This window comes from Clostridium tertium (genome assembly GCF_902652255.1).
Classification (GTDB): Bacteria; Bacillota; Clostridia; order Clostridiales; family Clostridiaceae; genus Clostridium; species Clostridium tertium_A.
Genome location: NZ_CACRTO010000005.1, coordinates 346029 through 403699, shown reverse-complemented (window position 1 = coordinate 403699; position 57671 = coordinate 346029). Strand labels below are relative to the sequence as shown.

Here is a 57671-nt window from a genome sequence, read left to right as displayed (position 1 = left end):
ATTCATATGACTTTCTAATATTATTATTTTATAATAGGTGAAGTTAAAAAATCACTTAATGGATTATATCTGTTATTTAAAATAGAGTAGGCTTTGCTACTTTGTATATCTAAAGATAAAAGTGGATTACTATTATTTTTTTGTAGGTTAGTTATAATTGGAATACTTGATTTCTTTTTCATATCCTTTAATATAAGCTTTCCGGTATCATTGAAAGCAAGAACTCTAGCATAAAGGTTATTTTCATCAATTAATGATATAAAGTCATAATTATCTAAAGAAATAAATATTTGAGATAATATTCTAGAGATTTTTGTATAAGTATATCTCTTACTTTTTATATTCAAAATAAATTCATCGAGATTTTTGCTATTAATTATTTCTTTGATAATTTTATTATCTAACCCTTCTTTAATCTCTGAAATATTGTTAAAATTTATACAATTAGTTAATACTTTATATCTAATATATGGAAACATATCGTTTGAAAATACGAATGGATATTTAATATTTCTTAGGTTCTCTAAAATATCTATAGAAGGCTTTGGCATATATTTTTCTAAATTTTTTATAGATTTTCCATCCTTTAAATTATTTCTAATACTAGTTGCTGATGAAAAAATAGAGTTTAGTTCACTATCATTATAATTTGAGCCTTCTCTTTTTAAAGTCATTGGCTTTATGTTACTATTTAACTTTATAATTGCCTTAATATATTCAATTCCTAAAATATTATTTGAGGAAGAAAGAATAGTATTTAAGGATTCATCCTTTAAAGTTTCAACTAAAGCAATTTCTCTTGCCTTTACATAAGTTAATCCTTTTTCTAAATTTTTTTTAATAATTTCTTTGAATTCGTCACTTTCACAAGTTAAAACTTTGGCAATCTTATAAAGAGAATCTACATCACCGCATTCACTTCCGAAAAAAAGATTATCTACTACACCTATATTATTTAATATTGAAATAGAACCTTTAGCAAAAAATTCAGCTGAAGATAAAGCATAAAAAGTTGGAAGTTCAATTACTAAATCTACTCCATTTAATACAGCCATCTCTGCTCTTTTCCATTTATCTATAATAGAGGGTTCTCCTCTTTGGACAAAATTTCCACTCATAACACATACAATACCATCAGACTTTGTGTCTTTTTTGGCACAATTTAAATGATATAAGTGTCCATTATGAAAGGGATTATATTCTGTTATTATTCCTGTTATATTCATAAATACACTCCTTAATGGGAAATATAAAATTATTATATCATACTAAAATAATAATATAGCTATCTAATATATATGTTATAATTGAAGTAAAGTATTTTTCTGAATATTTATAATATAAAGAAATATAGCTTTTGTATTTTTTATGTTGAAAAATATAGGTACTTAGGAGTATATTAGTATATGAAGAAAAGAGCGTATCTTTTTTGAAAGGAGAAAAACGTTATGGAACTTATGAATAAATTATGGGATGCAGCGAAAGCTGATAGAAAAAGAATAGTTCTTCCTGAAGGCGATGAGGAAAGAACTTTAGTAGCAGCTGAAAAAATTCATGAGCAAGGTTTAGCTTATGTTATTTTAGTAGGAGATAAGGATATAATAGTTAATAAAGCAAAAGATTTAGGTGTTAATTTAGACGGAATTGAAATAGTTGACCCTAAAACTTCTGAAAGACTAGGAGTTTATGTAAATGAGTTTTACGAATTAAGAAAAAATAAGGGAATGACTATTGAAAAAGCTGAAAAAATAGTTAGAGATCCATTATATTTCGGAACTATGATGGTAAAACTAGATGATGCAGATGGTATGGTTTCTGGAGCCGTACATACAACAGGGGATCTTTTAAGACCTGGTCTTCAAATAATTAAAACAGCACCAGGAGTATCTGTTGTATCTAGCTTCTTTATTATGATGGTACCGGGATCTAAGTATGGGGAAGAAGGAATGCTTCTATTCTCAGACTGTGCAGTTAACCCAAATCCAACATACGAACAATTAGCTGCAATTGCTATTGCAACTGCAGATACTGCAAAGAACTTATGTAAGGTTGAGCCTAGAGTAGCAATGCTTTCTTTCTCAACTATGGGAAGTGCAGATCATGAAATGGTAGATAAGGTTAGAAAAGCAACTGAGCTTGCTAAGGAATTAAGACCTGATCTATTAATAGATGGAGAATTACAATTAGATGCTGCTATAGTAGAAAAAGTAGCTAGTCAAAAAGCACCTAATAGTAATGTAGCTGGTAAAGCCAATGTATTAATTTTCCCTGATTTACAAAGTGGAAATATTGGATATAAATTAGTTCAAAGATTTGCTAATGCAGAAGCAATTGGACCAATGTGTCAAGGTTTCGCTAAGCCAATCAATGATTTATCAAGAGGATGTAGTTCAGATGATATAGTGAATGTTGTAGCACTGACTGCAGTTCAAGCACAAAAATAATTATCCCCTAAGGAGGACGTAAACAAATGAAAGTATTAGTAATTAATTGCGGTAGTTCATCGCTAAAGTACCAATTAATTGATATGTCTACAGAGGAGTCACTAGCTCAAGGACTAGTCGAAAGAATAGGAATTGAAGGCTCTGTTTTAACACAAAAGGTAGAAGGAAGAGAAAAGTATATTATTAAGCAACCAATGAAAGATCATAAGATTGCAATTAAACTTGTTTTAGATGCCTTAGTAGATGATGTAAATGGTGTAATTTCTTCAATGGATGAAATTAGTGCCGTAGGTCACAGAGTAGTGCACGGTGGAGAAAAATATAAATCTTCAGTTGTTATAAATGATGAAGTGAAGAAGTATATAGAAGAATGTTTTAAATTAGCACCGCTACATAACCCTGCAAATATGATTGGGATATTAGCTTGTGAAGAATTAATGCCTAATACTAAGATGGTAGCTGTATTTGATACTGCGTTCCATGGAACAATGCCAGAAGAAGCATACCTTTATGCTCTTCCATATGACTTATATAAGAAGCATGGAATAAGAAAATATGGATTCCACGGAACATCTCATAAATATGTATCACAAAAAGTTGCAGAAGTTATGGGAAAAGATATCAAAGACTTAAAAATTATAACTTGCCACTTAGGAAATGGTGCAAGTTTAGCAGCGATAAAAAATGGTGAATCTATAGATACTTCTATGGGATTTACACCACTTGAAGGAGTTGCTATGGGTACAAGATCAGGAGTTATAGATCCTGCAATAGTTACTTTCTTAATGAAGGAAGAAAACCTAAGTATAGATGAAGTAAATGATTTACTTAATAAGCAATCTGGTGTTCTTGGAATATCAGGAATAAGCTCAGACTTTAGAGATATTGAAGATTCAGCTTTTAAAGAAGGTGTTCATAGAGCGAAGTTAGCTCTTTCAATATTTGAATATAAGGTAAGAGCTACAATAGGATCATATGCTGCTATAATGGGTGGAGTAGACGCTATCGTATTTACTGCTGGAGTAGGAGAAAATGGACCTGAAACTAGAGAGTCTATACTTAAGGGATTAGAGTTCCTTGGAGTTGAAGTAGATTCAGAAAGAAACAATGTTAGAGGTAAGGTAAGAGAAATCTCTAAAGAAGGATGTAAAGTGAAAGCTTTTGTAATACCTACTAATGAAGAATTAGTTATTGCAAGAGATACTGTAGAATTAACTAAGTAATTAATTATAAAGTGCATAATTAAAAGCGCAGTTTTTCGTTAAAATGCTTGACTTTTAATCATGCACTTTATATAATAAATTGTGTTTATTCGGCAAATATTTATCTAAGGAGTGAAATAAAGCTTAGCTCGAGCTATGTACTTATGTACATAATGTATCTTGTAAGATATGAGGATATGATCTAGAGCGATTACATATGATTATACAATTTTCAGATTTAATTTCATCTAAAAATAGAAAAAAAGAAATAAATGTAACATATGACTTAGAACCACTTTATTTTGATGGAGAAAAAATAGAAGCTGTAGAAGCTTTAAGTGTAGTTGGAAATATAACCTCTGTTGGAGATGTTTTAACTCTAAGAGCTTCAATAAAAACAAAACTAAATTTGAATTGTTCAAGATGCCTAGAGGCCTTTATCTATCCAATAGATATTGAAATAGAAGAAAGGTTTACAAATAATAAGGAACTTCAAAATGATGAGGAAATTATTTTTGTAGATAGTAATGTCTTAGATGTTACTGAGATAGTTGAAAATGTTATTATTTCAACCTTACCTATTAAGAGACTTTGCACAGACAACTGCAGAGGACTTTGCTACCAATGTGGTAAAAATCTTAACCAAGGTTCTTGTAATTGTATTACAAATGATGTAGACTTAAGACTGGCAAAGTTACAAGAGTTGTTTGGAAATAAGGAGGTGTAGTAATGGGAAATCCAGCGAGAAAAACATATAGAGCAAAGAGAGATTCAAGAAGAGCTCAAACTTTTAAGGCGAGCTTACCTGGAATAGTTGAATGTCCACAATGTCATGAAATGAAATTAGCTCACAGAGTTTGTAAGAATTGTGGCTTCTATAAAGGTAAAGAAGTTGTTGCTTCAGTAGAAGAATAAAGAAAGTCAAATGACTTTCTTTTCTTTATATATAGAGAAAAAGAGGTGAAAGTTTATGAAAATAGCTGTAGATGGAATGGGTGGAGATAATGCTCCTAAAGCTGTAGTAGAAGGAGTTATTAAAGCCCTAGGAGAATACAAAGGAATAGAGTATTTTATTACTGGACCAAAGGAACAAATAGAAGAAGAATTAAAAAAATATAAATATGATAGGTCTTTAGTTAATATAGTTGACGCTAGAGAAGTAATTTCACCAAATGAACATCCTGTAATGGCTTTGAAGAAGAAAAAAGATTCAAGTATCTATAAAGCTTTAAAGCTAGTTAAAGACAAAGAATGTGATGCTGTAATATCCGGAGGAAGTACTGGAGCCTTTTTAGCAGGTTGCACACTTGTAGTAGGTAGAATTAAGGGGGTTGAAAGACCAGCTCTTGCACCAATAATGCCAGGTAAAAATGGTAGCTTTATGATAGTTGATGCAGGTGCTAATGTTGATTCTAAGCCTAATTATTTAGTTCAATTCGCGAAAATGGGAAAAATATATTATCAAGGTGTTATAGGCAATGAAAACCCATCAGTAGGTCTTGTAAATATAGGGGCTGAAGAGGAAAAGGGAAATGAACTAACAAAGGCTACTTATAAGCTTTTAAAAGAAGAAAGTAACTTAAACTTTGTTGGTAATGTAGAACCAAGAGATACATCAAAAGGCGATATAAATGTTTTAGTTTGTGATGGGTTTGTTGGAAATACATTACTTAAGATGTACGAAGGGGTAGCATCTACGCTTTTAAGCATGATAAAAGATGAAATTTTATCAAGTGGATTAATGAGTAAATTAGGAGCAGGATTATTAAAGCCTGTTTTTAAATCTTTAAAAGTTAAGTTTGATTACAAGGAATATGGTGGAGCTCCTTTTTTAGGGGTAGATGGCATATGCATTAAGGCTCATGGTAGTTCCGATGGTAAAGCCTTTAAGAACGCTATTAGACAAACAAAAATCTTTTATGATAACGGTGTTTTAGAAAAAATTAAGTCAGAACTACAAAATAATATATAATTATATCATTCTGTATATTGACTATAGAAATAATATATAATATTATCTAAATGATGTTATATAGGAGGTGATTTAGATGTTTGATAAGGTTAAGGAAATTATAGCAGAAAAGTTAAGTATTAATGAAGATGATATAACAATGGATTCTTCTTTTGTAGATGATTTAAATGCGGACTCATTAGATTTAGTTGAGCTTATGATGGCTTTAGAAGATGAATTAGATACTGAAATCCCTGATGAAGAAGCTGAAAACTTTAAGACTGTTGGAGATGTAGTTAAGTTTTTAAAAAATCACGTAGAAGAATAATTTAATCCCGCATTAATGCGGGATTTTATATTTAAAATTTCAAATATAGTTTATTCTTGAATTTGCTCATTAGAAAGAAATTGGACAATAAAACAAGCAAATTGAAGAATGAACTTCGAGGAGATGGAGATATGGCGAAGTTTAATATTAAAGAAATAGAAGAGTATATTGGTTTAACCTTTAATGAGGAAAGGTTGTTAAGAACTGCATTAACACATAGTTCTTACGCAAATCAACATAGAGATGAAGAGTATAATGAAAGATTTGAATTTTTAGGAGATTCAATCTTGCAACTATGTATTACAGAATATTTATTTTTAAATTATAAAGAAAAAAGTGAAGGAGAACTTACTAAGATAAGAAGTTTAATAGTATGTGAAAACTCCCTTTATGAGATAGGAAAGAAATTAAACCTAGGGTACTTTATTAGAATAAGCAAAGGTGAAGAACTTACTGGTGGAAGAGAGAGAGTATCTATTATAGCAGATGCTGTTGAAGCATTGCTTGCAGCCATATACTTAGATAAGGGCTTAGAATTTGCAAAAGATTATATTCTTGGACATTTCAAAGAAATAATTGAGAAGGCAATTAATAATGATATTATTTTAGACTATAAAACAAAGCTTCAGGAAGAAATGCAAAAGTCAGGTGAAGTATCAATTGTTTATGAATTATTAAAGTATGAAGGACCTCCACATAGAAGAAAATTCTTTACTTCAGTAATAATTGAGGATAAAGAACTAGGTTATGGTGAAGGATATAGTAAGAAAGAATCAGAACAAAATGCAGCAAAATCAGCACTTAAGTCTTTGGAGGGATTAAATGAGTAAAAAGTACTATATTATTCCAATATTTATTTCTCACATAGGATGCCCTCATCAATGTGTATTTTGCAATCAAGATAAGATTGCAAAAGAAGTTGAAGATGAAGTTAAGGCAGAAGATGTAAGAAATATTATAGATGAATACTTAAAGACAATAGATAATAAAATTTCAACAGTGGAAGTATCATTTTTTGGAGGTACATTTACAGCAATTGATGTTAATAAGCAAAAGGAATTACTTGCCGTTGCTAAGGAATATAAAGAAAATAAATTAATACATAAGATAAGGATGTCTACAAGACCTGATGCAATTAATAGATATATTTTAGATTATTTAAAAGAATTTAAAGTTGATATTATAGAACTTGGTGTACAATCCTTAGATGATGAGGTTTTAAGACTTTCTGGAAGAGGTCATTCATCAGAGGATGTAAGGAAGGCTTCTAAGTTAATTAAGGAATACGGAATCACTCTAGGACATCAAATAATGCCAGGGTTACCAGGTGATGATTTTAATAAAGATATAGAAACAGCTAAAAAGTCTATTGAAATGAAGCCGGATATTTGTAGGATATATCCATCATTAGTTATTAAAGAAACACCTATGGCAAAAATGTATGAAAGAGGGGAATATAAGCCTTATACATTAGAAGAGGCTGTAGATGTATCTAAAGAGATATATAAGCTATATAGCGATGCTTCTGTTAAGATAATTAGAATAGGACTCCAACCAACGGAAAATATAACTTTAGGTAAAGATGTAATCGATGGACCTTTCCATCCAGCTTTTAGAGAATTAGTTGAAGGGAGTTTATTATGTGATAATATAAAAAACTCTATAGTAGCTAATAAAGATGTAATAATTGAAATTAACCCAAGAGATATAAGCAAGCTATATGCTAATAAAAAATATTATTATAATAAGTTAACAGAAGAACATAATGGTAAAATATTTGTAAGGCAAATAGAGAAGCAAAAAAAGGGTAAGATAAAGATTATAATTACTGAGAAAATAATAGATATGGAGTTATAAGGTAGGCTAGATTTTGTCTACCTTATATTGATATTTTATCATCAATGCTATAAACTAAAATAAGACAGGAGTGGTAATTGTGAAGAAGAAAACAAGACAAAAAATGATGTATATTGTTACGATAGCATTAGCTATTATGTTTTCACTTAGTTTATTAGTATCATTTATATAGATAAGGAGAAAATCTATGTTTTTAAAATCTCTAGAAATTAGAGGGTTTAAATCTTTTGCAGATAAGACCCAGTTAAAGTTTAAAAAAGGCGTTACTGCTGTAGTTGGGCCAAATGGTAGTGGTAAAAGTAATATTTCTGACTCTGTAAGATGGGTTCTTGGAGAACAAAGTGTAAAAACTTTAAGAGGAGGAAAGATGGAAGATGTTATTTTTGCTGGTACGCAATTTAGAAAACAAGTTGGACTAGCTCAAGTATCACTTACATTAGATAACTCAGATAATTCTTTAGATACAGATTACTCAGAGGTAACTGTTACTAGAAGAATATTTAGATCAGGAGAAACTGAATATTTAATAAATAACCAAAAATGCAGATTAAAAGATATTCATAGTCTTTTCATGGATACTGGTATAGGTAAAGAAGGGTATTCTCTTATTGGACAAGGTAAGATAGAAGCCATATTAAGTGGTAAGCCTGAAGATAGAAGAGCTTTACTTGAAGAAGCTGCTGGAATAGTTAAATTTAAAACTAGAAAAGAAGAGGCTGAGAAAAAACTTAATAATACGGAAGCTAATTTAGTAAGAATAAGAGACATAATTTCTACTTATGAAGAGAGAATAGAACCTTTGAAAGAAGAAAGAGAAAAGGCATTATTATATAATGACTATGCATCTGAACTTAAGGTTAAAGAAGTATCTTTATTAGTTAATAACATTAAATGTATTGATAAAGATATAGAAGAAATTAATGAAGTAATAAGATTGAAAAAATCTAATATAGAATCTAATAGACAAAAGTTAAATAGCGAGAAGCAAATTTTAATAGATATAGAAAAAGAAATCGAAACCTTAGAGAGTAAAAATAACGAGGAAAAGGCAGAATATTATACTAAAAAAGAAGAAGTGAATCAAAGTTTAAAAGATATTGAAATCTTTAAGGAAAGAATAAAAAATTATGAAGAAATAATTAATAAAGATTTACTACAAGTTAAGTCTTTACAAGAGGAAGTAAATAAATCAAGAGAAGAGAAGTTAATAATAGAAAAAGATCTTGAAGAAAAGATAAAAAAGCAAATAGAAGAAGAGGAATCAATTAAGTCTTTAGAGGAGAAGAGTAGTAGGTTAAATACTGAAATACAGGGATTAGAAGAGAAGATTCAAAGAATAAAAGAAGAAGAGTTTGAAATTTTAAGAAAAAGCTCTGAACTTAATAATAATATTTCTCTACTAACTAAGGAGATTAGCAGTAAAGAAGAATTAGGTGCTAATGGAGAAAATAGCCTTAAAGCTATCGAAGGTAATATAAGCATTAACCTAGCAACAATTTTAAGTATTAAAGAAAACATTAAGAACTTAAGACTTGAAAAGGATAACTTAGAAGAAGAAATTGTAAGAATTAAGAGAAATATTGCAGTTTTAAATACTAAAGGGAATAAAAAGGAATTATTAATAAAAGAATATTCAAGGAAAATAAACAATTTAGAAGGTAAATTTGGTACTTTAAAAGACTTAGAAAAAAGCTATGAAGGATATCAACTATCTATTAAAAGACTGATGGAAAGAATAGATTCAGGTGATATACCTTATGGAAGAGGAACTAAGGTTTTAGGTGAAATTTTTACAGTAGATAGAAACTTAGAAACTGCTATAGAAGTTGCTTTAGGTGGAGCTATATCTAACGTTATTACTGAAAATGAAAAAAATGCAAAGCTTTTAATAGAATATTTAAAAAAGAATTCTTTAGGAAGAGCAACCTTCTTACCTTTAAACATAATAAAGGGAAATAAAATTAATATTCCAAGGGATATATTAAATATTGAAGGATATTTAGGTATTGCATCTGAATTAATACACTATGATAGTATTTATAAAAATATTATGGATTATAGTTTAGGTAAAACTATAATAGCAAAAGATATGGATGCTGCTTTAATTATCTCAAAAGCTTGTGGTTATAAATTTAGAATAGTTACTCTTCACGGAGAAGTAATTAGCCCGGGTGGTGCATTAACTGGGGGAAGTATATATAAGAAAAATAACTCAAGTATCTTAAGCAGAAAAAGAGAGTTGCATGAACTTGAAGATTCATTAAAAGAAAATAAAGAGTTGTACACCTTAGAAGTTAACGAATTAACTAAGATTAGAGAAGAAGTGAAGCTAATTGATGAGGATATATTAAATAAAAGTGATGAAGTTCATGAAAAGGTTATTGAGATTACTAGATTAGAAGGTGAAGTAAGAGCACTTGAAAATGAAAGCTTAAAACTTAAGAATTCTCTAGAAATCTCTAAAAAAGAACTTTCTATAAATAAGGAAACTTTAAATAAGTTAATATTAGAAGTTAAGAGTAAGGAAGAAGCTCTTTCTAATTTAAAATTAGAAAATGAAAATAATAAAGAAAAGGTTATAGTTATGAAAAATGACCTTTTAGAAATGAAGAATTCATACAATGATGCTAAGGATGAAAGTATAAGGATTAAAATTAGCAAAGCTAAATTAGATGAGATAGTTTATGGCAGACAAGTGGATATTAAGAGAAAAGAGAGAGAAGAAATAGAAAAGCAGGATAGAATTATTTCTCTTAAAAAAGATAATGAGGAAAAGAATAATAGTATAAACTATCTAAGAGATGAGATAGAAAAAAATATTGTAATTATAAACAATATAAATTCTAGGCTTAAGGATCTTGAAGAGATATTTAAATATGATGAAGCAAAGAGAATAACATTAAAAGATAAGTTAAAAATAAAAGATGTAGAGACAAATAATTTAATAGAGGAAATAAGATCTTTAGAAAATGAATTAAATAAAAAAGAAATTTCCTTTGCAAAATTAGAAAGTGAAAGGGAAGGCTATTATTTTAGACTAAATGATGAATTAAACTTAACTTTAGCTGAGGCTATTGAACTTGCAGTAGAAATTACTAATATTCCAAAGACTAAAGATGAGATATTTAAATTAAAAGCTAAAATTACAGCCTTAGGAACGGTTAATTTAGCTGCTATATCTGAATATGAAGAGGTAGTTGAAAAATACAACTTTATGTCCACTCAAGAAGATGATTTAAATAAAGCAAAAGAAGAACTTTTAAAAGTAATTAACGAAATGACTGTAAATATGCAAGAACTCTTTAGAGAAAATTTTAAAATACTAAATGAAAACTTTAGTGAAACATTTAAAGATTTATTTAAGGGAGGAACGGCTGAATTAATATTAGGAGAAGGGGATGAACTTACTGCAAATATTGAAATAAATGTTCAACCACCAGGTAAAAAGCTTCAAAATATTAATTTAATGTCTGGGGGAGAAAAAGTTCTCTCAGCAATTGCGTTATTATTTGCAATTTTAAAGATGAAGCCTACTCCATTCTGTATTTTAGATGAAATTGAGGCAGCACTAGATGATGCTAATGTTTATAGATATGCAGAGTTTTTAAAGGAATTCTCAGAAAACATACAGTTTATAGTTATTACACACAGAAAAGGAACTATGGAGGCTAGTGATGTTATGTATGGTGTCACTATGGAAGAAAAAGGTGTATCTAAAGTAGTTTCTGTAGATTTAAGTAAAAGTAATTAGGAGGCTTATTATGGCTATATTTGGCAAGATATTTGACAATTTAAAATCAGGTTTATCAAAGACAAAAGACGCATTAACAGATAAAATTAATGAAACTTTAAAGTTAGCAATTACAATAGATGAAGATTTATATGAAGAGCTTGAAGAAATACTAGTTATGTCCGATATAGGAATGGATACTACTTTAGAAATAATTGATAGATTAAAAGCGAAAATTAGAAAAGAAAAAATTAATGATCCGAGTTTAGTGTACCCTGCTTTAAAGGAAGTAATAAGTGATATGTTACTTGAAGGTACTGAGGAAGTATCAGAAGAAGAAAGTGGTAAGAAAGTATTATTAGTTATAGGTGTAAATGGAGTAGGTAAAACTACTTCAATAGGAAAACTAGCTGCTAAAAATAAAGCTGAAGGAAAGAAGGTTTTACTTGCAGCAGCAGATACATTTAGAGCAGCTGCTATTGACCAACTTGAAGTATGGAGTCAAAGAGCTGGAGTGGATTTAATTAAACATAGTGAAGGATCAGATCCAGCAGCAGTAGTATTTGATGCAGTTAATGCTGCTAAATCAAGAAATGTTGATTTATTAATTTGTGACACTGCAGGAAGACTTCATAATAAGAAAAATCTTATGGATGAACTATCTAAAATAGGAAGAATAATAGATAGAGAATTCAACGGAGTAGCAAAGGAAACATTATTAGTCTTAGATGCTACTACTGGACAAAATGCTGTAATCCAAGCAAAACAATTTATGGAGGCATGTCCTATAGACGGTATTATCTTAACTAAGTTAGATGGTACTGCTAAGGGTGGAGTAGTTATATCTATAAAGAATTCTTTAAATATTCCTGTAAGATACATAGGAGTAGGGGAAGGAATAGAAGACCTTCAGGAATTTGATGCAGAAAGCTTTGCAGAAGCACTGTTCTAGGATGAAAAAATGAAAGAATGAAGAAATGAAAAAATTAAGAATGGAAAATGAAAAATGAAAAATTAATGATGGAATTTAGCTATTAGCTAAATTTCTGAATAAAAGTAAAGTTTTTTTAATAAGCTTTAGCCTATTTATTTCCTCAATTTTTCATTCTTAATTCTTCATTTTCAATTTTTTTATAGGGTGTTAAGTAAAAGTACTTGACAGCAAGAAATTGTTTTGCTAAAATCTCTTTTGTGGGTAAGGTGATGAAATGGAAGATAGGGTCGAGATTTCATTATTAATGGATTTATATGGGCCATTATTAACAGAAAAACAGTATAAAATTATGGAGCTTTATTATAATGAGGATTTATCCTTAGCTGAAATTGCTGAATTAAATAACACAAGTCGTCAAGCTATCCATGATTTAATTAAGAGATGTTATAAACAATTTCTATCCTATGAAGAGAAGCTTAGCTTGCTTAAGAAAAGTTTTAAGCAAGAAGAAACAATAATTAATCTTCTAAATGAAATAAAAGAAAAATATTCAATAACTAAAGAAGATTATAATAAGTATAAAAATATATTGGAAGAGTTATAGAATCATAGGAGGGTTTAATATGGCTTTTGAAGGTTTATCCGACAAATTGCAGGAAGCTTTTAAGAAACTTAGAGGTAAGGGGAAGCTAACTGAAAAAGATATTAAAGAAGCTATGAGGGAAGTAAAGCTAGCTTTATTAGAAGCAGATGTTAACTTTAAAGTAGTTAAACAGTTTATTTTAAAAGTAAGCGAAAAATGTGTTGGTAATGATGTTTTAGAAAGCTTAACTCCAGCACAACAAGTTATTAAAATAGTTAACGATGAACTTACTGAACTTATGGGTGGTAGTGAAAGTAAATTAAACTTTAACTCTGTAGGTCCAACAGTTATAATGATGGTTGGTCTACAAGGGGCTGGTAAGACTACTATGAGTGGAAAGCTTGCACTACATCTTAGAAAGCAAAATAAGAAACCTCTACTTGTAGCTTGCGATATATATAGACCTGCAGCTATAAAACAATTAGAGGTAGTTGGAAAGCAAATTGATATTCCAGTTTTCCAAATGGGTGATAAAGTAAGTCCAGTTGATATAGCAAAGGCTGGAATAGCTCATGCAAGGGAAAATGGAAATAATGTAATAATTATAGATACAGCTGGTAGACTTCATATAGATGAAGGTCTTATGGATGAATTAAAATCTATAAAAGCTGAAGTAAAACCTCAAGAAATCTTACTTGTTGTAGACTCTATGACAGGTCAAGATGCAGTAAATGTAGCAGAAAGTTTTAATAGCACATTAGATGTATCTGGTGTGATATTAACTAAGCTAGATGGTGATACTAGAGGTGGGGCTGCATTATCAATTAGGCATATTACTGAAAAACCTATTAAATATATTGGTGTTGGTGAAAAAATGAGCGATTTTGAAGTATTCTATCCAGATAGAATGGCTTCAAGAATTTTAGGGATGGGAGATGTACTGTCTTTAATAGAAAAAGCTCAGCAAGCCTTTGATGATAAAGAAGCACAAGAATTAAGTACAAAAATGCTAGAAAATGATTTTACATATGAAGATTATTTAACAGCAATGGAACAAATGAAAAAATTAGGCTCATTAAGCAAGATTATGGAGATGATACCTGGACTTCCTAAGGAAATGAAGGACATAGATTTTGATGCTGGTGAAAAACAGTTATCAAGAGTTAAGGCAATAATCTTCTCAATGACACCTAAAGAAAGAAGAAATCCAAAACTTATTGCAGGCTCTTCTTCAAGAAAAAAGAGAATTGCAAAAGGTTCAGGAACTTCACTTCAAGAAGTTAACAAACTCATTAAGGGATTTGATGTCATGAGGAAACAAATGAAACAAATGAAATCTCTTCAAAAGAAATCTAAAAAAGGATTCTTTGGCAAAATGCCATTTATGAGTTAATATAAGATAATTTTTTAAAGGAGGTGAAAAAGACATGGCAGTAAAGATCAGATTAAGAAGAATGGGTGCTAAGAAAGCTCCTTTCTATAGAATAGTTGTTGCTGATTCAAGAGCACCAAGAGATGGAAGATTCATCGAAGAAATAGGATACTACAATCCTTTAACTGAACCAGCTGAAATCAAAATCAACGAAGAAAAAGCTACTAAATGGGTTCAAAATGGAGCTCAACCTACAGATGTAGTTAAGAGACTATTTACTCAAGCAGGATTAAATAAGTAATTTTTAGGAGGTGAACTCTGTAATTATACATAATTACAGGTGTTTATGAAGGAATTAATTGAAAGTATAGCTAAGTCCCTTGTGGATAATCCAAATGAAGTTTATGTGACTGAAATACATGGAGAGCAATCAATTATTCTGGAACTAAAGGTTGCTCCTGCAGATATGGGAAAAGTAATTGGTAAACAGGGGAGAATAGCGAAAGCTATTAGAACCGTTGTTAAAGCAGCAGCAATGAAAGAAGACAAAAAAGTAGTAGTTGAAATTATTGATAAGAAGAGTTAGGATATTCCTAACTCTTTTTAAACATAATTTATTAAAAAATTGTAATACTTCTAATATATCTATATAATATATAAGTTGTAATTAAGTTTTTATATCTTATTAAGTTAGTTCATGTTAAAAATATTTAGGATATGGAATTATCTTGATAACTTATATAAAAATTAAAAGATAGATGATTTCAACTGATGTAGTTTACATTAAAATGATTTTTAACTTAAAATTTTATAAGACTTAAAGATGTAAATTATTTATTGAAACATAGATCTATGGAAATATTAGAAATATTATTATATAAAATACTTAGGGGAGATTAAGAACCTAAAAAGTTTTAAGAGGTGAAAAATGAAGGATATACTAAGAGTTGGTAAAATAGTTAATACTCATGGATTAAAGGGCGAAGTTAAAGTAATTCCATTAACTGATGATCCTAAAAGATATAACGATTTAGAATTTGTTCTTATAGATGGAATAGAAAGAAAAATACAAGGTGTTAAATATCAAAAGGATAGAGTAATAGTTAAGGTTGAAGGAATTAATTCAATCGAAGAAGCTGAAACATATAAAAATAAATATATGGAGATTCCAAGAGAATATGCAGTTCCTTTAGAAGAAGATAGTTATTATATTGCTGATATAATAGGATGTAATGTTTATGATACAGATGGTAAGGACTTAGGTAAGGTTTTTGATGTAATACAAACTAAAAACAATGATGTTTATTGGATCAAAAAACCTAAAGAACTTTTAATTCCTGTACTTTTAGAAATAGTAACAGATATAGATGTAGAGAATAGAAAAATTACTATTAAGCCTGTGGGAGAATGGCAAGATGAAGATTAATATTCTTACTTTATTTCCAGAGATGTTTGATATATTTAATCATAGTATTATAGGTAAAGCTAAGGATAAAGGTATAGTGAAAATAGAGGCTATAAATATAAGAGATTTTACTAAAAATAAACATAAAAAAGTAGATGACTATCCTTATGGTGGTGGTGCTGGAATGGTTATGGCACCTCAGCCTTTAGTAGATTCTATAAGAAATACTAGAAAAGAAAATAAGGGAAAAGTAATATTCTTAGGTCCAAGGGGAAAAACTTTTAATCAAGAAATGGCTAAAAATCTTTCAACTGAAGATGAATTAATATTCGTTTGTGGGCATTATGAAGGAATTGATGAAAGAGTATATAAATACATAGATGAGGAAATATCCTTAGGAGATTTTATATTAACTGGAGGAGAAATGGCTGCAATTCCAGTTATAGATTCTATACTAAGACTTAAAAGTGGAGTCTTAGGAAAAGATGAAAGCTATGAAGATGAGTCTTTTTCAGAAGGTGTTCTTGAATATCCTCAATATACAAGACCAGAAGAATTCGAAGGTGATAAAGTTCCGGAAGTACTACTTTCAGGACATCATGAAAATATAAGAAAGTGGAGAAGGGCTAAATCTCTTAATATTACTAGAGAAAAGAGACCAGATTTATATAGTAAAATTACACTAAGTAAAGAAGATAAAAAAATATTAGAAAAATACAAATAAATCTTGAACAATAAAAATAATTATGTTAAAATTACCTTTGTGTTAGTACGGGCGGTCCTCTGTCAAAATTTTGTTAAGAACGTCTAATAAATAATTAAGGAGGGACTACACAATGAACGAAATAATAAGAGCTATTGAAGCAGAACAATTAAGAAACGATCTACCAAACTTTAACGTTGGAGATACTGTTAAAGTATATGTTAAGATCAAAGAAGGAACTAGAGAAAGAGTTCAAATGTTCGAAGGAACAGTTATTAAGAAGCAAAACGGTGGATTAAGAGAAACTTTCACTGTAAGAAGAGTTGCTTACGGAACTGGAGTAGAAAGAACTTTCCCAATGAATTCTCCAATCATCGATAAGATGGAAGTAGTAAGAAAAGGTAAAGTTAGAAGAGCTAAGTTATTCTACTTAAGAGATAGAGTAGGTAAGGCTGCTAAAGTTAAAGAATTAAACGTTAGATAATTCTAATGATTAAGTAAGGGACTTTTTTAAGTCCCTTTTTCTTTTTTATTTAGTAAATCATAAAAAGTTATCTCCAAATAAACTTTTTATGATTTACTTCCTTTAGTTTTCAAGTTGGCATATGTAAGATTGTGTTGACTTGGAGAAAGGTGACAGCATAAGTAAACATACATATCTCTAATTTTTTGTTTAAAATAACTAAGATTTATATATGTAAATTTTGATATAATAATAATAAAGACATAGAGGAGGAAATAAAAATGGGTAAAATAAATTGGTTTCCTGGTCATATGAAAAAAACTCAAAGAGAAATCAAAGAAAACTTAAAGCTTGTTGATGCAGTTATTGAGATAAGAGATGCAAGAATAGCAAGAAGCTCAGCAAACCCAGATATAGATAAGCTTTGTGAAGGAAAACCTAGAATAATACTTCTGAACAAAAGTGATTTATCAGAAAATAAAGTTACGAAAATGTGGATTAATCATTTATCTTCAGAAAATGTTAAAGTATTAGAAGTAAATTGTCTGACTGGAAAAGGATTAAATCAAATTAAGCCTAAATTAGAAGCTTTATTAAAGGAAAAACATGATAGATTAAAATCTAAAGGTTTAGTTAAAATTCAAATGAGAGTTATGGTAGTGGGTATCCCTAATGTAGGAAAATCTACATTTATAAATAAGATGGCTAAAAATAATATAGCTAAGACAGGGGATAGACCGGGTGTTACGAAGAGTAAGCAATGGATCAAAACTAAAATGGACATAGAAATGTTAGATACACCTGGAGTATTATGGCCAAAATTTGAAGATGATATAACAGCTCTTAACCTAGCATTCACAGGTGCAATTAAGGATGAAATAATGGATATTGAAGAGCTTTCTTATAATTTAGTAAAAAGATTACAAGAACGTTATAAAGATAATCTTATTGAAAGATATAAAATCCAAGAAGTAAATGAAGATCCTCTTGAAACATTAAATAGCATTGCAAGAAAAAGAGGATGTTTAGTTAAAGGCGGAGAAATAGATTATAACAGAATTGCAGTAATTTTATTAGATGAATTTAGAGGTGGCAAGATAGGTAATATTTCATTGGAATATCCAAATGAAGAAATTGAGGGTTAATATGGAATTGTTAAAAAAGAATATTGAAGAATTAAGCTATAAGGATATTAAAGCTTTTGTTGATTCAATAAATATTAATGAAGAAAGAAATAATGCAGAACTTGTTTATTTAATAGATAAATTAGCACTAGATTCAAGAAAAAATGTTAAAGCCTTAAGTGTAAAGTTAGAAAAAGAAAAAGAAAAATTTAAAAAAGAATACGCTAGAGTTAAGAATATGTATAAGTTTGATAAAGGGTTTGGAAATTATAAATATGTTGCCGGTGTTGATGAAGTAGGAAGAGGACCCCTTGCTGGACCAATTGTGGCTTGTGCTGTAGTTTTAGATTTAAATGTAATTGATGATGAGTTAATTATTTGGTTAAATGATTCAAAGAAGCTCTCTGAGAAGAAGAGAGAAGAATTAGCTAAAGAAATTAAAAGTAAGGCTTTAGCTTACTATATAGCAGAAAAGTCTAATATAGAAATAGATGAAGAAGGTATTGCTTATTGTAATAATAGTATATTTTTAGAAGCATGTACTTCTATGGAAATACAGCCTGACCTTGTACTATCAGATGGATATTTAGTTAAAGGTATTAATATAGAGAATAAATCAGTTATTAAAGGTGATGCAAAATCCGCTTCTATAGCTGCTGCATCGATATTAGCAAAAGTTTATAGAGATAATTTAATGAAAGAATATTCGAAGGAATATCCTTACTATAGCTTTGAAGAAAATGCTGGTTATGGAACTTCAAAACACATTGAAGGATTAAAAAAATATGGACCTTCTAAGATACATAGAATGTCATTTTTAAAAAATATTTTATAGTCATTTTTAATATCCGCGAAATGCGTCTATAATATGATTTATAGAATAGAGATTATGATTATTATTAAAATAAACTTCTATAACATCAAATCTACAATTAAAATTATATAACTTATTTTTCATAATGTAGAACTTACATAATTTTAATATTTGTTTTTGCTTAAAGTAGGTTACAGCTTCTAATGGATTTCCATATTGATAGCTGAACCTACTTTTTACTTCGATAAAAACTAATAAATCATTAGATTTGCAAATTAAATCAATTTCTCCATATCTATTTCTAAAATTTCTTGAGATAATTTCGTAGTCATTTTTTTGTAGATATTTCAGAGCCAAGTCCTCTCCATAATTTCCTATATCTTTATTAAAACTGTTCATTTTATCACCCTTAAAATAAATTTATTTATAATATTGACTAAAGCTATTATAAAAAATCAATTTTATGTTTAATAATTAAAATTTCTTGGCAATAATCCATATAGAGGTGATGAATGTGTCAATAGAGATAATAAGTGCTACTCATAATGGGTTAGATGGAATGCTTGTGAATGTAGAAGTAGATATTAATAGAGGCATGCCGAGTTTTAATATTGTAGGACTTCCAGATGCATCGGTTAAAGAGTCTAGGGAGAGGGTTAGATCTGCAATAATAAATAGTGGATATGAATTTCCTTTAGGTAGGATTACCATAAATCTAGCTCCAGCGGATATAAGAAAAATAGGATCACTATTAGATTTACCAATTGCTATAGGAATACTTATGAAATCTAATCAAATAGCGAATAAAGATTTAAAAGATTTTATACTTTTTGGAGAATTATCTTTAGCTGGAGATTTAAAAGAAATTAAGGGAATATTACCTATAATATTTGAAGGAAAAGAAAATAAGAAAAATAATTATATATTTCCTATGAATAATCTAAAGGAATTAAGGGCTTTCAATATAGGGAATTTCTATCCTTTTAAAAGTTTAGTGGAAGTAACTTCTTTCATTAATAATGAAGATTTATTGCCATTTGATTTTGAAGAAGAGGATAATAAGAAAATCGATTTTTATCTAGATTATGGTGATATAATAGGGCAAAAAACTTCGAAGAGAGCAATGGAAATATCAGCAGCAGGTAATCACAATGTACTATTATTTGGTTCGCCTGGAGCAGGGAAAACAATGCTTGCAAAGGCGATGCCTTCAATTATGCCACCTCTTACTTATAATGAAGAAATAGAAATAGCTAAAATATATAGTGCCTCAGGGTTATTTAGAGGTGAGGAAGGAATACTAAGACCTTTTAGAACGCCGCATCATACAATAACTAGAACAGCGTTATTAGGTGGGGGGAAAGAAGTAAAAGCTGGAGAAATAACTTTAGCTCATAATGGAGTATTATTTTTAGATGAGATACTAGAATTTAAAAGAGAAGTAATAGAAGTTTTAAGAGAGCCTCTTGAAGAAAAGATAATAAATATAAATAGATTAAGTGGTAGTTATAAGCTGCCATCGAACTTCTTACTAATAGCAGCTTGCAATCCTTGTCCATGTGGTAATTATTTAGATGGTGGCTATGATAATAGATGTAGATGCAGTGATTCAGAGAGAAAAAAATATACAAATAGGTTATCTAGAGCTTTTCTAGATAGGATTGATTTACTAAATTATGTTCCGAAATTAAAATATGAAGATATTAATAAGAAGAAAGATAATATAAATTCTAAATATATTAAGGAAAATGTATTAAGGGCTTTAGAAATTCAAAAGTGTAGATATAAGGATACAATATATACTTATAATTCTGAGGTAAAGGGAAAAGATATAGATAAACTTTTTAAGATTTCTTCTTCTGCTAAAGATATACTTGGTATGTTTTATGTGAAATATGACTTAACTAAAAGAGGATATGATAAAATTTTAAAAGTTTCTAGAACAATTGCGGATTTAGACAATTCTATAGAGATAAATGACCATCATATATTTGAAGCTTTAGGTTATAGAAAGAATATCGAAGGAGAAATAATATAATGAATAAAGATGAGTTATGGTTTATATTATTAAAACTATCTAACGATAAGAAGAGGAAGCTTATTGAATATTATAAAGATGAAAAAAATATAAGGTTAAATAAGCGTAGTATAAAAGAATTGATTAATAAAATTGATGAAGTTACAGATGAGAGCATAGAGAAGTTTTGGTACGACCTAATAAATAATGGAATAAGATACATTACTATAAATCACAAGGAATATCCAAAAAGTTTATTAGAAGGAAACGATCCACCTTATTGTTTATTCTATAAAGGAAATATAGATTTATTAAAGGGTAAGTTAGTAGCTATAGTAGGAGCTAGAAAATGTAGTGGTTATGGTTCTGAAGTGGCAAAAAGAATAGCAAAAGAAATAAGTGAAAATAACATTACAGTAGTTAGTGGGCTGGCAGCAGGTATTGATTCAATTGCTCAGAAAAATGCCATAGATTATAAAGGTAAGACTATAGGAGTACTAGGATGTGGCATAGATGTAATTTATCCAAGGTCTAATAAATATCTATATTCTGAAATATTAAATAAAGGAGGTCTGATTCTTTCTGAATACTTGCCTAAAGTTCCACCTTTAGCTTTTAATTTTCCAAGAAGGAATAGAATTATTAGTGGTATTAGTGAAAGACTAATTATAATAGAAGCAAGTGATAAAAGTGGAAGTCTTATTACTGTAGACTTTGCTCTTGAGCTTGGAAGAGATATAATGGCTATACCTGGACCAGTTATCAATGGAAATAGTGCTGGATGTAATAAATTAATTAGAGATGGAGCAAAACCATTTACAGAAATGCAGGATTTATACGAATTTTTAAATATAAATAAAAAGAATGAAGATAAAATAGTAAAAAATAGTTATAAAGAGCTGCTACTTCGTGAAATAAATAGTGAACCGAAGCATCTAGATGATATTATAAAATCTGTAAATGTTGACAGAAGGGTGCTATTTGAGTTATTATTTGAAATGCAAAATAGAAATGAGATTATTTGCCTTCCGGGCAATTATTATGCTAAATCAATATAAAAAATTAAAGGGGGTGTAAACTCCAAAAAAATAAATGGAGTTTGACATATGGGACAAAATCTTGTAATTGTAGAATCACCTGCAAAGGCTAAGACTATCGGAAAGTATCTTGGTAAAAATTATATAGTAGAGGCTTCTATGGGGCATGTTAGGGATTTGCCAAAAAGTAAGTTAGGTGTTGATGTTGAGGGGAATTTCGATCCTAAATATATAACTATCAGAGGAAAGGGAGAACTATTAGCCAAGTTAAAAAAGGCTGCTAAAAAAGCAGATAAAATTTATCTTGCAACTGACCCTGACCGTGAGGGAGAAGCTATATCTTGGCATTTAGCTAAAATTTTAAATATATCTGAAGATAATAAATGTAGAATAGTATTTAATGAAATAACTAAAAATGCTGTAAAAAATTCTATTAAAGAAGCAAGGACTATAAATAATAATTTAGTAGATGCTCAGCAAGCTAGAAGAATACTAGATAGACTAGTTGGATATGAAATAAGCCCTATACTATGGAAAAATGTAAAATGGGGTCTAAGTGCTGGAAGAGTACAATCTGCCGCACTGAAATTAATTTGTGATAAAGAAGAGGAAATTAAGAAATTTATTCCTAAGGAATACTGGTCTGTAGATTGTGTTGCAACTAAAGAAAGAAAAAAGTTTCCTATTAAGTTAACACAATATAAAGGTAAGAAGATTGAAATTAATACTGAAGATGAAAGTAATAAAATAATAAAAGAATTAGAAAATAATAAATTCATTGTAAGTAAAGTTAAGAATGGAAGTAGAGTAAAAAATCCATTACCTCCATTTACAACTAGTACATTACAGCAAGAAGCATCAAAGAAATTAAATTTTATGACTAAAAGAACCATGTCTATTGCTCAAGTACTATATGAAGGTGTTGAAGTAAAAGGCTACGGAACAGTAGGGTTAATTACTTACATGAGAACTGACTCTGTAAGAATATCAAATGAAGCTCAAAATAAAGCTTTAGAATTTATAAATGATAATTTTGGTAATGAGTATGCACCTACAAAACCAAGAATATATAAAGGAAAGAAAAATATTCAAGATGCTCATGAAGCTATAAGACCTTCAATAATTGAAATAACTCCAGAAATTGCAAAGAAAAATTTAACTGCAGAGCAATTTAAATTATATTCATTAATTTGGAATAGATTTATGGCAAGTCAAATGGCTTCTTGTGAATTAAATACTATAAATGTAGAAATTAAGAATGGTGATTATAAGTTAAAAGCAAGCGGATCAAATATTAAATTTGATGGATTTATGAAGCTTTATGACTATGCAACAGAAGAAGATAGTGAAGATGTTAGATTACCAAAGCTTACAGAAGAGGAAGTTTTAGAGAATGTTTCTATAGAAGGGAATCAACACTTTACTCAACCTCCAGCTAGATATACTGAAGCATCTTTTGTTAAGTTATTAGAAGAAAAGGGAATAGGTAGACCTAGTACCTATGTACCTACTATAAGCACTATTTTAAGTAGGGATTATATTAGAAGAGAAAAGAAGAACTTAGTACCAACAGAGCTAGGCTTTATAGTGAATAATATACTAGGTGAATACTTTAAACAAATAGTAGATGTAGATTTTACAGCTGAAATGGAAAAGAATTTAGACCACGTTGAAGAAGGTCAAGAAGAATGGAAAAAGGTTGTTGGAGAATTCTTTGAACCATTAAAAGTTGCTATAGAAAAAGCTGAAAAAGAAGTATCTAAAGTAGTAATAGAAGATGAAGTTAGTGATGTTCCTTGCGATAAGTGTGGAAGAATGATGGTTATCAAAAGAGGAAGATATGGTAAATTCCTTGCTTGTCCAGGATATCCAGAGTGTAAAAATGCAAAGCCTATAGTTGAAGAAATAGATGCACCATGTCCAAAGTGTGGCGGGAAGCTTTTAGCTAAGAAGAGTAAAAAAGGTAAGAAATTCTTTGGATGTAGCAATTATCCAAACTGTGATTTTGTAAGTTGGAATGAACCTTTAAAAGATAAATGTCCAGATTGTAATTCTTATATGGTTTTAAAATATAGTAAAACTAAAGGATCATATGCTCAATGCTCAAATGCTGAATGTAACAAAACCGTTAATATCACAAAGGAAAAGAATGAGGAATAAATTATAGAAAAGCATTACAATTTAATAATCTCATAAAATAAATATTTTTTCTGAAGTAATGTCGAAAATGCTAAGAAATTTGTTGAAAATAAAAAGTTCCTATGATAGTATAAATAAGTAATGAGAATATTTTTGGAAAATTTATATAATTTTAAATTTTCTAAAAATTTAATTACTTATTTTATAGGAGGAAGATTTAATGCCATCATTATTAGAAAAAACTAGAATGTTAAACAAAATACTGCAAAAATCAGGTACTGATCCAGTAGCCTTTGAAGATATATGCTTACTATTAAGCGATGTTTTGGCTTGTAATGTATATGTAACAAGCAGGAAGGGGAAAGTACTTGGTTACGCATTTTCTAAAAATTTTGAATGTGATGTAATGAAGAAACAAGTAACTGATGAAAAGAGATTTCCGAAAGATTACAATGAGAGATTATTAAATGTGCATGAAAGCATGGCTAACTTATCAAATCAAGGATTATGTGTTTTTGAAGGTGAAGAAAAATGCATAATGGAAGATAAAATAACTACAATAGTACCTATTATAGGTAATAGAGAAAGACTTGGAACTTTAATACTTGCTAGATTTGGAGAAAACTTTACAGACGAAGATTTAGTTCTTGCTGAATATAGCGCAACGATAGTTGGATTAGAGATTTTAAGATCTAAGCAAGTAGAAATAGAAGAAGAAGCTAGAAAGAAAGCTGTAGTACAATTAGCTATAGGAACTCTATCTTATTCTGAATTAGAAGCTGTTGAACATATTTTTGGTGAGCTTGATGGTAATGAAGGTTTATTAGTAGCTTCAAAGATTGCTGATAAAGTTGGAATTACTAGAAGTGTAATAGTAAATGCCCTTAGAAAATTTGAAAGTGCAGGAGTCATTGAATCAAGATCACTTGGGATGAAGGGTACACATATTAAAATTTTAAATGAAAAGTTATTAGATGAATTAAAAAAGATCAATTAACATAAGAAAGGCATTAAGGTTCAAATAAACTTTAATGCCTTTTGTATATAAAAATTAAAAAGATTTATTGATTTTTTGGAAGAAAAAAATGTTGCTACTATAATTAGCTTATGTTATACTAACAAAGGTAAGAAAATACACACACTATTAGATTTATAAAGATGGTGACCTTCAAAAGAGGATCCTTTATAAGAAAGTAGTGGAGGAAACAACCAGGAGGTAAGAAAATGGCAGTTATATCAATGAAACAATTATTAGAAGCAGGTGTTCACTTTGGACATCAAACAAGAAGATGGAACCCTAAGATGGCTCCATATATATTCACAGAAAGAAATGGAATATATATAATCGATCTTCAAAAAACAGTTAAGAAAGTAGACGAAGCTTATGACTTCATAAAGTCAGTTGCAGCAGAAGGTAAAGAAATATTATTTGTTGGAACTAAAAAGCAAGCTCAAGAAGCTATCGAAGAAGAAGCTATAAGATCAAACATGCACTTCGTTAATAATAGATGGTTAGGTGGAATGTTAACTAACTTCAACACTATTAAGACTAGAATTGCAAGATTAGAAGCGTTAAAGACTATGGAAGAAGATGGAACTTTTGAAGTTTTACCTAAGAAAGAAGTTATCAAGTTAAAAGGCGAAATGGAAAAGCTTGAAAAGAACTTAGGCGGAATCAAGAACTTAGATGCTGAAAATATTGGAGCAATTTTCGTAGTTGACCCAAGAAAAGAAAAGAATGCAATTGCAGAAGCTAAGATATTAGGAATACCAGTTGTAGGTATTGTAGATACTAACTGTGACCCAGAAGAATTAGACTATGTAATTCCAGGAAACGATGATGCTATAAGAGCGGTTAAATTAATAACAGCTAAGATGGCTGATGGTATCATTGAAGGAAGACAAGGCGAACAATTAGCTGAATAATAAAATAAATAAAGGTAGGTGAGTAATCTCATTTACCTTTTAACCTAAATAATAAGGTTTACATTAAGTTAGGAGGAATATACATTATGATAACTGCACAATCAGTTAAAGAATTAAGAGAAAAGACTGGCGCAGGTATGATGGACTGCAAAAAGGCTTTAACAGAAGCTCAAGGAGATATGGAAAAGGCTGTTGAAATATTAAGAGAAAAGGGATTAGCTGCAGCTGCTAAGAAGGCTGGAAGAATTGCTGCTGAAGGTATTGTAAAAACTTACATATCAGAAGATAGTAAATCAGCTGGAATAGTTGAATTAAACTGTGAAACTGACTTCGTTGCTGCTAATGAAGAATTCGTAAGCTTTGCTGCAAGATTAGCAGAAATGGCTTCAACAACAGCTTCAACAACTGTTGAAGAATTCGTAACTGAAAAGTTCGATGCTGAAAACACAGTACAAGAAGCTTTAACTGCTTTAATAGCTAAGCTTGGCGAAAACATGACAGTAAGAAGATTTGATAAATTCAATGTTTCTGAAGGTGTAGTAGAAAGCTATATCCACGGTGGTGGAAGAATTGGTGTTGTTGTTGAACTTGGATGTGCTTCAGATAACACTGCTGTATTAAAGGAAGTTGCTAAGGATGTATGTATGCAAGTTGCTGCTGCAAACCCAAGCTTCTTAAGCAGAGATTTTGTTGACCAAGAATCATTAGAAAAAGAAAAAGAAATCTATAGAGTTCAAGCTTTAAATGAAGGAAAACCAGAAAACATAGTTGAAAAGATGGTAATGGGAAGAATTCAAAAATACTACAAAGAAGTATGTCTTTTAGATCAAGCTTGGGTTAAAGATGGAGATAAGAGCATAAGCAAATACCTTCAAGAAAAATCAAAGGAAGTTGGTTCTCCAATAACTGTTAATAAGTTTGTTAGATTCGAAAGAGGAGAAGGTATCGAGAAGGCTGAAGATAACTTCGCTGAAGAAGTAGCTAAGATGAGTAAGTAATACAAAGGAGAACACTGTTGTGTTCTCTTTTTTTAGAAATCTACTTTATAAAAGTATGGAGGTACTAAGAATGGAAAATAGTAAATATAAAAGAGTTATTCTTAAAATTTCAGGAGAGGCTTTATCAGGAGAAAAAGGTATTGGTTTCGATTTTGAATTTATAAGAAGAATTACACTTGAAGTTAAAGAATTAGTGGAAATGGGAGTAGAAGTTGGTTTAGTAGTAGGCGGCGGAAACATTTGGAGAGGAAGAAGCGGAGAAGGTATGGATAGATCTCAAGCTGATCACATGGGAATGCTTGCAACATGTATTAATGCCTTAGCACTTCAAGATTCTCTTGAACAAAATGGAGTAATGACAAGAGTTCAAACTGCTATAGAAATGAAAGAAATAGCAGAACCATTTATTAGAAGAAGAGCTGTTAGACACCTTGAAAAAGGAAGAGTAGTAATATTTGCTGCTGGAACAGGAAACCCATACTTCTCAACTGATACGACTGCTGCTTTAAGAGCTGCTGAAATAGAAGCAGATGTAATTTTACTAGCAAAAAAAGTAGATGGTGTTTATGATAAAGATCCACATAAATATGATGATGCAAAGAAATATGATATACTATCTTATATAGAAGTATTAGAACAAGGATTACAAGTAATGGATTCTACTGCAACTTCTTTATGCATGGATAATAATATTCCAATCTTAGTATTTGGTTTAGATGAACCAGGAAATATTAAAAAGGCTATTTCTGGTGAAAAAATTGGTACATTAGTTACATCTAAAAAATAGGAGGTTATTATGATAAAGGATATTATTCAAAAAGCTGACGACAAAATGAAAAAAACTATTTCTGTATTAAAATCTGATTTATCTACTTTAAGAGCAGGTAGAGCTAATCCAACTATGCTTGATAGAATTAAAGTGGATTACTATGGAAGTCCATGTCCATTAAGCCAAGTGGCAAATATTTCAGCTCCAGAGCCAAGAGTATTAGTTATAGCTCCTTGGGAAAAGAGTTTAATGAAAGAAATAGAAAAAGCAATTCTTACTTCAGATTTAGGAATTAATCCTTCAAATGACGGTAGTGTAATTAGATTAGTAGTTCCAGAATTAACTGAAGAAACTAGAAGAAATTTAGTTAAAGTAGTTAAGAAAACTGGTGAAGAAGCTAAAGTTGCACTAAGATCTATTAGAAGAGACGCAAACGATAAGGTTAAGGCTCTAAAGAAAGATGGAGAAATTACTGAAGATGAACTTAAAAATGCTGAAGATAAAGTTCAAAAAACAATAGACAATTTCTCTAAAGAAGTTGATACTATAGTTGCGGCAAAAGAAAAAGAGATTATGTCAATTTAAAACCTGCAATCAGCAGGTTTTTTCCATACAAAATGGTGGAGGGAACATAGAATATGTTAGATATTTTTAAAACTAAGAAAGATAAAAAGATAGAAGATAAATTAGTTTTAGATAAAGAGAATATGCCAAGACACATAGCTATTATTATGGATGGTAATGGAAGATGGGCTAAGCAAAGAAAGTTACCAAGAACTATGGGACATAAAGCTGGTGTTGAGACCATAAGAAGAGTTATTAAAGAAGCTCATGTTTTAGGTATAAAATATTTAACTCTTTATGCATTTTCAACTGAAAATTGGAAAAGACCTAAGGATGAAGTGTCAGCCTTAATGAAGCTATTAGTTGAATATCTAAGGAGTGAACTGCAAGAATTAAATAAGAACGGTGTAGTTATTAAAATTCTTGGAGATATAAATAAATTACCTGATGATGCTCAGAATGAAGTTAATGAAGCTGTAGAATTAACTAAGAACAATACAGGTGTTGTATTAAATATTGCTTTTAATTATGGTGGTAGAGATGAAATAGTTAGAGCAGTAAAACTTGTATCAAATGACGTTAAAAGTGGCAAACTAAATATTGAAGATATTGATGAAAAGGATATAGAAAAATACTTATATACTGATGGAATTCCGGATCCTGATTTGATTATAAGACCTTCTGGAGAACAAAGGATAAGTAATTTTCTTTTATGGCAATGTGCATATTCAGAATTCTGGTATTCTAATGTATGTTGGCCTGATTTTAAAGAAGAACACTTACATGAAGCTATATATGACTATCAACATAGAGATAGAAGATATGGTGGAGTTTAGTTGAGGTGAAAAGATGAAATTAAATAATAGATATATTGGAGCGGCAATAATAGCACCTTTTATTCTTTTTATTTTTTTAGGAGGAATATGGCTTAAAGGTTTTGCTATTGTACTATCAGTTTTTGGTTTATATGAATTTTATAATGCCTTAAGAGAAAAGAAGTTTAATCCTATACCATTAGTTGGATATATACTTATTGCAGCATTTTATGCTACAAATAATAATTTTGAATACTTAATGTATATAGTTGTATTAGCAGCTATTGCTTTATTAATGATTCCAATAATTAATTTAAAATATACATTTATAGATGCAGCAATTACTCTTCTAGGGTTTCTATATGTAGGAATATTATTTGGATTTATGCCATTAATAAGTGATATGCAAGGTGGAGAATATTTAATTTGGTTAATATTCTTAGGTTCTTGGATTTGTGATACAACTGCTTACTACTCAGGGAAATATCTTGGTAAAAAGAAGCTTTGTCCTAAGGTTAGTCCTAAGAAAACTATTGCAGGTGCTGTAGGTGGATTTTTAGGAAGTACTATAGGCTGTGGAGTTTATGGATTAATAGTGTCATCTTATGTACCTCATGTTCAAGTTATTCATTTCTTTTTAATAGGAGCTCTTTGTGGAATTATGGGCCAATTTGGAGATTTAGTGGCTTCTTCTATTAAAAGATATGTTGGTATAAAAGATTATAGTAATTTAATACCGGGACATGGTGGGATATTAGATAGATTTGATTCTATACTATTTAATTCTGCAGTAGTATTTTATTATTTAACATTTATAGTAAGAATTTAATATATGTAAATTAATTAAAGTAGGGATAAGCCCTGCTTTTTTTATTTGGTAGGAAATTTATAAAAGGCTTAACCTATGTATGACTTTTTATAATTTTCTTCAGTTATTAGTAGATATATGTAGGTTAGCCTTAAATTGGGGGGAGTAACGGAATAAGTAAACTTACATATATACACTTTTTTTACTCCTTATAAGTCATTTAATGATAAAAGAAATAATATAATTTAACATAAACAATAAGGAGTATGAAAATGAAATTATATAATACATATAGTAAAATAATAAATTTAGTACTTTTATTTATTATTATTTCAGCAATTGCTATACTTATTAATAAATATTTTAAACCTTTTTTTATAATAATTATTTTTATGTTATTAACTCAGCCAATATTCAAAGTATTTAATAGATTAAACCTTTCTAAAAAAATATCTGCAGTATTAAGTATATTCTTTTTAAATGCTTTATTATTTATAATTATATTTTATTTTGGTAATAGAATTATAAGTTTTGTTTATATGATTTATAATAATAATCTTAATGATTTTTTAGAGATATTTAATAGTATAAAAGTATTTTTAAATTTAGATATAGATAAAATAATTAAAAGTTTAAGTGGATTTTTTGACAGTAAATTTATTATGCAAGGAGCAATGCTAACAGGAGATGGTATAGTATCGTATTTTTTAGCTAATATAATTAGTTATTTTATATTAGTAGATAAAAACGAAATAATGAATTTTTTTATGAAGCTATTTCCAAAAGAATTTACAGAAGGATTTTTTAAGAAATTATTAAATTTAAAAGAAGTATTTAAGATAGAAATTAGATTAATTATATTAAGTGGAATTATTGTAACCATAGGATTTAGAGTGCTTTCAATAGAAAATAGTTTATTTCTTGGAACAATAAGTGCCATTTTAGATATACTTCCTTTTGTAGGAACAACAATTGTTTTTATACCAATAATAATATACAATATTGTAATGAAGAGATTTTTATTAGTATTTGGATTGGTTTTACTTTACTTCTTAGAAAAGGTTATTAGAGAAATACTTGAAGCAAAATTTTTAAGTAGTAGACTTGAAATTCATCCATTAGTAGTAATATTATCTATTTATATAGGGGTTAATATGTTTGGATTAATTGGTATAATTGTAGGTCCAATTTATAGTATAATAGCAAAAGATGTAATTTATAGCAGTTAAACTAGGAGGTAAAGATGAAAAATATTTCAATTTTAGGAGCAACAGGATCAATAGGTACACAAACCTTAGATGTAATTAGAAAATCAAAGGGTGAAATAAACCTAATAGGTATTAGTGCTAATTCATCTGTAAATAAAATAATAGAGATAATAAAAGAGTTTAAACCTAAATATGTTGCTATGATGGATGAAGAAAGTGCTAAGTCTGTTGAAAACTTTTGTATAGATAATAGTATAGATATAGTTGTATATAAAGGAATAGAAGGACTAGAAGCTATAGCATCACTAGATGAAATAGATATGGTAGTAACATCTGTTGTAGGTATGATAGGGTTAAGACCAACTATTAAGGCTATAGAAGCTAAAAAAGATATTGCCTTAGCAAATAAAGAGACTTTAGTAGTAGCTGGTGAATTAGTAATGAAAAAAGCTAAGGAAATGGGAGTAGATATTTTACCAGTAGATTCAGAACATAGTGCAATATTCCAAGCTTTAAATGGTTATAATGAAAAAGATGTAAGAAAAATCATATTAACTGCATCTGGAGGACCTTTCAGGGGTAAAGATATAGACTTTTTAAAGAAGGTTACAGTTGAAGATGCTTTAAAACATCCTAAGTGGAATATGGGTCAAAAAATTTCCATAGATTCAGCTACGCTAATGAATAAAGGGTTAGAAGTAATTGAGGCTCATTTTTTATTCAATTGTCCTTATGATAATATTGAAGTAGTAGTTCATCCTCAAAGTATAATACACTCAATGGTTGAGTATAATGATGCAAGTGTAATAGCTCAATTAGGTACCACTGATATGAAATTACCTATACAATATGCAATTAATAAAAAGGTAAGGAAAGAAGCTGTTTGTGATAGTTTAAACTTTTATGAACTTGGAAGCTTAACTTTTGAAAAACCAGATTTAGAAACATTTCGATGCTTAAAGCTTGCTTATAAGGTAGGAAAAGAAGGTAAGCTTGCACCTTGTATTTTAAATGCTGCTAATGAAGAAGCTGTTGCCTTATTTTTAGAGAAAAAAATAGAGTTTTTAAATATAGCAGAATTAATTGAAGAAGCTTTAGAAGAGTTTAAAGATGAAAAAACAAAGGAAGTAACTCTTGAGAATGTAATAAAATTAGATTCAAAGGTTAGAGATTATATAAGGCAAAAGTTGAATTAGGAGGAAGGTATATTGTATATAATTTACGCACTATTAGGTTTTAGTTTACTTATCATAGTACATGAACTCGGCCATTTTATAATGGCAAAGGCTAATGGAATAAAAGTTGAAGAATTTGCAATAGGAATGGGACCTAAGATTGTATCTATAAGTGGAAAAGAAACTAAGTATTCAATAGGTTTGTTTCCTATTGGAGGATATGTTAAAATGTTAGGGGAAGAAGAGGAAAGTAGTGATGAAAGAAGTTTTTCATCTAAGTCACCATTAAGACGTATTAGCGTTATTATTGCTGGTGCTACAATGAACTTTTTATTTGCTATTTTAATCTTTACAGTAATTTTAAATAAATTTGGATATAGTTTGCCTAAGGTTGCTAGTTTAATAGATGATATGCCTGCTGTCGCTGCTGGGCTTCAAGAAGGAGATAAATTCTTAAAAGTTAATGGTAGCAGAGTTTTTTCAGCAGATGATTTATCTATAGGTATTAACTTAGCTAAGGATGAGCCTATTAATTTCTTAATAGAAAGAAATGGGGAGAAAAAAGAAGTTGTAATAACTCCTAAGTTAGTTGAAGAAAATGGGGTAGAACAATATATGATTGGCTTTGGGTTTGAAAGGGTAACAAATCCTGGAATACTTCAAAGTTTTAAGCAAAGTTTTAATCAGACGGCTTCAGTTGTAAGTCAAACTTACAAAGGACTTAAAATGATGATTACAGGGAAGGTTAATTTTAAAACTGATGTAGGGGGACCTGTATCTATTATAAGAATGTCAAGCGAAGCTGCCAAAAATGGTGTATGGAATCTTATGAACTTTATTGCATTTATAAGTATAAATTTAGCTGTATTTAATATGTTACCATTCCCAGCTTTAGATGGTGGTTGGACAGTTATATTATTAATAGAGTTAATTACAAGAAGAAAGGTACCAGAAAAAGTAGTTGGTGCAATGAATTATGTTGGACTTATGCTTTTATTTGGACTTATGATTTTAGTAACTATAAAGGATATATTATTCCCAATACAGTTTTAGGAGAGGAAAATAATATGGAAAGAAGAAAAACAAGAAAAGTTAAGGTTGGAACTTGTTATGTTGGTGGAGATGCACCAGTTTCAATTCAATCAATGACTAATACTGATACTAGAGATGTTGAAGCTACACTAGCTCAAATTAATACATTATATAATGCAGGATGTGAAATAATAAGATGTGCTGTTCCTGATATGAAGGCTGCAGAAGCTTTAAAGGGAATATGTGAAAAGTCACCAATTCCTGTAGTTGCAGATATACATTTTGATTACAAATTAGCATTAGCTGCTATTGAGAATGGAGTTTCTGCTTTAAGAATTAATCCAGGAAACATTGGTAAAGTTGATAAGGTAAGGATAGTAGCAGAAGCTGCTAAGGCTAAAAATTTACCAATTAGAATTGGAGTAAATTCAGGATCTTTAGAAAAGGATATACTAGAAAGAGATGGTAAGCCAACTGCAAAGGGCTTAGTAGAATCTGCATTAAGGCATGTGAGAATTTTAGAAGAATTAGAATTCTATGATATAGTAGTTTCTATTAAATCTTCAGATGTTGCTATGATGATAGAAGCATATAGATTAATGAGTGAAAGCTGTGATTATCCACTTCATTTAGGCGTTACTGAATCTGGAACTCCTTTTAGAGGAACTATAAAGTCAAGTATAGGGCTTGGAACCCTTTTAGCTGAAGGGATAGGTGATACTGTTAGAGTATCATTAACAAGTGATCCAATTGAAGAAATTAAAGTTGCAAAAGAAATTTTAAAGGCTTTAAAGCTTAGAAAAAGTGGATTACAATTTATATCATGTCCTACATGTGGTAGAACACAAATTAACCTAATTAAAATAGCTGAAGAAGTTGAAAAGAGACTAGAAAGCATTAATAAGAATATAAAAGTTGCTGTAATGGGATGTGCAGTAAATGGACCTGGAGAAGCTAGGGAAGCAGATATCGGAATAGCTGGTGGAAGAGGCGAAGGATTAATATTCAAAAAAGGTGTTATATTCAAGAAGGTTAAAGAAGAAGAGTTAGTTGAAGAGCTAATGAAAGAAATAGAAAATATGTAATATAAATAATTGGCAATGGATAATTGAACTTAAGGGTTATCTTAAGAGAGTTTTACATTGTCAATTATTTTGTTAAATATGATTTTTGTTCACTATATATCCATTTAAAGGTGGTGTTTTTGTTGAGTGAAGCTGCTTTAAAACTTATTAAGAAGGAAATTAATAAGGATGAAGAGTTAGAAGATAAAGAAATTAATATTATAAAATTTCAATTTTTAAAGAAAAGTAATGTGCTTAAAGTAGTTTTAAGAGGTAAGGATAGTCTAAATAACGTTGAAGAAGAAAAAGTTAAAAAGGCTATTAAAAAAATAATAAATGTAGACATTGATATAGAAATACTATTTTATAGAGATATATCTAATTTATCATTAAAAGAAGCTGTTGAAAATCATTGGTTAGAAATTGTAGGTAATATATTAAAAACTATACCTCTATCTAAGTCGATATTAGTAAATGGAGTAAAAAAGATAGAGGGAAACAATATAATTATTTCTAGTGGATATGAAAAGATAAATGAACATTTAAGAGCTAAAGAAGTTCCAAACTTAATATCTTCAAATATAAAAAATATTTTTGATATTAAAAGTAATATTATTTTAAGATATGATGAAAGCTTAGAAAAAGAAGATAATTATGAAGAAAAGCTTCAAAAGGAAAAAGAAGTATTAAAAGAAATATTTAGTGGTAGAGATATTAAAAGTGAAGTTATGTCTTCAAAAGAGAAATCTGAAGATAAGAAGTCAGAAAAACAATCTAGACAGAATAAACCTTATGAAAAACGTGAATTTAAAAGAGAGGCTAAAAGTGAAAATAGCATCTTAGGTAGAAATATTAGTATAGAAGCTACTCCTATTAATGAAATTGATGAAACTACAGGTGTAGTTGCCATATTAGGAGAAGTATTTAAAAAGGATATTGTTGAAACTAAGACAGGAAAAATTATTTTAACATTCTTTATTACTGATTATACTAGTTCAATAACTGTAAAATGTTTTTTAAAACCACAAGAAACAGAGGAGGTATTAGAAGCAGTAAAGCCTGGCTTATATTGTAAGGTTAGAGGTGAAGCTGTTTATGATACATATGCTAGAGAAGTAGTAATTATGGGTAGAGATATCTTAAGAATGAAAAAAATAGAAAGAATGGATGGTGCTCCAGAAAAGAGAGTAGAGCTTCATTGTCATACAACAATGAGTGCTATGGATGGCGTAACTTCAGCAACTAAACTTATAGAAAGAGCTGCTAAATGGGGGCATAGAGCCATTGCAATAACTGATCATGGTGTAGTGCAAGCCTTTCCGGATGCACAAATTGCTGCAAAAAAGAATAAAATTAAAGTTCTTTATGGAGTAGAGGGATATTTAGTTAATGATGGAATTCCTATAGCATTAAATGATAAAAATGAAGACTTTAATGATGAATTTGTAATTTTTGATATAGAAACTACAGGTTTTTCTGCTATTAATGATAAGATAATTGAAATTGGAGCAGTAAAAATTAAAAATAGAGAAATAATAGATACCTTTAGTGAATTCGTATATCCCAAATGTAGAATTCCATATAAGATAACTGAACTTACAGGGATTACGGATGAGATGGTTAAGGACGCGGAACCTATAGAAGAAGTGTTACCTAAGTTTATGGAATTTATAAATGGTTCTGCAGTTGTAGCGCATAATGCAGCTTTTGATACAGGATTTATTAAGAAAAATTGTAGAGATATAGGGCTTGACTTTGAATCCACAATAATAGATACAGTTCCATTAGCTAGGTTCTTATATCCTGAACTTAAAAGAGTAAAATTAAATCTTGTTGCTAAGCATTTAGGTGTTTCCCTTGAAAATCACCATAGAGCAGTTGATGATGCAAAGGCTACTGCAGATATATATTTGATCTTTATAAAAAAGATGATTGAAGAATTAAATATTAATAATATAAGAGAGTTAAATGCGGAATATCTAGAAAAAATGGATATAAAGAAAGAAAAGACCTTCCATATTATTATATTTGCAAAGAATCAAGCTGGTATGAAAACTTTATATAAGCTAATATCTGAAGCTCACTTAGATAACTTTTTTAAGAACCCGAGAATTAGAAAAAGTAAGCTTATGGAAGTTAGGGAAAATCTAATAATTGGTTCTGCCTGTGAAGCAGGAGAGGTATATAGAGCAGTTTTAGATGGTAGAAATGATGAAGAGCTTAAAGAAATAATGAAGTTCTATGATTATTTAGAAATACAGCCAATAGAAAACAATGAATATTTAATAGATAAGGGTAATGTACGTGGAGTAGAGGAGCTTCAATCTTTAAACCGCAAAATATATAAATTAGGAAAAGAGTTAAATAAGCTTGTTGTAGCAACTGGAGATGTTCACTTCTTAGAGCCACAAGATGAGGCTTTTAGAAGAATAATAATGGCTGGTAAGGGCTTCTCAGATTCAGATAAGCAACCGCCACTTTATTTTAAGACCACAGAAGAAATGCTTAAGGATTTTGCATACTTAGGTGGAGAAATTGCAAAAGAAGTAGTAATTACTAATCCAAATTTGATAGCAGATTCTATGGAAGTGTTAAAGCCTATTCCTGATGAAACATATCCACCAAAGATTGAAGGTGCTGATGAAGAAATAAGAGAGATGACTATGAAGAAGGTTCACTCAATATATGGTGATCCATTACCTGAAATAGTTCAAAAAAGACTTGATAAAGAATTAAATTCTATCATTAATAATGGTTATGCAGTTCTTTATCTAATTGCTCAAAAATTAGTTGCGAAATCTTTATCAGATGGATATTTAGTTGGATCAAGAGGATCTGTTGGTTCATCTTTTGTTGCTACAATGTCAAATATAACAGAGGTTAATGGACTTCCTCCTCACTATGTTTGTCCAAATTGTAAGAAGTCAGAGTTTTTCTTAGATGGTTCTGTAAGTTCTGGAGCTGATTTAGAAGATAAAAAATGTCCGGATTGTGGTGCTGAGTATATAAAGGATGGGCATGACATACCTTTTGAAACTTTCTTAGGCTTTGAAGGAGATAAGGAGCCTGATATAGACCTTAACTTCTCTGGAGATAACCAAGGGGAGATTCATAAATATACAGAAGTACTATTTGGTAAAGGCTATGTATTTAAAGCTGGTACAATAGGTACTGTTGCTGAAAAAACAGCTTATGGATATGTAAGAAAGTATCTAGATGAAAGAGGACTTAGAGCATCTAATGCTGAAATAGAAAGACTAACTATTGGTTGTACTGGAATAAAAAGAACTACTGGGCAACATCCAGGAGGTATAATGGTTGTACCTAGTGACAATGAAATATATAACTTTACTCCAATACAAAGGCCAGCAGATGACCCAACCTCAGATGTTACTACTACTCATTTTGATTATCACTCTATTTCAGGTAGACTTTTAAAACTAGATATACTAGGACACGATGATCCTACTATGATTAGGATGCTTCAAGATTTAACAGGTGTAGATCCAAAGACGATACCATTAAATGATAAAGAGGTTATATCTTTATTTACATCTCCTGAAGCCCTAGGTGTTACTAAGGAAGAGTTAGGTTGTGAGGTAGGTAGTTATGGTCTTCCTGAGTTTGGTACAAAATTTGTTCGTGGTATGCTTGTTGATACTCAACCCCAAAGTTTTGCTGACCTAGTTAGAATATCTGGTCTATCACATGGTACTGATGTATGGCTTAATAATGCGCAGTATTTCATTAAAGAAGGTTATACTACATTAAGAGAGTGTATTGCAACTAGAGATGATATTATGGTTTATTTAATGTATGCTGGAGTCCCACCTAAGATGGCATTTACAATAATGGAAAGTGTAAGAAAAGGTAAGGGATTAACTGAAGAGTTTGAAAAAACTATGAGGGAAAATAATGTCCCTGATTGGTATATAGAATCTTGTAAAAGAATTAAATATATGTTCCCTAAGGGGCATGCTGTTGCTTATGTAATGATGGCAGTTAGAATTGCATACTTTAAGGTTCATTATCCAGAAGCATATTATGCTACTTACTTTACAGTAAGAGCTGATGACTTCGATGCTGATCTTATATGTAAAGGTCAGGGAGCAATTAAAGCAAAATTAGATGAACTATATGAATTAGGAAATAAAGCTACTGCGAAAGATAAAGGACTAATTACAGTTCTTGAATTATCATATGAACTTTATGCAAGAGGACTTAAATTTAAGAAAGTTGATTTATATATATCAGAAGCAACTAAATTTACTATTGAAGAGGATGGAATTAGACCGCCGATAAGTGCTCTACAAGGAGTAGGTGATAATGCAGCTAAGAGTATAGTTGAAGCAAGAAAAGATGGAGAATTTATTTCAAAAGAAGATTTGAGAATTAGATCTAAGGTATCAAAAACCGTTATAGAAACATTATCTAACCATGGATGCCTTGAAGGAATGTCTGAGACTAATCAATTATCTTTATTTTAATGGAATAAAAATCATAGGAAAGGGGAGAGTAATAATAGATTGTAAGAATTTACTCATCCCCTCTTGTTTTAATCATAAAATTATGATAGGATATATAGAGAAGTGATTTACTAATAGCTAAGAATTGGAGTGGGAGATTTAAATGCCCGCTCTTTCTATTTAATTGCAACTACAAATTAGTTGCTTTTTTTATAGATATATAAGTTGTAATAATTATTACATATTTAATTAGAGTATATTTTAAACTAATAACCATCAAGTAAGGCTATTAGTTCAGCGACTTATATAAAGAATAAATAGTCTATGATTTCAAATTATATACTTTACTTAAAGTAAGTATAAATACTTTTAATCTTATAACATCATAAAGATGTAGATTATCAATTGAAAGACATAGTAAGCTGTAATCACAAATTAAAAGTTGAATATGAAAAAAGGAGGTTAATATGAAAGTTGATGCATTAATAGAAAAAATTTATCAATTAGTAAGACCTGTAGCTGAAGAACTGCAATATGAACTATATCATATTGAATATGTAAAGGAAAATGGAGAATATTATTTAAGAATATATATTGATAAAGACGGTGGCATAAGCTTAACAGATTGTGAAAAGTTGTCAAGAAGAGTAAGTGACATTATGGATGAAGAAGATCCGATTCCAGTTGCATATTTCCTTGAAGTGTCATCACCAGGTCTAAATAGAGGTCTATATACTGAGGATCACTATAAAAAGCAAATTGGAAATGAAGTACTTATAAGATTTATCAAATCTTTTGAAGGAAGAAAAAATGTAAAAGGTATATTAAGGGAAGTAAAAGAAGACTCAATCGTTGTTGAAGCAGAAAATTTAATTACTATCCCAAAAGATAAAATAAAATCAGCAAATTTAGAAGGGGAAATATAACAAGGAGGATTTAGAAATGAACCAAGAGTTTATAGGCGCTCTTAAAGAAATTGTAAAAGATAAGGGGATTAGCGAGGATTTAATATTTACTACTATAGAAGATGCCTTAGTTGCAGCATATAAGAAAAATTATGCTAGTCCAACTACTTCAGCACAAAATGTGAAAGTAAGTATTAATAGAGAGTCTGGAGAAATACACGTATATGCTCAAAAAGTAGTTGTAGAAGATGTGTATGATTATGTTACAGAAATTTCTATAGAAGAGGCTAAGGAAATTAGTCCAAGATATGATCTTGATGACATTGTAGATTTAGAAGTAACTCCAAAGAACTTTGGTAGAGTTGCTGCACAACTTGCAAAGGGAGTTGTAACTCAAAGAATAAGAGAAGCAGAAAGAAATATAGTTTATTCAGAATATAAAGAATTAGAATATGATATTATAACAGGAACTGTTTTAAGAAAAGATAAAGGTAATGTATTTGTTAATTTAGGAAGAATAGAAACATCTATTGGACCAAATGAGCAAATTCCAGGTGAAGTCTATAACTTTAATGAAAAAATTAAATTATATGTAGTTGAAGTTAAAAATGGTTCAAAGGGAGCACAAATTTTAGTTTCTAGAACACATCCAGGTTTAGTTAAGAGACTTTTTGAGTTAGAAGTACCTGAAATATATGAAGGTGTAGTTGAAATTAAGAGCATTTCAAGAGAAGCTGGTTCAAGAAGTAAAATTGCAGTTTATTCTAATGATGAAAATGTTGATCCTATGGGAGCTTGTGTTGGACCAAAAGGAGCTAGAGTTCAAAATATCGTAAATGAGCTAAAAGGCGAAAAAATTGATATTATTAAATGGAGCAAAAATCCAGAAGAATTTATAGCTGCATCATTAAGTCCTGCTAAAGTATTAGAAGTGGAAGTATGTGAAGAAAGCAAATCTGCTAAAGTAGTAGTTGAAGATAACCAATTATCTTTAGCTATAGGAAAAGAAGGTCAAAATGTTAGACTTGCAGCTAAACTTACTAATTGGAAGATTGATATAAAAAGCAAGTCTCAAGCAGATGCATTAAAGACAGAATCAAAAGAACTAGATGAAGATTTAGTTGTAGAATAAGGAGGCTTTTTTATGAAAGTAAAGAAAATTCCTTTGAGAATGTGCACAGGATGTATGGAAATGAAGCCTAAAAAGGAACTTATACGTGTAGTTAAGAGTCCAGAGGGAGAAGTTTCAGTTGACTTAACAGGCAAAAAGTCTGGCAGAGGTGCTTATGTTTGTAAGAGTGAAGAATGTCTAGAAAAGGCTTTTAAAGCTAAAAGATTATCTAGAAATTTAGATATAGCAATTAGTGAAGAAGTATATAACAAGTTAAGGGAAGAAATAAGCAATGAATAAATTTTTTAACTTTTTAGGATTAGCTAAAAGATCAGGAAATATTATTGAAGGTTACAGTAAATGTGATGAATCTAGAAATAAAAAAGCAATATTTTTATTTATAATATCTAAAGATGCATCAGAAAGTACAAAAAAGAAGTTTAAAAATCATTGTTTAGCAAAGAATATAAGAGTAATAGAAGATTTTACAAAAGAAGAATTAGGAAATTCCATTGGGAGAGAAGAAGTGAAAATATTAGCTATATTAGATAAGAATATGGCAAAGAAGCTTTGTACCCTTTATGATGAGGATAAGATAAAAATTTAACCGGGGGTGATTTTATTGTCAAAAATCAGAGTATATGAATTGGCAAAAGAACTTAATATCAGCTCAAAAGAGCTAATAGAACTATTAATGAATGAATTTAGCGTAGATGTGAAGAATCATATGAGCGTTATAGAAGATGAAGATGCAGAATTAATCAAGGAATTACTTGGTGAACAAGAAGCTTCTGAAGATAAAACTATTGTAGACGAATATGAAGAACAATTACAAGAAGAAGTAAATAATCAAGCTAAGAAGAAAAAGAAGAAAAAGAATCAAGAAGAATCAGAGGCTATTGGAGAAGGTGGTTCTGGTGTTGTTGAAATAGGAGAAACTATAACAGTTAAAGAATTAGCTGAAAAGATTGGTAAGCCTACAGCAGATGTTATTAAAACTCTTATTTTTACTGGAGTTATGGCTGCAATAAATCAAGAAATAGACTTTGCAACTGCTGAAAAAGTATGCGAAAAATATGAATGTTTAGTAGTTAAAAAGGAAGAAAAAGAAGAATTAGAAGTAGTTGAAGAAGAAGATATAATCGAAGAAAACTTAGTGAAGAGACCACCTATAGTTACTGTTATGGGTCACGTTGACCACGGTAAGACTTCTCTTTTAGATGCTATTAGAAAGGCTAATGTAACATCTCAAGAAGCTGGTGGTATAACTCAACATATTGGTGCTTATACAGTTAACTTAAATGGAGAAAAGCTAACATTCTTAGATACTCCAGGTCACGAAGCCTTTACAGCAATGAGAGCTAGAGGAGCACAAGTTACTGATGTAGTAATCTTAGTAGTTGCAGCTGATGATGGTATCATGCCACAAACTAAGGAAGCAATAAACCACTGTAAAGCAGCTGAAGTTCCAATGATAGTTGCTATTAACAAGATAGATAGACCAGGAGCTAATATTGATAGAGTTAAGCAAGAACTCACTGAACATGAGTTAGTTGCAGAAGACTGGGGTGGAGATACAATTTGTGTTCCTGTTTCAGCGAAAACTGGTGAAAACTTAGAACAATTATTAGAAATGGTATTATTAACTGCTGAAATGTCTGAACTTAAAGCAGATCCAAAGAGAAAAGCAAAAGGTACAGTTATAGAAGCTAAATTAGATAAGGGTAGAGGAGCAGTTGCTACACTACTTATTCAAAATGGAACATTACATGTTGGAGATTCAATTTTAGTTGGATCAACATATGGTAGAATAAGAGCTATGTTTGATGATAAGGGTAAGACTATAAAGTCAGCAGGTCCTTCAATTCCAGTTGAGATATTAGGACTTTCAGAAGTTCCATCAGCTGGAGATAGATTTACTGTAGTTAAAGATGAAAAAACTGCAAGAAACATGGCGGAAACTAGAAAGCAAAAGATGAAGGATGAAAGCTTCCATTCACAAAATAGAGTATCTCTTGAAGATTTATATAGTCAAATTCAAGAAGGAACAGTTAAAGAACTTGGAATAATAGTTAAAGCTGATGTACAAGGTTCAGTTCAAGCTATTAAACAATCTTTAGAAAAACTTTCTACTGAAGATGTTAAGGTAAGAGTTATTCATGGTGGAGTTGGAGCTATAACTGAAACAGATGTAACTTTAGCAACTGCATCAAATGCATTACTTATAGGATTTAATGTAAGACCAGATTCTAATGCTAGTATAATAGCAGATAAAGATGGCGTTGATATTAAAACTTATAGAATAATCTACGATGCTATAGAAGATGTTAAATCAGCAATGATTGGTATGCTAGATCCAGAGTACAAGGAAGTTGTAAATGGTAAGGCAGAAGTAAGAATGGTATATAAGATTTCAAGCATTGGTACAATTGCTGGATGTTATGTACTAGATGGTAAGATATTAAGAAACTCTGAAGTTAGGGTTATAAGAGATGGAGTAGTAATATTCGAATCTACATTAGCTTCACTTAAGAGATTTAAAGATGATGCTAAGGAAGTTAATACAGGATATGAATGTGGATTAAGTGTAGAAAAGTTCAATGATATAAAAGAAGGCGATATTATAGAATCCTTTAGCATGCAAGCAGTTGAAAGAAAGCAGCTTTAATAAAGAGGTGATTTTATGGCTAATTATAGAGGCGGAAGAATAAACGAAGAAGTTAAGAGAGAAATAAGCGTTATTATTAGAGATGAAATTAAAGACCCTAGAATGAAATCTATGGTTTCAATTACATCTGTTAAGGTAAGTAAAGATTTAAGATATGCAAAGGTGTATGTAAGTATTTTCGGTAAAGACGAAGAAGAAAAAAATGAAACCTTTGCAGCTTTAAAGAGTGCAAGCGGATATATAAGAAGAGAAATAGGTCAAAGAATCAATCTTAGAAATACTCCTCAAATTTTATTTGAGTTAGATGATTCTATAACCTATAGTATGAAAATAGAAGAGCTAATAGAAAAGGTAAAAGACAAATAATGAATACCTTAGAAAATATAGCTAGCTTAGTAAATAAGGCAAATAAAATAGGCATTACCTATCATGTATCACCAGACGGTGATGCAGTAGGTAGTGCACTTGCACTATTAAATGCTTTAAAATTAATAAAAAAAGACGCTTATTTAATATCAAAAGATATAATTTCTGAAAATCTTCAATTCTTAAAAAGAGCTAATGAAGCTACAGGTAATTTAATTTCTCCTAAAGATTTAACTGATATAGTTATAGTATTGGATTGTGGAAATTATGATAGAATATCAGCAGATTTATCTAATTACAAAGGAACTATTATTAATATAGATCACCATATTTCCAATGACCAATATGGACATTTAAATTATGTAGATATAAATGCAGCAGCAACCGCAGAAATAGTTTATGAATTATTAGAATGTTTAGGATTAGATTTTGAAGAAAAATCTAATGTTATACAAGAAATTGGAACATGCCTTTATACATCATTAGTAACAGATACTGGTGGGTTTAGGCATTCAAATGTAACTTCAAGAACACACAGGATAGCTTCAAAGTTAAAAGGTATTGGAGTAAACAATACATTTATATATCAAAGCCTTTTTGATAATAATACCTTTGAAAAAATAAGATTAACAGGTAAAGCTATAAACAATATGGAATTATTATTTGATAGAAAAGTATCTTTAATAAAGATACCTAAATCTTATGGTGAAGAGCTTGGTATAGAAATAGGTGATACTTCAGATATAATCTCCTTTGGACTACAAATAAAAGGAGTGGAAATTGCAGTATTAATTAAAGAAACTGATATTGGAGTTAAGGCTAGTTTAAGATCTAAAAATGATTTTGATGTAAGAAAAATTGCAGATAAGTTAGGTGGCGGAGGTCATGTTAAGGCTGCAGGAATTATGTTAAAAGGATTAACCTTAGATAAAGCAAAGGATAAAATTTTAGAGGAAATAGAGAAAGAGTTACTATAATGGATGGAGTAATTAATGTTTTTAAAAATACTGGAATGACATCTTTTGATGTTGTTAGAGTAATTAAAAAGACTTTAGGAGAAAAAAAGGTTGGACATACTGGCACCTTAGATCCTGAAGCTTCAGGGGTTCTACCTATATGTGTAGGTAAAGCTACGAAAATTATAGATTATATTATGGATTCGGATAAAGTTTATGAGGTAGAATTCAAACTTGGAATAAAAACTACTACATATGATTTAGAAGGAGAAATAATTGAAGAGAAAGATCCATCAAGTTTAATTAATAGTGAAATTTCAAATGTAATTAAATCTTATGAAAGAGAATATAGCCAAGTACCACCTATGTACTCAGCATTAAAACAAAATGGTGTAAGGTTATACGAACTTGCAAGACAAGGTATTGAAGTCGAAAGACCAGGAAGACTAATAAGTATTTATAAAATTGAGGATATAGAAATTAATAATCCATATGTGAAAATGAAAGTTACTTGTTCTAAAGGAACCTACATAAGAAGTCTTTGTTTTGATATTGGTGATAGTCTTGGAGTTGGTGCAACAATGACTAAACTTAAGAGAAGCAAAACATCAAAGTTTACCGAAGATGAAGCTATTAATATAAGTGATATTACATTAGAAAGTATTAAGGATTATATCATTAGTATAGAAGATGCTTTAGATAATTATGAAAAGTTAGTAGTATTAAATAACTTTGCAAGATTATTAATAAATGGTGTTAAAGTCTTTGACAAAAGACTTACAAAGGATAAAATAGAAATAGGAAGACTATATAGAGTCTATGATGAAAATTCTAAGTTTATAGGACTTGGAAAAGCTGATCAAAAGGGCTTTAAGATAGAAAAATTGCTAATTAATTAGGGGAGTAGGATATGATAGTAATAGATGATATTATTATAGAAAATAAAGAAAATAAAAATTATGTTGCATTAGGAAGTTTTGATGGACTTCATTATGGACACCTATCCCTTGTAAGAAAGACTGTCCAAGTGGCTAAAGAAGAAAATGGCAAAAGTATGGTTTTTACTTATAAAAATCATCCGAAAACTCTTGTAAGTCCAGAGAAGGCACCTAAATTAATTATGGATTTAGATACGAAGCTTCAATATTTAGAAGAAGAAAATGTTGATATTGTTGTATTAAGAACCTTTACTAAAGAATTTATGTCAATTACAGCTGAAGATTTTATTAAGCTTCTTTGTGAAGACTATAATGTAAAAGGAATAGTTGTTGGATTTAATTTTAGGTTTGGACATAAAAACTTGGGAGATGTTGAATTACTTAAGAAACTTCAAGATAAATATGGATATAAGCTATATATAATAGATCCATACACTTATGAAGGAGAAGCAATAAGTAGTACTAGAATAAGAAATGTCCTTTTAGAAGGAAATGTTAGTAAAGCTATAGATATGCTATCAAAGCCATATTTAATTAAAGGTAAAGTAATCCATGGTAAGGAACTAGGAAGAACTATAGGATTTCCAACTGCTAATTTGGAGTTTGGTAATAATATTGTAATTCCTAAAAAAGGAGTATACTATACTAATGTAATATATGATAATAAGATATTTAAGGGATTAACTTCCGTTGGGAATAATCCAACAGTAAATGGGACAGAATTAACAATAGAAACCTTCATTTTGAATTTTGATAAAATGATTTATGGAGAAGAAATCAAAGTTTACTTCGTTGAAAGAATAAGAGATGAATTAAAATTTGATTCTTTGGATGAATTAATGAAACAAATAAAGAAAGATGAAGAATTTATAAAAAATAAAGATATAATAATTTAATTATGTAAATTTATAATTTACAATAAGATTATGATTTGTTATAATAGCAAGGAAGAACCTAATTCTACGATATGAGGGTGCTAGCTCATTTCTTGGATATAGGGGATAATTTTACGGAGGTGCGATTAATGGACGCAATAAAAAAGCAAGAAATTATTAAAGAACACGGAAGACACGAAGGAGATACAGGTTCTCCAGAAGTGCAAATAGCATTATTAACAGAAAGAATTAATTCTTTAACTGACCACTTAAAAATGCATAAGAAAGACCACCACTCAAGAAGAGGTCTTTTAATGATGGTTGGTAGAAGAAGAGGTCTTCTAAACTACTTAGCTGAACAAGATATCGAAAGATACAGAGCTATAATCAAAAAATTAGGCTTAAGAAGATAGTCCTTAGAGCGGTTTTTTAAGCCGCTCTATTATTTTAACAAATTTGAATGATAAGAAAGAAGCCTTGAAGGGAGGTAACAAAATGAACAACGTAATGAAAACTACTATAGCAGGAAGAGAATTAAAGCTTGAATTTGGTAAGATAGGAATGTTATCTAATTTAGCTTCATTCATTAGCTATGGAGACACAGTAATTTTAACTAACGTAAATGCATCAGAAAAACCAAGAGAGGGGATTGATTTCTTTCCTTTAAGTGTTGAGTATGAAGAAAGACTTTATTCAGTAGGAAAAATTCCAGGTGGATTTATTAAAAGAGAAGGTAGACCTTCAGAAAATGCTATTTTATTTGGAAGAGCAATTGATAGACCACTAAGGCCATTATTTCCAAAGGGATATAGAAATGATGTGCAAGTTGTTTGTACAGTAGTATCAGTAGAAAAAGATAATTTACCAGAAATCTTAGCAATTAATGCAGCCTCATTATCACTATGTTTATCAAGCATTCCTTTTACAACACCTGTTGCAGCAGTGCAAGTAGGTCTAATCGATGGAAAGTTCGTTTTAAATCCAACATCTAAAGAAAGAGAAGAAAGTATTCTTCAATTGACAGTTTGCGCAACTAGCGAAAGAGTAATGATGATTGAAGCTGGTGGATCTGAAATAGCAGAAAATGTAATGATTGATGCAATAAAATTTGGATTTGATAGCTGTCAAGATATAATAAAATTCCAAGAAGAAGCTGTGGAAAAATTCGGTAAGGAAAAGATAGTACCAGAATTATATAAACCAAGTAAAGAACTTGAAGATGAAATAAAAGTATTTGCTGGTGAAATGATTAAAGAAGCTATGTGGATTGCTGATAAAGATGAAAGAAATGCTGCAATGGACATAGTTAATGAAAAGGTTTATGCAGAATTTGAAGAAAAATATCCTGAAAATGTAGCTGATATTAAAGAAATATTATACAACCTACAAAAAGAAGTCGTAAGAGACATGCTTTTAAATCATCATAGAAGACCAGATGAAAGAGCTTTTGATCAAGTAAGACCTATATCATGTGAAGTAGGTATTTTACCAAGAACTCACGGAACTGGTTTATTCACTAGAGGATTAACTCAAGTTATGACTGTAGCTACTTTAGGTGCAGTTGGAGATATTCAAATCATAGATGGTATAGGTGAGGAAGAATCTAAGAGATATATGCATCACTATAACTTCCCTGCTTACTCAGTTGGTGAAGTAAGACCATTAAGAGGACCAGGTAGAAGAGAAATAGGGCATGGTGCTTTAGCTGAAAGAGCTCTAGAACCATTAATACCTTCTGAAGACGAATTCCCATACACTATAAGATTAGTATCTGAAGTATTAAGTTCCAATGGATCTACTTCTCAAGCTTCAGTTTGTGGAAGTACATTAGCATTATTAGATGCAGGTGTTCCTCTAAAGAGACCAGCAGCTGGTATAGCAATGGGTCTTATAACTTCTGAAGATTTAAGTAGAGAAGAAGTTTTAACAGATATCCAAGGTATTGAGGATTTCTTTGCTGATATGGACTTTAAGGTAGCAGGTACAGTTGAAGGTATCACTTCTATTCAAGTAGATACTAAGATTAAAGGACTTAGCTTCAAAGTAATCGAAGATGCTATAAGAGGAGCTAGAAAAGCTAGACTTCATATATTAGATAAGATTAGCGAATGTATTCCAGATGCAAGAAAAGAAGTATCTGAGTTTGCTCCAAAAACTTCTATTATCTCTATTGATCCAGAAAAAATAAGAGATGTAATAGGAACTGGTGGTAAGGTAATCAATAAGATTATCGAAGAAACTGGAGTTAAGATTGATATTAAGGAAGACGGTACAGTATTTGTATCATCACCTGATCATGATGGCGTTAAGAAAGCAATTTCAATTATAGAAGGCTTAACTAAAGAAGTTAAAGCTGGAGAAGTTTACTTAGGAAAAGTAACGAAAATAACTACTTTCGGTGCTTTTGTAGAAATATTACCTAATAAAGAAGGACTATGTCATATTTCTAAGCTTGATAAAGCAAGAGTGAATAAAGTTGAAGATGTAGTATCAGTTGGAGATGAAATATTAGTTAAGGTAACTGAAATAGATAGTCAAGGAAGAGTTAACCTATCTAGAAAAGATGCTTTAGCAGATACTTCTGAAGAAGAAAAGACTGAATAAAAAATGTAAGCAAAGGGCAATTTATTGCCTTTTTTTCTTTATATGATAAAATTTTAAATATAACTACATAAGATAAAGTTATCATAGAATAATATAACTATACGGTTTAATTAATTCTCTACTGTATTATTGTGTTATAAATTAAAAGTTAATAGTCTTATTTAAGTAAATCATCAAAATTGAAAGAGCATATATTATTTAATTTTCTATATAATCTTATGACATATTAGTAATACTAAAATACTATTAAAGAATATAATTCAATTAAATGTAGGATATTTATTACAACTTATATACAAAATAATAATTTAAGGAGGAAAAATGTTTAACACATACAAATTAAAAAATGGACTAAGAGTAGTAACAGAATATATTGAACATGTGAATTCGATAAGCATTGGAGTAATGGTTCAAAATGGATCAAGAAATGAAGATTTAAGTATAAACGGTATTTCTCATTTTATCGAGCATATGTTTTTTAAAGGCACAGAGAAAAGAACTTCAAAGGAAATAGTACAGGAAATAGAAAATGTAGGTGGGCAAATAAATGCATATACAAGCAAAGAAGCCACTTGCTATTATATAAAATCATTAAATACTCATATAGATTTATCAATAGATATACTATCAGATATGATAATAAATTCTAAGTTTGATGATGAAGAAATTAAAAAAGAGCAAGGTGTAGTTATTGAAGAAATAAATATGAGTGAAGACAATCCAGAAGATGTATTAGATAATAATCAAGCTAGAGCTGTGTTTGGAGATAACCCTTTAGCTTATCCTATTTTAGGAAGTATAGAAAATATTAAATCCTTTAATAGTAAAAAAATAAAAGACTTTGTAAATTCTAAGTACACTCCATACAATTCAGTAATTTCTGTTTGTGGGAAGTTTGATGAAAAAGAATTAATAAAGAAATTAGAAGAGGCCTTTGGACCTTGGGATGGAGTAAAAGATTATATTCCAACTTATAATACGCCTATACTACTAAATGAAAGTATATATACTAATAAGCAAATAGAGCAACTTCATATTAACTTAGCTCTAAAAGGCCTTCCATATGCACATGATAAGGCTTACTCATTAATAATTTTGAATAATATCTTTGGTGGAGGAGCTTCATCAATTTTATTCCAAAAGGTGAGGGAAGAACTTGGCCTTTGTTATACTGTATATTCATACAGTCATCCATACCTTGGTGTTGGCTTAAATAATATTTATACCGGAGTTAGTAAGCAGTCAGCTAAAAAGGCATTAGAAGTAATTAATAAAGAATTAAAAGAGTTTGCAAACAAAGGTATATCAGAAGAGTTATTAGCAATAAATAAAGAAAAGATTAAAGCTAACTATATATTAGGTTTAGAAAGCACTTCTTCAAGAATGTTCTCAAATGCAAAAAACATGTTACTTCAAAATAAAATAAAAACTCAAGAAGAAGTTATAAATAAAATTAACAATATAAATAGTGATGACATAAATTATGTATTAGATACTTGCTTTAAACCTGGCATAATCAGTACAGCTTATGTAGGTCAAGATATTGATTATAAAGATTTGAATGATATTATAGAACCTAATATTAAAGCTTATGACAATTCAAGTAATGAAAGTATTTCAAGAGTATAACCTTAAAAATATAGTAATAAAATCTCTTTATGAAGCATAAGATTTACATAAGATAATGTGGAGGTGAATCTTATGCTAAGAGGAGATAAGAAAAAAGAAGGTTATTATGATGAAGAGTCTAAGAAGGAATCAAGATATAGACTCCTAAGTGATTTAGAAAGATATGAAATATTCAATACTGAAGAGGCAGAAAAATATGATACACAACAAGCTTTAGATTTTATTATCGATGAAAATGGGAATTTACAATTTATAGTTGCTGCTGTTGCTGGAAGTAAGCTTGGACTATTTGGAGGAAGAGAATACGTTGAGATTCCATGGAATTACATTACCAAAGTAGGTACAAATGTAATAGTAGTATCAGCTGATAAGGACAAAATTAAAAGAGCAAGAGCGTAACTAAAGGAGGTAGCTAGCTGCTTGAAGGTTATTATACAAAAGTTCGGTGGAACTTCAGTATCCACAAGTGAAAGAAGAACTCAAGTAGTAGCAAAGGTAAAGGCTGCAATAGAAAAAGGCTTTTCTCCAGTTTTAGTAGTTTCAGCTATGGGAAGACTAGGAGAACCTTATGCTACGGATACTTTATTATCTTTAATAGATGATAATTTTAAGAAAAATAACCTACAAGCTGTAGATATGCTTATGTGCTGTGGCGAAATAATTAGTTCAGTAGTATTAAGTAATATATTAGAAAATGAAGGAATTAAATCAATGCCACTAACAGGTGGGCAAGCAGGTATAGTTACAGATGATAATTTCTCTGAAGCAGAATTAATTTGTACAAGTTCGGATAAAATACTAAAGTTAATAGAAAAAGGGATTACTCCTGTAGTATCAGGATTTCAAGGTGTAAGTGAATCTGGATATTTTACTACTCTTGGAAGAGGGGGTAGCGATACTTCTGCATGTATATTAGGTGAAGCCTTAGATGCTGAAGAAATAGAAATATATACAGATGTAGATGGAATAATGACTGCAGATCCAAGAATAGTTAGAAGCGCAGCGTTAATTTCTGCAATAACTTATAATGAAATTTTTCAACTCGCTGAAAGAGGTGCTAAGGTAATTCATCCAAAGGCAGTTGAGTGTGCTAGAAAAGCTAATATACCATTAATTATTAAGAATACTATGAGCAATTCAAAAGGAACATTAATTAATAGTATAGGAGATAAGAACTTTAATAAAATTATATCAGGAATTACTCATTTAAATAATAGAACACAAATTACTTTAAGTCTTATAGAGAATAAAAATAATAAAAATTATAGATATTTACTTGAAATACTAGCTGAAAATAATATTAGTTTAGATTTAATTAATATTTTCCCTAGTGAACAAATATTTACTATAGATTCTAATAAAAAGAAAAAGGCAGTAAGAATTCTAGAAGATTGTAATTTAAGCTATAAGATTACAGATGATTGTAGTAATATTGCAATAGTTGGGGCCAATATGAGAGGCGTACCTGGTATTATGTCTAAAATAATTAAGGTTTTAGATGAAAGTTCCATTGAAATACTTCAAACTGCTGATTCAAATATGACAATATGGTGCTTGATTAAGAGTGAGAATGTTGAAAAAGCACTAAATTTATTACACACCTCTTTTCAATTAGGTGAATAAATAAAATCCTCTTGTATAAACTAAATTTATACAGGAGGATTTTATTATGCAAAAAAACTTATACTCATCCAATATAGAAAATAATACTGAAGAACAAGAAGAAGAGAATAGAATTAAAGAGGCGAAGGAAAAAAGAGAAGAAATATTAGATTTTGGCAATGAGAATGCTATAAATAAAGATGAAAGTATTCAAATATTACCTATTATAGGTCAAATAGAAGGTCATCAAGTATTACCTGCTCAAACAAAGTCTACAAAATATGAGCATGTTATTCCTCAAATAATTGCTATGGAACGAAATGAAAAGGTGAAGGGAATACTTATTATATTAAATACAGTCGGAGGAGATGTTGAAGCAGGTCTTGCTATATCAGAAATGATAAATTCATTATCTAAGCCAACAGTTTCCATAGTAATAGGAGGAGGGCACTCTATCGGTGTTCCATTAGCTACCTCTTCAAGCTATTCTTTCATTACACCTTCAGCAACTATGATAGTTCACCCAATAAGAATGAATGGATTTGTTATTGGTGTAGCTCAAACATTTAATTATTTTCAAAAGATGCAAGAAAGAATAGATAATTTTATAGTTAGGACCTCTAAAATTAAAAAGGAAGATTTAAAAGAAATGATGCTAAGATCTGATGAATTACTTAATGATATGGGAACTATTTTAATTGGAGAGCAAGCTGTAGATTGTGGACTGATAGATGAAGTTGGTGGAATTAAAGATGCTTTAGATAAACTTAAAAAATTAATTACTGAAAAGTAATTTAAAGGGCAATTTAGATAAATCATGACTTATTTAAATTGCTTTTTTTTTATTTGAGTTTATAATAATATTATGTAAATAGTATAATTACAAGAAGTGGAAAATGGCGAGGTGATTGTGTGTCTAGGAAAAATACAAAAAAAACTAGCAAGAAGAAAGACACAGCTAAGAAAGGTAATAAAGAAAATGGAGATATTAAAGGTGTAATTTATATAGCTTTAGGTGTGTTATTATCTATTGCAATATATACTACTTGGGCTGGAGTTTTATCTACCATATCAAGAGATGTAATATATAATTTAATAGGTATAAGTGCCTTTGTGCTTCCTTTATATTTAATTTATTTTGGGTATCATATTATAGTTTCAAAAGGAAGTATTAAATTTACAAGAAGGCTCTTTGGATTTTCTATAATTATAATTTCAATAACATTATTTTGTGCAACAGCTAGTATAAATATACTAGGTGAGAATATTGGATTTTCTGAAGATTGGAAAGCTATAGTTGATCAAAATGGTTTGCATGGAGGACTTCTTGGTCACTTGATAAGTTATCCTCTAAGTAGATTAATTGGTTTTGTAGGTTCATATATTTTATATGTGACTTTAATTATTATAGGACTTATACTTTCTGCTAATATTACTCTCTATGATATAGTTAGTACTTTTAAAGAAAAGTTTAATAAGGTAGAGAAAAAGGAGAAAAAGAAAGAAGAAAAAGAAATTAAAGCTAAGGAATCCTTAGTAGATGTTGTTCCTAAGGTAGAGGATAAGGAAAGAGAAGACTTTATAAATGGTATAAATAATAAGATTAAAATACTAGATTTTATGAAGAATTCAACTCTTGAAGATAGTTCTATGGAAATCTTTAAAGAAAATAATGATAATAAGGTTAATGAACCAAATGCATTTAATATAGAAGTTTTCAATGAGGACAAAAAAGAAAGAGAAGAAGTTAAAGTAAAGAAAGAAAAACTAGATAATACAGTAAAAGAAGTAGTAAGTAAAGAAATAGAAGAAAGTTTAACAGATGAAAAAAAGGAAGAGAAGCCTTATGTTAATCCTCCTATTGATTTATTGAATGTAAATAATAAGACAAAATTTAAGAAAGAAGATAAAAGAGACTTACTAGAAAATGCTAGTAAACTTGTAGGAATATTAAATGATTTTGGAGTAGATGCAAATGTTAAGCAAGTAACAAAAGGACCTTCTGTTACTAGATATGAAATACAGCCAAGTCCAGGGGTTAAGGTTTCAAAGATTGTAAATCTTCAAGATGATATAGCTCTAGGACTTGCAGCTAGTGGAGTTAGAATGGAAGCACCTATACCAGGAAAGGCTGCCATAGGTATTGAAGTTCCAAATAGTGAACAAACTCCAGTATTTTTAAGAGAAGTATTAGATAATAAAGATTTCCAAACATCAAATAATAAATTAGCTTTTGCGTTAGGGAAAGATATAGCAGGAAAATCTGTAATTGGAGATTTAGCAACTATGCCACATACTCTAATTGCAGGGGCTACTGGTTCAGGTAAATCAGTATGTATAAATACTTTAATTGTTAGTTTACTTTATAAATACAGTCCAAAGGAAGTTAGACTTTTGATGGTTGACCCTAAAGTTGTTGAGCTTAGTATTTATAATGGAATTCCTCATCTTTTAATTCCAGTTGTTACAGATCCTAAGAAGGCAGCTGCTGCATTAAACTGGGCAGTAAATGAAATGAATAAGAGATATAACTTATTCTCAGAGTCATCTGTAAGAAATATTGAAGGTTATAATGCTTTATTTGATAAGGGAATGATAGAAGAGAAATTACCTTATATGGTTATTATAGTAGATGAGCTTGCAGACTTAATGATGACATGTCCAAATGATGTAGAAGATTATATATGCAGACTAGCACAAAAGGCAAGAGCAGCTGGTATTCATCTAATAATTGCAACACAAAGACCATCTGTAGATGTAATTACAGGAGTAATTAAAGCAAATATTCCATCAAGAATATCATTTGCTGTTTCATCAGGAATAGATTCTAGAACTATACTAGATCAAACAGGAGCTGAAAAGTTACTTGGAAGAGGAGATATGTTATATTGTCCTATGGGTGAAAATAAGCCTATAAGAGTGCAGGGAGCTTTTATATCTGAAGAAGAAGTAGAAAGAGTAGTAAACTTTATTAAAGATGAAGGTGAAAGTATAGATTATGAAGAGTCTATTATAGAGCATATTGAAAATGAAAGTAGAAATACAAATAGTTCTTCAGATTCTAGTGAGGTAGATGAGCTTTTAAATGAAGCTATTAAAATAGTAGTAGAATATAATCAAGCTTCAACATCATTCCTACAAAGAAAACTAAGAATAGGATTTAATAGGGCTTCAAGAATAATGGATGACCTTGAAGAAAGAGGTATAATATCTGAAAAGGATGGAAGTAGACCTAGGGAGGTATTAATTACTAAGGAAGAATTAAATCTAGAGGACTAAAAAAACTTGTAAATATGAAATAAGTAATTTAAAATAAGATTTAGATTAAAATACAATCACTTTTTACAACATAGGAGGAAGTAGCTTTGGAAAAATATAAAGTCGGAATGGTAAGCTTAGGTTGTGATAAAAATAGAGTAGATTCAGAACTTATATTAGGAAGTATAAATAAGTTTTATGAAATAACTAACAATCCAAAAGAAGCAGAAATTATTATAGTAAATACATGTGGATTTATAGAGAGTGCTAAGCAAGAATCTATAGATACTATACTTGAAATGGCAGAATACAAGAACAAATACAAGTGTAAAATGCTAATCGCCACAGGTTGCTTAACCCAAAGATATGGAGAAGAACTTTTAGAGTTAATGCCAGAAATAGATATATTAATGGGTGTTAATGATTATATGAAGATTCATAAGATGATTTTAGACTTCATTAATGGTGAAAGAAAGCTATTTGCCGCAAATTATAGTGATGAAAATATCAATGATGGAATAAGGCTATTAACTACAGATAAACATACAGCCTATGTTAGAATTGCAGAAGGCTGCGATAACTTTTGCACATATTGTATTATTCCAAAAATTAGAGGGAAATTTAGAAGTAGAACTAAGGAAGCTATTCTAGAGGAGGTAAATACCCTAGTTAATAATGGTGTTAAGGAAGTAATTTTAATTGCTCAAGATTTAACATTCTATGGAATGGATATTTATAATAAAAAAGAGCTGCATAACTTAGTTAGAGAAATTTCTAAGATTGAAAAGCTAGAATGGATTAGGCTTTTATACTGCTACCCAGAAGAAATCACTGAAGAGTTAATAGAAGAGATAGCTAATAATAAAAAAGTTGTTAAATATTTAGATATGCCAATTCAACATATAAGCAATAATATTTTAAAGAAGATGGCAAGAAGAACTAATAAAGAAACTATAACAGGAATTATAAAAAGACTTAGAGAGAAAGTTCCTGCAATTACACTAAGAACATCTTTAATAGTAGGTTTCCCAGGTGAGACTGAAGAAGATTTTAATGAGTTATGTGAATTTTTAAAAGAATATAAATTAGATAATGTTGGAGTATTTAAATATTCAAAAGAAGAGGGGACTCCAGCTAGCATTATGGAAAATCAAATAGAGGAAGAGGTTAAGGAAGTTAGACAAAATCAATTAATGTTAATACAAAAAAATATTTCTTCTACGTTAAACAAATTGAAAATAAACAAAGTTTATGATACTATTATAGAAAGACGTAAAGGAAAATATTTCATTGGAAGAAGTTTCGAAATGGCTCCTGAAATAGATGGAACAATATTAGTAGAATATAATGATAATATTAATATAGGTGATATTGTAAAGGTAAAAATTAAGGAAGCTCTTGAGTATGATTTAGTGGGAGAGGTATGTGATGAATTTAGCAAATAAGCTAACAATGTTAAGAATATTTTTAGTTCCATTATTTTTAATATTTATTGCAATAAAAGACATTCCATATGGAACCTTTATAGCTACTTTTATATTTATAATTGCATCATTAACAGATCAATTAGATGGATACATAGCTAGGTCTAGAAACCAAGTAACTACTTTTGGTAAGTTTATGGACCCTCTTGCAGATAAGCTTTTAGTGACAGCAGCATTAATTTCTTTAGTTGAGCTTCAAGTTGTACCAGCTTGGGCAACAGTAATAATAATAGCTAGAGAATTTGCTGTATCTGGACTAAGAACTATAGCTGCAGCAGAAGGTAAAGTAATTGCTGCTAGTATGTGGGGAAAAGTAAAAACTGTAACACAAATAGCTGCAATAATAG

54 protein-coding genes (1 of these 54 only partly in view) are annotated in these 57671 nt (G+C 29.7%); 52 read left to right on the top strand and 2 right to left on the bottom strand.

Annotated elements, in window-relative coordinates; all coding sequences use genetic code 11:
* Positions 1-23 precede the first annotated feature (23 nt).
* Complete coding sequence (locus GPX08_RS01865; RefSeq protein ID WP_156624829.1) at positions 24-1226, bottom strand: nucleotidyltransferase; 1203 nt, start codon at positions 1224-1226, stop codon at positions 24-26.
* Positions 1227-1448: 222 nt separating this feature from the next.
* On the opposite strand from GPX08_RS01865, the gene GPX08_RS01860 reads away from it, so the two are divergent.
* The 19 genes from GPX08_RS01860 to GPX08_RS01770 all read left to right on the top strand — a co-directional run bounded on the left by GPX08_RS01860 (position 1449) and on the right by GPX08_RS01770 (position 18931).
* Entirely contained in the window at positions 1449-2444 is a 996-nt protein-coding gene (locus GPX08_RS01860; protein WP_156624826.1) for a phosphate acetyltransferase, read from the top strand.
* A 26-nt stretch (positions 2445-2470) separates the two neighbouring features.
* A complete protein-coding gene (locus GPX08_RS01855) occupies positions 2471-3667 on the top strand; it encodes an acetate/propionate family kinase (RefSeq protein ID WP_156624823.1) in 1197 nt (398 codons plus the stop codon).
* A gap of 196 nt (positions 3668-3863) precedes the next feature.
* The gene (locus GPX08_RS01850; RefSeq protein WP_156624820.1) at positions 3864-4373 is read left to right on the top strand and encodes a DUF177 domain-containing protein; all 510 of its coding nucleotides are present in this window, start codon (positions 3864-3866) and stop codon (positions 4371-4373) included.
* A 2-nt stretch (positions 4374-4375) separates the two neighbouring features.
* Positions 4376-4561 (top strand): 50S ribosomal protein L32, encoded by a 186-nt coding sequence (gene rpmF / locus GPX08_RS01845; protein ID WP_136004818.1) that lies wholly within the window; start codon positions 4376-4378, stop codon positions 4559-4561.
* A 55-nt stretch (positions 4562-4616) separates the two neighbouring features.
* Complete coding sequence (gene plsX, locus GPX08_RS01840) at positions 4617-5618, top strand: phosphate acyltransferase PlsX (RefSeq protein WP_156624817.1); 1002 nt, start codon at positions 4617-4619, stop codon at positions 5616-5618.
* 76 nt (positions 5619-5694) lie between these two features.
* The gene (acpP, locus tag GPX08_RS01835) at positions 5695-5925 is read left to right on the top strand and encodes an acyl carrier protein (RefSeq protein WP_156624814.1); all 231 of its coding nucleotides are present in this window, start codon (positions 5695-5697) and stop codon (positions 5923-5925) included.
* Positions 5926-6056: 131 nt separating this feature from the next.
* Positions 6057-6755 carry a ribonuclease III gene (locus tag GPX08_RS01830; RefSeq protein ID WP_156624811.1) on the top strand — a complete coding sequence of 233 codons (699 nt, stop codon included), beginning with the start codon at positions 6057-6059 and terminating at the stop codon, positions 6753-6755.
* Positions 6748-7782, top strand: coding sequence for a radical SAM protein (locus tag GPX08_RS01825; protein WP_156624808.1), 1035 nt, complete (start codon positions 6748-6750; stop codon positions 7780-7782). The genes GPX08_RS01830 and GPX08_RS01825 overlap by 8 nt, the downstream gene beginning before the upstream one ends.
* Before the next feature lie 187 nt (positions 7783-7969).
* Entirely contained in the window at positions 7970-11533 is a 3564-nt protein-coding gene (gene smc / locus GPX08_RS01820) for a chromosome segregation protein SMC (protein ID WP_156624806.1), read from the top strand.
* Between the two features lie 16 nt (positions 11534-11549).
* Positions 11550-12464, top strand: a complete 915-nt coding sequence (ftsY, locus tag GPX08_RS01815) for a signal recognition particle-docking protein FtsY (protein ID WP_156625008.1) — start codon at positions 11550-11552, stop codon at positions 12462-12464.
* Between the two features lie 256 nt (positions 12465-12720).
* On the top strand, positions 12721-13050 hold the full coding sequence (locus GPX08_RS01810; protein ID WP_156624803.1) for a putative DNA-binding protein: 330 nt from the start codon (positions 12721-12723) through the stop codon (positions 13048-13050).
* Between the two features lie 19 nt (positions 13051-13069).
* The gene (locus tag GPX08_RS01805) at positions 13070-14422 is read left to right on the top strand and encodes a signal recognition particle protein (RefSeq protein WP_156624801.1); all 1353 of its coding nucleotides are present in this window, start codon (positions 13070-13072) and stop codon (positions 14420-14422) included.
* Positions 14423-14456: 34 nt separating this feature from the next.
* Complete coding sequence (rpsP, locus tag GPX08_RS01800) at positions 14457-14702, top strand: 30S ribosomal protein S16 (RefSeq protein ID WP_066893821.1); 246 nt, start codon at positions 14457-14459, stop codon at positions 14700-14702.
* 45 nt (positions 14703-14747) lie between these two features.
* A complete protein-coding gene (locus tag GPX08_RS01795; RefSeq protein ID WP_156624799.1) occupies positions 14748-14987 on the top strand; it encodes a KH domain-containing protein in 240 nt (79 codons plus the stop codon).
* 342 nt (positions 14988-15329) lie between these two features.
* On the top strand, positions 15330-15827 hold the full coding sequence (gene rimM / locus GPX08_RS01790) for a 16S rRNA processing protein RimM (RefSeq protein ID WP_156624797.1): 498 nt from the start codon (positions 15330-15332) through the stop codon (positions 15825-15827).
* Positions 15817-16530 carry a tRNA (guanosine(37)-N1)-methyltransferase TrmD gene (trmD, locus tag GPX08_RS01785; RefSeq protein WP_156624794.1) on the top strand — a complete coding sequence of 238 codons (714 nt, stop codon included), beginning with the start codon at positions 15817-15819 and terminating at the stop codon, positions 16528-16530. The genes rimM and trmD overlap by 11 nt, the downstream gene beginning before the upstream one ends.
* Positions 16531-16642: 112 nt before the next feature.
* Entirely contained in the window at positions 16643-16993 is a 351-nt protein-coding gene (rplS, locus tag GPX08_RS01780) for a 50S ribosomal protein L19 (RefSeq protein WP_156624792.1), read from the top strand.
* A 260-nt stretch (positions 16994-17253) separates the two neighbouring features.
* Positions 17254-18117, top strand: a complete 864-nt coding sequence (ylqF, locus tag GPX08_RS01775) for a ribosome biogenesis GTPase YlqF (protein ID WP_156624789.1) — start codon at positions 17254-17256, stop codon at positions 18115-18117.
* A gap of 1 nt (position 18118) precedes the next feature.
* On the top strand, positions 18119-18931 hold the full coding sequence (locus GPX08_RS01770; protein WP_156624787.1) for a ribonuclease HII: 813 nt from the start codon (positions 18119-18121) through the stop codon (positions 18929-18931).
* A gap of 6 nt (positions 18932-18937) precedes the next feature.
* Here GPX08_RS01770 and GPX08_RS01765 read toward each other — a convergent pair whose 3' ends face one another.
* Positions 18938-19309 carry a YraN family protein gene (locus GPX08_RS01765; RefSeq protein ID WP_156624785.1) on the bottom strand — a complete coding sequence of 124 codons (372 nt, stop codon included), beginning with the start codon at positions 19307-19309 and terminating at the stop codon, positions 18938-18940.
* A gap of 115 nt (positions 19310-19424) precedes the next feature.
* Here GPX08_RS01765 and GPX08_RS01760 point away from each other — a divergent pair, with 115 nt between their 5' ends.
* From GPX08_RS01760 to pgsA, 33 genes are all read left to right on the top strand, one after another.
* The gene (locus tag GPX08_RS01760; RefSeq protein ID WP_156624783.1) at positions 19425-20948 is read left to right on the top strand and encodes a YifB family Mg chelatase-like AAA ATPase; all 1524 of its coding nucleotides are present in this window, start codon (positions 19425-19427) and stop codon (positions 20946-20948) included.
* Complete coding sequence (gene dprA, locus GPX08_RS01755) at positions 20948-21985, top strand: DNA-protecting protein DprA (protein WP_156624782.1); 1038 nt, start codon at positions 20948-20950, stop codon at positions 21983-21985. The genes GPX08_RS01760 and dprA overlap by 1 nt, the downstream gene beginning before the upstream one ends.
* 48 nt (positions 21986-22033) lie before the next feature.
* A complete protein-coding gene (gene topA, locus GPX08_RS01750) occupies positions 22034-24124 on the top strand; it encodes a type I DNA topoisomerase (RefSeq protein ID WP_156624780.1) in 2091 nt (696 codons plus the stop codon).
* Between the two features lie 199 nt (positions 24125-24323).
* Positions 24324-25100: a GTP-sensing pleiotropic transcriptional regulator CodY gene (gene codY / locus GPX08_RS01745; RefSeq protein ID WP_156624778.1), complete on the top strand. Its 777-nt coding sequence runs from the start codon at positions 24324-24326 to the stop codon at positions 25098-25100.
* A 227-nt stretch (positions 25101-25327) separates the two neighbouring features.
* A complete protein-coding gene (gene rpsB / locus GPX08_RS01740) occupies positions 25328-26029 on the top strand; it encodes a 30S ribosomal protein S2 (RefSeq protein WP_156624775.1) in 702 nt (233 codons plus the stop codon).
* An 86-nt stretch (positions 26030-26115) separates the two neighbouring features.
* Positions 26116-27027 (top strand): elongation factor Ts, encoded by a 912-nt coding sequence (locus GPX08_RS01735; protein ID WP_156624773.1) that lies wholly within the window; start codon positions 26116-26118, stop codon positions 27025-27027.
* A 70-nt stretch (positions 27028-27097) separates the two neighbouring features.
* On the top strand, positions 27098-27814 hold the full coding sequence (locus tag GPX08_RS01730; protein ID WP_156624771.1) for a UMP kinase: 717 nt from the start codon (positions 27098-27100) through the stop codon (positions 27812-27814).
* Between the two features lie 9 nt (positions 27815-27823).
* Positions 27824-28381: a ribosome recycling factor gene (locus GPX08_RS01725; protein WP_156624768.1), complete on the top strand. Its 558-nt coding sequence runs from the start codon at positions 27824-27826 to the stop codon at positions 28379-28381.
* A gap of 53 nt (positions 28382-28434) precedes the next feature.
* Positions 28435-29196 (top strand): isoprenyl transferase, encoded by a 762-nt coding sequence (locus tag GPX08_RS01720; RefSeq protein ID WP_156624766.1) that lies wholly within the window; start codon positions 28435-28437, stop codon positions 29194-29196.
* 13 nt (positions 29197-29209) lie between these two features.
* Positions 29210-30004: a phosphatidate cytidylyltransferase gene (locus GPX08_RS01715; RefSeq protein WP_156624764.1), complete on the top strand. Its 795-nt coding sequence runs from the start codon at positions 29210-29212 to the stop codon at positions 30002-30004.
* A gap of 251 nt (positions 30005-30255) precedes the next feature.
* On the top strand, positions 30256-31212 hold the full coding sequence (locus GPX08_RS01710) for an AI-2E family transporter (protein WP_156624762.1): 957 nt from the start codon (positions 30256-30258) through the stop codon (positions 31210-31212).
* A 14-nt stretch (positions 31213-31226) separates the two neighbouring features.
* Positions 31227-32387 carry a 1-deoxy-D-xylulose-5-phosphate reductoisomerase gene (locus GPX08_RS01705; protein ID WP_156624760.1) on the top strand — a complete coding sequence of 387 codons (1161 nt, stop codon included), beginning with the start codon at positions 31227-31229 and terminating at the stop codon, positions 32385-32387.
* Between the two features lie 12 nt (positions 32388-32399).
* The gene (rseP, locus tag GPX08_RS01700; protein ID WP_156624758.1) at positions 32400-33419 is read left to right on the top strand and encodes an RIP metalloprotease RseP; all 1020 of its coding nucleotides are present in this window, start codon (positions 32400-32402) and stop codon (positions 33417-33419) included.
* Positions 33420-33433: 14 nt separating this feature from the next.
* Positions 33434-34483: a flavodoxin-dependent (E)-4-hydroxy-3-methylbut-2-enyl-diphosphate synthase gene (ispG, locus tag GPX08_RS01695; protein ID WP_156624756.1), complete on the top strand. Its 1050-nt coding sequence runs from the start codon at positions 33434-33436 to the stop codon at positions 34481-34483.
* Positions 34484-34605: 122 nt separating this feature from the next.
* Complete coding sequence (locus GPX08_RS01690) at positions 34606-38949, top strand: PolC-type DNA polymerase III (protein WP_156624753.1); 4344 nt, start codon at positions 34606-34608, stop codon at positions 38947-38949.
* A 446-nt stretch (positions 38950-39395) separates the two neighbouring features.
* Positions 39396-39854: a ribosome maturation factor RimP gene (rimP, locus tag GPX08_RS01685; RefSeq protein WP_156624751.1), complete on the top strand. Its 459-nt coding sequence runs from the start codon at positions 39396-39398 to the stop codon at positions 39852-39854.
* 16 nt (positions 39855-39870) lie between these two features.
* Positions 39871-40965, top strand: a complete 1095-nt coding sequence (gene nusA, locus GPX08_RS01680) for a transcription termination/antitermination protein NusA (RefSeq protein ID WP_156624749.1) — start codon at positions 39871-39873, stop codon at positions 40963-40965.
* A 12-nt stretch (positions 40966-40977) separates the two neighbouring features.
* Positions 40978-41244: a DUF448 domain-containing protein gene (locus tag GPX08_RS01675; protein WP_156624746.1), complete on the top strand. Its 267-nt coding sequence runs from the start codon at positions 40978-40980 to the stop codon at positions 41242-41244.
* Entirely contained in the window at positions 41237-41551 is a 315-nt protein-coding gene (locus GPX08_RS01670) for a 50S ribosomal protein L7ae-like protein (protein ID WP_156624743.1), read from the top strand. The genes GPX08_RS01675 and GPX08_RS01670 overlap by 8 nt, the downstream gene beginning before the upstream one ends.
* Positions 41552-41566: 15 nt before the next feature.
* On the top strand, positions 41567-43612 hold the full coding sequence (gene infB, locus GPX08_RS01665; RefSeq protein ID WP_156624741.1) for a translation initiation factor IF-2: 2046 nt from the start codon (positions 41567-41569) through the stop codon (positions 43610-43612).
* A gap of 15 nt (positions 43613-43627) precedes the next feature.
* Positions 43628-43978: a 30S ribosome-binding factor RbfA gene (gene rbfA / locus GPX08_RS01660; RefSeq protein WP_156624739.1), complete on the top strand. Its 351-nt coding sequence runs from the start codon at positions 43628-43630 to the stop codon at positions 43976-43978.
* Positions 43978-44955, top strand: a complete 978-nt coding sequence (locus GPX08_RS01655; protein ID WP_156624737.1) for a bifunctional oligoribonuclease/PAP phosphatase NrnA — start codon at positions 43978-43980, stop codon at positions 44953-44955. The genes rbfA and GPX08_RS01655 overlap by 1 nt, the downstream gene beginning before the upstream one ends.
* Positions 44955-45833 (top strand): tRNA pseudouridine(55) synthase TruB, encoded by an 879-nt coding sequence (truB, locus tag GPX08_RS01650; RefSeq protein WP_156624735.1) that lies wholly within the window; start codon positions 44955-44957, stop codon positions 45831-45833. Before GPX08_RS01655 ends, truB begins: the two co-directional genes overlap by 1 nt.
* 11 nt (positions 45834-45844) lie before the next feature.
* The gene (locus GPX08_RS01645) at positions 45845-46768 is read left to right on the top strand and encodes a bifunctional riboflavin kinase/FAD synthetase (RefSeq protein ID WP_156624734.1); all 924 of its coding nucleotides are present in this window, start codon (positions 45845-45847) and stop codon (positions 46766-46768) included.
* 128 nt (positions 46769-46896) lie between these two features.
* Entirely contained in the window at positions 46897-47160 is a 264-nt protein-coding gene (rpsO, locus tag GPX08_RS01640) for a 30S ribosomal protein S15 (protein ID WP_156624732.1), read from the top strand.
* Between the two features lie 82 nt (positions 47161-47242).
* Entirely contained in the window at positions 47243-49351 is a 2109-nt protein-coding gene (locus GPX08_RS01635) for a polyribonucleotide nucleotidyltransferase (protein WP_156624730.1), read from the top strand.
* Between the two features lie 321 nt (positions 49352-49672).
* Positions 49673-50980, top strand: coding sequence for an insulinase family protein (locus tag GPX08_RS01630; protein ID WP_156624728.1), 1308 nt, complete (start codon positions 49673-49675; stop codon positions 50978-50980).
* A gap of 72 nt (positions 50981-51052) precedes the next feature.
* Entirely contained in the window at positions 51053-51379 is a 327-nt protein-coding gene (locus GPX08_RS01625; protein WP_156624727.1) for a YlmC/YmxH family sporulation protein, read from the top strand.
* 21 nt (positions 51380-51400) lie between these two features.
* Positions 51401-52603 (top strand): aspartate kinase, encoded by a 1203-nt coding sequence (gene dapG / locus GPX08_RS01620; RefSeq protein WP_156624725.1) that lies wholly within the window; start codon positions 51401-51403, stop codon positions 52601-52603.
* 46 nt (positions 52604-52649) lie between these two features.
* Positions 52650-53375: a Clp protease gene (locus GPX08_RS01615; protein ID WP_156624723.1), complete on the top strand. Its 726-nt coding sequence runs from the start codon at positions 52650-52652 to the stop codon at positions 53373-53375.
* A 119-nt stretch (positions 53376-53494) separates the two neighbouring features.
* Positions 53495-55861 carry a cell division protein FtsK gene (locus GPX08_RS01610; protein WP_156624721.1) on the top strand — a complete coding sequence of 789 codons (2367 nt, stop codon included), beginning with the start codon at positions 53495-53497 and terminating at the stop codon, positions 55859-55861.
* 86 nt (positions 55862-55947) lie between these two features.
* Complete coding sequence (gene rimO, locus GPX08_RS01605) at positions 55948-57285, top strand: 30S ribosomal protein S12 methylthiotransferase RimO (protein WP_156624719.1); 1338 nt, start codon at positions 55948-55950, stop codon at positions 57283-57285.
* On the top strand, positions 57269-57671 hold the 5' portion of the coding sequence (gene pgsA, locus GPX08_RS01600; protein WP_156624717.1) for a CDP-diacylglycerol--glycerol-3-phosphate 3-phosphatidyltransferase. 188 nt of this gene lie beyond the right edge of the window; only the first 403 of its 591 coding nucleotides appear in the window; the start codon lies at positions 57269-57271; the stop codon falls past the right edge of the window. The genes rimO and pgsA overlap by 17 nt, the downstream gene beginning before the upstream one ends.

Bases quoted from the DNA above. Each gene is read 5' to 3' on its own strand.
- trmD (WP_156624794.1), top strand. From the start codon at position 15,817: ATGAAGATTAATATTCTTACTTTATTTCCAGAGATGTTTGATATATTT.
- rpsB (WP_156624775.1), top strand. From the start codon at position 25,328: ATGGCAGTTATATCAATGAAACAATTATTAGAAGCAGGTGTTCACTTT.
- GPX08_RS01810 (WP_156624803.1), top strand. From the start codon at position 12,721: ATGGAAGATAGGGTCGAGATTTCATTATTAATGGATTTATATGGGCCA.
- ylqF (WP_156624789.1), top strand. From the start codon at position 17,254: ATGGGTAAAATAAATTGGTTTCCTGGTCATATGAAAAAAACTCAAAGA.
- dprA (WP_156624782.1), top strand. From the start codon at position 20,948: ATGAATAAAGATGAGTTATGGTTTATATTATTAAAACTATCTAACGAT.
- GPX08_RS01655 (WP_156624737.1), top strand. From the start codon at position 43,978: ATGAATACCTTAGAAAATATAGCTAGCTTAGTAAATAAGGCAAATAAA.
- rplS (WP_156624792.1), top strand. From the start codon at position 16,643: ATGAACGAAATAATAAGAGCTATTGAAGCAGAACAATTAAGAAACGAT.
- GPX08_RS01670 (WP_156624743.1), top strand. From the start codon at position 41,237: ATGAATAAATTTTTTAACTTTTTAGGATTAGCTAAAAGATCAGGAAAT.
- GPX08_RS01630 (WP_156624728.1), top strand. From the start codon at position 49,673: ATGTTTAACACATACAAATTAAAAAATGGACTAAGAGTAGTAACAGAA.
- truB (WP_156624735.1), top strand. From the start codon at position 44,955: ATGGATGGAGTAATTAATGTTTTTAAAAATACTGGAATGACATCTTTT.
- topA (WP_156624780.1), top strand. From the start codon at position 22,034: ATGGGACAAAATCTTGTAATTGTAGAATCACCTGCAAAGGCTAAGACT.
- rpsO (WP_156624732.1), top strand. From the start codon at position 46,897: ATGGACGCAATAAAAAAGCAAGAAATTATTAAAGAACACGGAAGACAC.
- GPX08_RS01855 (WP_156624823.1), top strand. From the start codon at position 2,471: ATGAAAGTATTAGTAATTAATTGCGGTAGTTCATCGCTAAAGTACCAA.
- GPX08_RS01735 (WP_156624773.1), top strand. From the start codon at position 26,116: ATGATAACTGCACAATCAGTTAAAGAATTAAGAGAAAAGACTGGCGCA.
- codY (WP_156624778.1), top strand. From the start codon at position 24,324: ATGCCATCATTATTAGAAAAAACTAGAATGTTAAACAAAATACTGCAA.
- GPX08_RS01850 (WP_156624820.1), top strand. From the start codon at position 3,864: ATGATTATACAATTTTCAGATTTAATTTCATCTAAAAATAGAAAAAAA.
- GPX08_RS01865 (WP_156624829.1), bottom strand. From the start codon at position 1,226: ATGAATATAACAGGAATAATAACAGAATATAATCCCTTTCATAATGGA.
- GPX08_RS01725 (WP_156624768.1), top strand. From the start codon at position 27,824: ATGATAAAGGATATTATTCAAAAAGCTGACGACAAAATGAAAAAAACT.
- GPX08_RS01645 (WP_156624734.1), top strand. From the start codon at position 45,845: ATGATAGTAATAGATGATATTATTATAGAAAATAAAGAAAATAAAAAT.
- rimP (WP_156624751.1), top strand. From the start codon at position 39,396: ATGAAAGTTGATGCATTAATAGAAAAAATTTATCAATTAGTAAGACCT.
- GPX08_RS01625 (WP_156624727.1), top strand. From the start codon at position 51,053: ATGCTAAGAGGAGATAAGAAAAAAGAAGGTTATTATGATGAAGAGTCT.
- smc (WP_156624806.1), top strand. From the start codon at position 7,970: ATGTTTTTAAAATCTCTAGAAATTAGAGGGTTTAAATCTTTTGCAGAT.
- GPX08_RS01715 (WP_156624764.1), top strand. From the start codon at position 29,210: ATGAAATTAAATAATAGATATATTGGAGCGGCAATAATAGCACCTTTT.
- acpP (WP_156624814.1), top strand. From the start codon at position 5,695: ATGTTTGATAAGGTTAAGGAAATTATAGCAGAAAAGTTAAGTATTAAT.
- rpsP (WP_066893821.1), top strand. From the start codon at position 14,457: ATGGCAGTAAAGATCAGATTAAGAAGAATGGGTGCTAAGAAAGCTCCT.
- GPX08_RS01705 (WP_156624760.1), top strand. From the start codon at position 31,227: ATGAAAAATATTTCAATTTTAGGAGCAACAGGATCAATAGGTACACAA.
- GPX08_RS01825 (WP_156624808.1), top strand. From the start codon at position 6,748: ATGAGTAAAAAGTACTATATTATTCCAATATTTATTTCTCACATAGGA.
- GPX08_RS01615 (WP_156624723.1), top strand. From the start codon at position 52,650: ATGCAAAAAAACTTATACTCATCCAATATAGAAAATAATACTGAAGAA.
- GPX08_RS01860 (WP_156624826.1), top strand. From the start codon at position 1,449: ATGGAACTTATGAATAAATTATGGGATGCAGCGAAAGCTGATAGAAAA.
- GPX08_RS01795 (WP_156624799.1), top strand. From the start codon at position 14,748: ATGAAGGAATTAATTGAAAGTATAGCTAAGTCCCTTGTGGATAATCCA.
- rbfA (WP_156624739.1), top strand. From the start codon at position 43,628: ATGGCTAATTATAGAGGCGGAAGAATAAACGAAGAAGTTAAGAGAGAA.
- GPX08_RS01770 (WP_156624787.1), top strand. From the start codon at position 18,119: ATGGAATTGTTAAAAAAGAATATTGAAGAATTAAGCTATAAGGATATT.
- GPX08_RS01710 (WP_156624762.1), top strand. From the start codon at position 30,256: ATGAAATTATATAATACATATAGTAAAATAATAAATTTAGTACTTTTA.
- GPX08_RS01805 (WP_156624801.1), top strand. From the start codon at position 13,070: ATGGCTTTTGAAGGTTTATCCGACAAATTGCAGGAAGCTTTTAAGAAA.
- nusA (WP_156624749.1), top strand. From the start codon at position 39,871: ATGAACCAAGAGTTTATAGGCGCTCTTAAAGAAATTGTAAAAGATAAG.
- plsX (WP_156624817.1), top strand. From the start codon at position 4,617: ATGAAAATAGCTGTAGATGGAATGGGTGGAGATAATGCTCCTAAAGCT.
- ispG (WP_156624756.1), top strand. From the start codon at position 33,434: ATGGAAAGAAGAAAAACAAGAAAAGTTAAGGTTGGAACTTGTTATGTT.
- rimM (WP_156624797.1), top strand. From the start codon at position 15,330: ATGAAGGATATACTAAGAGTTGGTAAAATAGTTAATACTCATGGATTA.
- GPX08_RS01730 (WP_156624771.1), top strand. From the start codon at position 27,098: ATGGAAAATAGTAAATATAAAAGAGTTATTCTTAAAATTTCAGGAGAG.
- GPX08_RS01830 (WP_156624811.1), top strand. From the start codon at position 6,057: ATGGCGAAGTTTAATATTAAAGAAATAGAAGAGTATATTGGTTTAACC.
- rpmF (WP_136004818.1), top strand. From the start codon at position 4,376: ATGGGAAATCCAGCGAGAAAAACATATAGAGCAAAGAGAGATTCAAGA.
- GPX08_RS01765 (WP_156624785.1), bottom strand. From the start codon at position 19,309: ATGAACAGTTTTAATAAAGATATAGGAAATTATGGAGAGGACTTGGCT.
- GPX08_RS01675 (WP_156624746.1), top strand. From the start codon at position 40,978: ATGAAAGTAAAGAAAATTCCTTTGAGAATGTGCACAGGATGTATGGAA.
- GPX08_RS01635 (WP_156624730.1), top strand. From the start codon at position 47,243: ATGAACAACGTAATGAAAACTACTATAGCAGGAAGAGAATTAAAGCTT.
- GPX08_RS01720 (WP_156624766.1), top strand. From the start codon at position 28,435: ATGTTAGATATTTTTAAAACTAAGAAAGATAAAAAGATAGAAGATAAA.